The sequence below is a fragment of the Paenarthrobacter sp. 10N417 genome (assembly GCF_056394745.1).
This window is the reverse complement of the sequence record NZ_JBFTIL010000002.1, coordinates 57672-115342: the sequence shown is the minus strand read 5'-3', so window position 1 is coordinate 115342 and position 57671 is coordinate 57672. Positions and strand designations below refer to the sequence as shown.

The window sequence follows — 57671 nt, the reverse complement described above, 5'->3', positions numbered from 1 at the left end:
TAGAGAGGAGCGGGGGCCGGTTCGTCGGACCACATTGCCCGACATGCCACTGTCACTGGCCTTTGAAGAAGAATCCCATACCAACCCCAATATTGCTCTTCTGTTTTCGAGCCTAAAGGTAAGTATGCTTAGTGTCAACAATTTGAGGCGACTTTAGTAAGTATGCTTATAAATTGTGGTGCTAGCTTAAAGCAGAAACCCCCTCTCGCGAGGGGGTTTGCCGGGCATGAAGGTAGACCCGAAGTGGGTTCCAAGCCTCCAAGCAGCGGGAAATCAGGGAAGTTTCGGTTCAGGCACCTGGAAGACCCTAGGCATCGATCACCATATCGGTCCGCGCTGTGGAGCAGCAGGGCAGGAACTTGCCTGCATCGATTTCCCTAGCCCGGATCCCGCCCTGGTGGTTCATTTCCACTTCACCGGAAAGCTTGACGACCTTGCACGAGCCGCACATGCCTTCCTTGCAGTTCGCCCCGATCCTGACGCCCGCACGCTGGGCGGCCCCCAGGATGTGTTCGGTCGGGTCGATGCGCACATTGATTCCGGTGCGCATGAAGGACAGGGTGAGGCTTCCCGTTCCGACTGTGTCGAAGCTTGAAGCATCCGGGGACGCGGCCTGCGGCACCGCGTCCGAACCGCCGTCGAGCGCTTCCGCACTAGGTGCATCCGGATCGATGGTTTCCAGCGGCAGTCCCCCGGCCTGCAGGGTTCCCTCGGCGTCGTAGCCTGGCTCATAGAGCCCGAACGCCGTGGGCTGGCTTTCGTAGTAGTCCTCCGCGGAATCGGCGATTTCCTCCGCGATTTCCTCGGCAATGTCCGCCGCCAGCGCGAGTTCCGCCTGGTACTCAAGGATGGTCTGGCGGTCTCCCGAAAAGAATTCCATGTAGATGGAGGTGTCGTCGACGCCGACCTTCCCCAGGAGCTCCGTTGCGGTGTTCAGGTAACCCTCTGGACCGCAGGCATAGACTTGGCGGCCGTTGGCGTCGGGGGCCACTTCGTCCAACATGGCCGCCGTCAGCCTTCCGGTGAGCCCTTCCCACCCCTCCGGCTTGCTGCGGTCGCCAAGGGAGTAGAAGACCTTGACCCGCGAATCCACGGAGGCGATGTAGGCCAACTCCTTGTGGAACGCAAAGCCTCCAGCCTCCGCGCCGTGATAGAGCACGATGACGTCGGCGTGGCCGGGCAGGGAGTGGATGGTCCTCACCATGGACATGATGGGCGTGATCCCTGCGCCGGCAGCCAACAAGAGGTAGCGTGCCCGGCGGTCGGCATCGGGCAGGTGAAATGCCCCAACCGGGCCGAGCATGTCCAGGACGGTGCCGGCTTTGATGTTCTCGTGCACCCAAGGAGAGACAAGGCCCGTGGCGTCGCGTTTGACTGTGATGTTAAAGGTCCACGGCTGAGTTGGCGAACTGGACAGTGAGTAGCTCCGGTCCACCGGATCCTGGTCCTCGCCGTTCACGGGAAAGGCGATGTTCACGTACTGCCCCGCACGGAACGCCAGCGGCGCACCGTCGCTGCGGCGGAACACGAAGGTCATCATGCCGCCCACCTCGGGAACCACCTCGACACACTCGGCCATGAACTCCTGGGGATGCCAAGGGCCCAGTGCGCGGGCAGCGCTGGCGGGTCCCTCGGTGCTACCCATCACCCGGTTCCAAGGCATCTCAAGGCCGCGAATGCGCTGCGGTTCCTGGACTGCCGTCTCAGTGAGGAGTTCAATCATGCCAGGTGCTCCTGGACACGCTGCACGTACCAGTTAATGAATGCCTCCACCTGGTACTCACTCTTCATGTACGGGCCGGGCTCGTAGGCGGGGCTGCCGGCGCCCGTCTGGCACAGCTCCACGAACGCCTTGTCCTGCAGATTGGTCTGCTTCCAGGTGTAGGTGAGCTTCTCCAGGTCGTAATCGACACCTTCCACGGCGTCGTCGGCTACCAGCCACGTGGTGCGGACCAAGGACTGGTGCTCGTTGATGGGGAAGACCCCGAATGTGATGACGTGGTCGCTCTGGAAGTGGAACCAGCTGTTGGGCTGCAGGTGCATAGAGCAGCGGCCAAGCCGGAAGTCCGGCAAATCGCCGAGCAGCTTCTTGGAGAGCCTGTGCCCATCGGGCGAGAACGATTCGCCGTCGCCGTCCAACGATTCCCGTGAGATACGGATTCCAGCAATTCGGGTGTCGAGCTCTTCCACCACCTCGTAGGGAAGGCCATAGCGGCGGCAACGCTCCTCGAGCGATGCCTGTGCTTCCTTGTTGCGGTCCCAGACCTCTTCAAGGTGGGCCGGGATCAAGCCCTCCGTCAGGCCCCAGGTGGGGAAGAGGGAACAGGCGAGCTCCGGGTGGCCGTCGCAGTGGTAGCACTCACGGTTGTTTTCCATGACGAGTTTCCAGTTGCCCTCCTCGACGATGTTCTGCTGGTAGGCAACTTTCGTCTTGGACAGATCGTGAGGTGCGAGGTAAGGCTCGAAGATCTTGGAGGTCTCGTCAAAGTCGGTGGGCGGTTCGTCCGCAATGCAGACGAAGATCAGTCCGGCAACCACGCGGCTGTGGGCGCGCTTGAGGCCGAAGCACCCCTTGTCGAACTTCGTCTCCCCCGGCGCCGAGGCATGGATCAGGTTGCCCTCCGGGGAGTATGTCCAGGAGTGGTAGCCGCAGACCAGGTTGCCTGTTGATCCGGCGGGCTCAGTCAAGACGCGGGCGCCGCGGTGGCGGCAGACGTTGTGCAGTACGTTCACGCCGCCGTCGTCATTGCGCAGCACGATCAGGGAGTAGGGACCATAGTCGACGGTGACGTAGTCGCCCGGCTCCGGAAGTTCCGCGATGCTGGCGGCAAAGATCCAGTGCTGGCCAAAAATGGCTTCCATGTCGATCTTGAAGATCGTGGCATCGGTGTAGAAAGGCGCATCGAGGGAATACCCCTTGCGCCGGAACTCGAACAACTCGTTGATCTCTGCCAGCTGCTCTGCAGGCAAAGATGAAGCGAGTTTTCCGCGTGAATTGAGGGGCAAGACTGGAGCAGACATGTGTTTCCTCCCGGGAGGCCTGGGTTAGCGTGCGATTCATGGCGACCAAGGGTGCTTGGGTGCAACCGATGTTGTTTTCAAAATCCTTGTAGTCATGAGATTAGGGACCAATGAGCTGCAACAAAAGCGCAACATTTGGAAGATAACCATGCACAATAGGTGCATGATCGATGCGAGACTCATCACACTTCGAGTGTTTGCCCGCTGCGGCACCATTGGCGCCACCGCGGAACTCACAGGCTATTCTCCCTCCGCCGTCTCCGCGCAGTTGCGCGAGCTCCAGCGCGTGCTTGGAATGCAGCTGCTGACGAAGGACGGCCGGGGGGTGCGACTGACCGCCACTGGCCGCTTTCTCGTGGCGGGTTCGGACACCCTCATTGCCGACTGGGAGAGCCTGCGTGCAGCCGCCATGGAGGCTGGCGACCAGGTGCAGTCCCATTTTGGCCTCGGCGGATTCTCGACGGCGGCCGCCCAGTTGCTCGCGCCGCTCGCCGCGACTCTTCGCTCAACCCGTCCCCTGCTGGAAGTGCAGGTACTCGAGGCCAACCCAGCCCGCTGCTTCGACTTGTTGGTTGCCGAGCGAATCGACCTCGCGGTCATTGTTGCCATGCAGTCCGACACTTACGCTGAGGACGATCCCCGCTTCGAACAGACCGTCCTGCTCGATGACCCCCTGGACGTGATCATTCCCTCTGACCATCCGTTGGCATCGCGGGAAACAGTGACTCTCCAAGAGCTGGCCTCGGAACCCTGGATCACCGAGGCCGCCGGCTCCACGTACCATTCCCTCTTCACCGCGGCGTTCACTGCAGCCGGGGTAACACCACGAATTGCTCATGAGGCCGTTGAGTGGGAAACCCAAATCGCGTTCGTGGGCGCGGGGCTGGGCGTGGGCCTGCTGCCGCGACTGGCGCCGCTGCGTAGTGCAGAAAACGTAGTCCGCCTGCGTATCACCGGAAGGGGTAAGCCCTCGCGCCGCATTGTCGCCGCGGTGCGGCGCGGCAGCATCACATCGCCCCTGATCCAAGAGTCGCTTGGCATCCTGCAGCAAAGCGCCCATCGGATTCTCACTGCCCGTCCCGAAGACGATCTCTGAAGTCTTTGTCTGGTCGCCTCGCCTAACGTAGCAAGCGCGGAGTAACGCGCGTTATCGACTGAGTATGTGATTGAGGTTACCCGCGTTACTCAACGCGGTCAATCACCACGTTTGATTCAGAAAGCGCCACCTAAGAGGGCTAAAAGAAACCGTTGACTTGTCCGATGGACTTGCCATAGCTTCTGACACTGACAACGTTGTCTAAGTGGGGATAGGCACGCCGCGATGAAGGGCGACCGAAAAAAACAATGAGAAAACTCAAGATCAAAAGCATGCGGGTAGCAACGTCTGCGTTTACGTTGGCGGGACTGACGCTTACGGGCGTCATGGCTGGTGTGACACCAGCCTCCGCGGGACCAGAGTTGGGAAGTGAGCAATTTCGGCCTGCTTACCACTACACACCCGCGAAGAATTGGATGAACGATCCCAACGGGATGATTTTCCATAAAGGTGTCTACCACCTCTTCTACCAGCACAACCCCTCCGGCAACACGTGGGGAAACATGTCCTGGGGCCATGCGACGTCCAAGGACCTGGTTCACTGGCAGGAGCAGCCCCTCGCTCTCCCAACCGACGCACAGGAAGATGTATTCTCCGGCAGCATTGTGGTTGACAAGGACAACACAACCGGCTTCGGGACGAAGGAAAACCCCCCGCTGGTGGCCATCTACACCAGTGCCTACAAGGAGCCCTCCCCGCACCGGGGCCTGCAGGCCCAGTCCCTGGCGTACAGCCTGGATGACGGCCAGACCTGGACCAAATATTCAGGAAATCCTGTGCTGAACCGCAATTCAGCCAACTTCCGGGACCCAAAGGTCTTCTGGTACGACAACCCGTCCGGCGGCGGATATTGGGTCATGACCGCAGTCGAATCACAGGATCACAAGGTCCTCCTGTACAAATCCGGCAATCTCAAGGACTGGACTGCCCTCAGCGAATTCGGACCCGCCAACGCCAGCGGCGGCCAGTGGGAATGCCCTGATATGTTCCCGCTCGCGGTGGATGGGGATACGAACAACATCAAGTGGGTCATGGTCGTCAACATCAACCCCGGCGGTGTCGCCGGAGGCTCCGCTGGACAGTACTTCGTGGGCAACTTCGACGGCACCACATTCACCTCCGAAACCACGAAACCAGCCACAGCGGCACCGGCCGGCACTATCCTGGCCGGCTTCAACGATGGCACCTACAGCGGCTGGACCGTCAACAACGAACCCGGCAACTGGAAGAACGGCCCTTTCGGCGACGCTCCCGCCGCCGGTTCCCTGCCCGGTCAAAATCCGGTGACCCAATTTGGCGGCACAGGACTGATCAACTCATTCAACGACGGCGACTGGCCGCTGGGTTCCATGCAGTCACCAACCTTTACCGTGACCGACGACTACCTGAATTTCCTCATAGGCGGCGGCAAGCACCCTCGCGTCTCCGACAAGCTGGACAACACCCCGCCCCCAGGAGAACTCAAGTTTGACGGCTTCGAGGTACCAGATGGCACAACGCTGGCCGATGCCGGCTGGACCGGCACAGGAGACCTGACCCCCAACTTCCAGCCGGCCACCAGCGGTGGGGACTTTTACCTTGGCGCCAAACGAATCAACACGTTCGAAACCGGCACCGTACCCGGTGACGACCGTCAGGGTACCCTGACATCCCCTGAGTTCCCCATCACGAAGAACTTCATGAGCATGCTCGTTGGGGGCGGCCACCGCTCGGCGGACTCAGGTCAGACCCTGGCCGTCCAGCTGCTCATCAACGGCAATGTCGTCCGCTCCCTGGCGGGCGATAACGCCGGACTGCTGAACTGGAAAGGCTGGGATGTTTCGGAATTCGTGGGCCAGAATGCACAGCTGCGGGTGGTTGACCAAGCTACCGGCGGGTGGGGTCACCTGACCCTTGACCACGTCATGCTCACCGACACCCCCGCCGTCCCCAGGTCCGATGAAGAAACGGTGAACTTGGTAGTCAACGGACAGGTGGTTCGTACGGCCACAGGCAACGACAGTGAAACCCTGGATTGGGCCTCATGGAATGTCAAGGAATTCGTTGGGCAGCAGGCACAAATCAAGGTTGTCGATAACAACAGGTTCGGCTGGGGGCACATACTCGCGGACGAGTTCACCGCAAGCTCCACAGCAGCGACGTCCCGTCTGGAGTCCTATGACTGGCTGGACTACGGACGCGACTACTACGCGGCCGTCTCCTTCGCGAACATGCCCGACAACAAGCGGGTCATGGTGGGCTGGATGAATAACTGGGACTATGCCAACGACATCCCTACCAACCCGTGGCGCAGCGCCATGTCACTGCCCCGCGATGTGCAGCTGACCCAGACACCTGACGGACTACGCCTTACCCAGAGCGCCGTCAAGCAAGTGGACGATCTCGCGCAAAAGCCCAGCTACGCCGATAAGAAGGGCGGCGCCGTCGCGGCCGGAACAACGTCGCTGCCGGCGTCGACTTCGGGCCAGGTCCAGCGTGTGGACATCACCTTCGCCCCCGGCACCGCGAAGAAGTCCGGCATCACGGTACTGGGCGACGGCAGCTCCTCCACCATCATCGGCTACGACGCCACGACCGGAAAGATCTTCGTTGACCGAACAAAGTCCGGAAACATCGCTTTCCACACTGCATTCTCTTCCGTGGATGACGCCCCTGTCGCCCTGGACAATAAGGGCAATGTCACCCTGCGGATCTACGTGGACCGCTCATCAGTAGAGGTGTTCACCGGTAACGGCCTGCAGACCATCACCGACCAAGTGTTCCCGAACGCCGGAGCCGACAAGATGGCACTCTTCGCAGAAGGCGGCACCGCGCAGCTGAAGTCGCTGACCGTGACGCCAATGGAACAGTCGATGTTCCTTTCCGGAAAGAAGTAACACCCGTGGGTCCCCTGGCTGCCAACAGTGCAGTCCGGGGACCCACTACGTCATTGCCCGTAATACGACGCAGTGGTACCGTCACAAAACGGCTTCCCTCAAGGTGACCATTCCCTTGGCCAAGCACCCAATCCCCCAATCATTTGGACCCCGCAGGCGTCGCTCATGATGGCTGGACGTTCGGATTGAACCTTCGTCGCTGGCAGCTTCAGCTCAAACAGACTCACCCTCTCGCCCGCACTGGGCACGCCACGGTCTTCTGAGGGCCAAGCTCATGGAAGCTGTTAGCCATCGTTTTTATTTATTTCCAAACCTTGACAGGTTGAGTGAGATACATCACTGTTGCGTATTACGGGTGATGTTGATGCATACACAACCAGCCAGATACAGATTCAAGCCCGTTCGCAGCGAAGAAGACTTACAGCGCCCTGGCGACATCGCGCAAGGATTGCCCGCGGGCGTCTGGAGCATGACGTAGAGAGCGCTGCCTCCACCGACGTAACCCCCAGCCTTCCCCAAGCCGAGTGGGTGACTTCGGCGAAAGAACAAGCACCAAAACGTCCACTCGAAGCCCGGCCATTGGTTCGAGCCGCCATAAGCAGGAGTACAGCAATGAACAGCCCCGACATCTCAGTACGGAACCTCTGGAAGGTTTTTGGCGCCGCTGGCGAAAAGGTCCCTGGCGATCCTGAGCTTTCGTCCCTTAGCTCCGCTGAACTGTTGGCAGCCTCGGGCTGCGTGGCGGCCGTCCGAAACCTGAGTTTCGACGTCGCAAAGGGTGAGGTCTTTGTAGTCATGGGTCTTTCGGGATCCGGCAAATCAACCCTTATCCGCTGCCTCACACGGCTCATCGAACCCACGTCAGGGCAGGTAATGGTGGACGGCAAGGATGTCCTGCAGGCAGGCGTCGGGGAGCTGCGGGAACTGCGCCGGCGCAAAATGTCCATGGTGTTCCAGCACTTCGGACTCCTGCCCCACCGGACGGTTTTGGACAACGTCTCCTACGGGCTGCAGATCCGTGGGGCGGCCAAGAACGAGCGCTACGGCCGGGCTCGGGAAATCATTGAACTGGTTGGACTGAAGGGGTACGAACAGCACTATCCGGACCAACTGTCCGGCGGGATGCAGCAGCGCGTTGGCCTCGGCAGGGCGTTGGCTGGCGATCCAGACACTATCCTTTTCGACGAGCCCTTCTCGGCACTGGATCCCCTCATCAGGCGTGACATGCAGGCCGAGGTCATCCGGCTCCACAAGGAAATGGGTAAGACCATGGTCTTTGTCACCCATGACCTTTCCGAGGCACTCAAGCTCGGTGACCGCATCCTGATCATGCGCAATGGCGAGATGGTCCAGTGCGGCACCGGGGATGAGTTAGTGGGATCCCCTGCAGATAAGTACATTCAGGATTTTGTGTCCGAAGTTCCCCGCGCGGACGTTCTGACCTTGAAGTGGATCATCCGTCCCGTGACGGATGGAACGCCCATGGATGCTCCGGTCCTCAGTTCCGGGATGATTATCCGGGACGCCATAACGGCGGTGATGCATTCCTCCTGCCCCGTCCTCGTGGAGGATGAAGCAGGCAGGATCATCGGGCAGATCGACCGTGACAGCATCCTCTCTGTGCTGCAGCCAGCGGAAGCAGCGGCCTGATGACTACGCTTGTCCGGGACCAGGAAAAGGTCCAGCCAACATCGACCCCTGTCAGGGAACCGCGCCGCCGTCCCAGCCGCCGCACCGTTCTGCTGGTGGGCGCGGGCGTCGTCTGGATCCTGGGGTTCCTGATCCTGCACGGGACGTCGACTCTGACTTTGCCTGCCTCCGAGCTGACTGATCTGCATCGTTCGCTGAACCAGTTCAACGCCTGGGTCGCTGCCAACCGCGCGGACAACCCGATCTTCCTGTATGTCTTCACGCCCCTGCGGGCAGTGGTGGACAACGTCGCCAACCTCTTCATCACGCTCTTTGCCGCAAGTTCCACCGGTCTGCGACTGCCAGAAATTGGCTGGTTTGGAACCGTAGGACTGCTTGGCTGGATTGCATTCGCAGTCGGGAACGCCCGCGTGGCCCTCCTGACGGTAGTCGTCTTTACCTTCTTCGGCTTCCAAGGTCTGTTCGTCGAGGCCACTTACACGTTCGCCCTGGTCCTCACCGCGGTGCTGCTGACACTACTGGTCGGAATCCCGCTCGGTATCCTCGCCGGCGTCTCCACGCGCGTCGCCACAGTGATCACGCCGGTACTGGACTTCATGCAGACTTTGCCCACGTTCGTTTACCTGGCACCCTTGGCGCTCATCTTCCTCATTGGCCCGGCCTCGGCCGTCATTGCTACCGTCATCTACGCCGCGCCTCCGGTCATCCGCCTTACGGCCCACGGCATCCGGAGCATCCCGGAGAACACCCGGGAGGCATCGGACTCGCTGGGTACAACAGGCCTCCAGCGGCTGCTCACCCTGCAGCTTCCCATGGCCCGGCGGACGGTTGTCATGGGAATCAACCAAAGCACCATGGCTGCTCTATCCATGGTTACTATTGCGGCACTTATTGCCGCTCCAGGGCTTGGCCAGGTTGTTGTCCGCGCGTTGCAATCGCTCGACGTCGGCACTGCAGTAAATGCCGGCCTCTCTATCGTGCTGCTAGCGATCGTGCTGGACCGGGTGACCACTGCGGCCAGCCGCCGTGCGGAACCCGGCGCTGCCCGGAACGGACGAATCTCCCGCAGGAATCGATACATACTCTTGGGCGTCACGCTGGGCCTGGCCTTGGTCATGGTCCAGTTGTCCAGAAGCTCATTGTGGGCCGCGGCTTTCCCCAAAGACTTCAACATCGGCCCGGCGATCGTTCAGGCCGTAAGCTCGGCAAGCCAGTGGATGCAGAACAACCTGTCCCTGTTCACGGTGTCCCTGCGGGAATCCATCACCACTGGAATCCTTAACCCGTTCCAGTCCCTGCTCACGGACACGCCCTTCTACATCCTCGTGGGCGTCATTGCCCTGGCGGCATACGCATTGGGCGGCTGGAAGCTCGCCGCCGTGACCACCGCCTGCCTTGGTGTCATCATCTACCTCGGCCTATGGAGCGATTCCATGGTCACCCTCGCAGGAACGCTGGTGGCCACCGTGCTGGTCATGGTCCTTGGTGTGGTCTTCGGAGTCGCCATGGGCCGTTCGCAAAGGGTGGACCAAGTCCTCCGGCCAATACTCGACGCCGGCCAGACGATGCCCGCGTTCGTCTACCTTGTTCCTTTCCTGGGACTATTCGGCGCTACCCGTTTCACGGCGATCATCGCAGGCATCATCTATGCAGCTCCTGTCGCCATCAAAATCACCGCCGACGGCATCGCAGCGATCTCCCCCACCGTCCTTGAAGCTGCCATTTCCAGCGGATCAACGCCATGGCAGGTCATTACCAAGGTCCAGTTGCCGATGGCAAGGAAATCCCTGGCACTCGCCGCCAACCAAGGGCTGATCTACGTCCTTGCCATGGTGGTCGTGGGTGCCTTGGTCGGTGCAGGCGGACTCGGGTACGACGTCGTCGCCGGCTTTGTCCAAAGTTCGCTGTTCGGCAAGGGCCTGGCCGCTGGCCTTGCCATCGTGTTCCTCGGCATCCTGCTCGACAGGATGACCCAGGCTGCAGCGGCAGCCCCGATACGGAAAATTGCCTCGGCCAAGACCCCCTCAACCTAGTCGCTCAAACCAACAATCCAGCCCGCCATACTCCCACCCCCAACAAGGAGACCCAACAAATGAAAAAAGTCCCACCGCTGTTGAAACGAACTATCCCGCTGATGGCAGGAGTCGCCGCGGCCGCTTTGCTGCTGACAGGCTGTGGGGGTGCTTCCGTGAACCAGGTGGCCGCCGCCCCCGCAAGTGGCGGGGATGCACCCTGCGGCGCTGTTAGTGTCGCGATGAACGCCTGGGTAGGCTATACGGCCAATGCTGCCGTCTACAGCTACGTGGCGAAAAACCAGCTTGGTTGCACTGTGGTCCAGAAGGACCTGAACGAACAGATTTCCTGGCAGGGTTTCGCCTCCGGTGAGGTGGACGTGATCATGGAAAACTGGGGCCATGCTGACCTCACCAAGCAGTACATTACGGATCAGAAGGTGGCTGTAGACGCCGGTGCCACCGGCAATGAAGGCCACATCGGCTGGTACGTACCACCATGGATGGCAGAGAAGTACCCGGACATCACGGACGGGAAGAACCTGAACAAGTACGCCTCGATGTTCACTACTTCCGAGTCCGGCGGAAAGGGCCAGGTCCTGGACGGCGACCCCGCTTTCGTCACGAACGACGAAGCCTTGGTGAAGAATCTAAACTTGGATTACAAGGTGGTGTTCTCTGGATCAGAGGCTGCCCTGATTCAGTCGTTCCGGACGGCGGAGCAAAACAAGACGCCGTTGCTGGGCTACTTCTATGAGCCACAGTGGTTCCTGTCCCAGGTTCCACTTAAGAAGGTCGCCCTGCCGGCCTGGACCGAGGGCTGCGATACCGACGCGGAAAAGGTCGCCTGCGATTACCCGACCTATACCCTCAACAAGGTCATTTCCAAGAAGTTCGCGGACAGCGGCTCACCGGCAGCCAAGCTGGCCAAGGGCTTCAAATGGACCAACGAAGACCAGAACTCAGTAGCGACGGATATCCAGGGCGGCATGACGCCTGAAGCCGCAGCCAAAAAGTGGGTGGACGCGCACCAGCAAACGGTGACGTCCTGGCTTAGCTAAAAGGAACCGGACGACGGCGGCACTCGGGCGAGTGCCGCCGTCGCACTTTTCTTCGGTACAGGACGGGAACACTAAACGGCCGGAACCCGGCCATTGAACAGCACCGGCCCACAAGGCATTGTTGGAAGCGACAGCTCCGGAACCAACCACAGGAAGATGTGACGTCTGAGATGAATGATTCCCCAACGCTGGACGACGAAACCTCTGAAGGTCATGACTCGTCGCTGTCCTTTAACGAGTGCTGGAATTTGCTGGCTGCGGCGACCATAGGCCGCCTTGGTCTGGTGGTGGATGACCACCCCGAAATCTTCCCGGTGAATTACGTTCTCTTTGATCGTCACATCGTTTTCCGCAGCAGCCCCGGACGGAAACTGTGGGGAGCAATGGCGTCCCGGCCCGGGGTTTTGGAAATCGATGGGTACGACGCCGCGACAACGGAAGCCTGGAGTGTCGTCGCCCGCGGTGAAACAATTCTCATGACAGATCCCGACGAGACAGCGAAGGTCGATGCGCTGGGACTTGAACCATGGCAACCTGGCCCCAAGGATAACTACATCCGACTGGTACCCCGCGCCCTGACAGGCCGGCGGTTCAAGGTCAACGCACCCGACGTGTGGCAAACCAAAACAAATGATGCCCGACGTGCCTCGTTCGAATAGATCCTCAGTGGACAGGCCTTCTCAGGCCGGCGAAGGGGTTCCTGATCATTGATCGGACCGTCGTCCTGGAGGTGCGCCGGCTTGCTCCGCGGCGCGGGCGGCCATCGCCCGGGCGACATGACTGCGCGCGTGCTCGACGGCCGGGGCCAGGTCCTCGAACAGGTGTTTGTGGTGGCGTAGGGATTCCAGGACGCCCACCCGCGTGACCAAGGCAAGGTGCCGGGCCTGGATTCCCTTGATCAACACTGTGATTCCGCGCCGTTCCAGTGCATTGACGATGTCGGTGATGACCCTCGCCCCAGTAGCATCCAGGACTTGGAGTTGGGACATGCGGATAATGACTGCGTCAACGTTGCGGATAGCACTGACGCGTTCCAGAACACGCTCGGCGGCGCCGAAGAACAACGCCCCATCCAGTCGAAACACGGCAATGTGTTCATCCCCGTCTTGGACAGGACCGGGAATTTCCTCACGGTGCACCCCGCTGGACTTGACCATCGTGCGCAGGGCAAAGAAGGACGCGACGGCGATGCCGATGGCCACGGCCTGAATCAGGTCAAAGGACACGGTGATCACGGCAGTGACAAAGAACACGACAGCATCTGCCCGCGTGGACCCGATCACACTGCGCAGGGTGGCCACGGAAACCATGCGGGTGGCGGTGATCATCAGGACACCGGCCAAAGCAGCGAGCGGAATCCGCGAGACTGGACCCGTAGCAAGGTAGACAACGGCCAGCAGGACTACGGCGTGGATGACGGCGGACAGTCTGGTCCGGCCGCCAGAGCGGATGTTCACTGCTGTGCGGGCGATGGCACCGGTGGCAGGCATACCGCCGAAAAACCCGGAGCAGATAGAGGCCAGGCCTTGGCCCAGGAGTTCGCGGTCTGCATCATAGGGACCGGTGTCAGAGATCGAGGCGGCGACCCGTGCAGAAAGCAGTGACTCGATCGCAGCCAGCGCTGCGATCATTGCGGCCGGGGCTGCCAGCGCTGCCACAGTGCCCCAGTCAAGGGTGGGGGCGACTGGGGACGGCAGCGCGCCAGGAAGTGCGCCGATCCTCGCCACCGGAAGGTCCAGAACCTCGGCGGCGACGCTGGCGATAACGATTGCCAGGAGCGAACCAGGGATCTGCGGATGGATCCGCGGTGCGGCGACCATGATCACTGCTACCAGGACCACCAGAGCCACTGGAGCCCACAAGGCGGCCGCCGACGTCGTCGCCAGTCCCTGGACAGCCGAGACGGCCGCGTTGCTGCTTGACCCAGCGTGCACTCCGAACGCAGCAGGTACCTGCTGGAGGAAGATGATCAGCGCGATGCCCAGTGTGAATCCTTCGATCACCGGCCAGGGCAGCAAGGTCACGACGCGGCCGAGCTTAAGGACACCAGCGACGATGACCATTGCGCCGGCAAGGACCGACACAGCGGCCAACGCGCTGATACCGTGAGCTGCGATGACAGGGCCGAGGACTACAACCATGGCGCCGGTCGGGCCGGAAACCTGAATGTTGGACCCGCCAAAGACAGCCGCAACGATTCCGGCGATCACCGCGGTAATCAGTCCACTGGCCGCTCCGGCCCCGGAGCTGACTCCAAATGCCAGAGCCAAGGGCAGCGCAACGATTCCTACGGTAAGCCCCGCAACGAGATCCCCTTTCCACGACCGGGGAAGTTCCGCATAGTCCCGCAAGGACGGCAGCAGCGCCCGGGCCGCGCGAAGGGCGGTCATCGCGGGGCGCCGGAAGGGGCTGTCGCAGAAAGGTTCGCCGTTGAATGTTCAAGCTGTTCGCGGGTGGTGTCCAGCATGTCATGTAGCAGTTGCCGGGCCACTGCCAGCAGTTCTGCGACCTGCGGGTAGGCCAACGAATAGAACATTTGCAACGCCCGGCGTTCACCGGTGACAAGGTGGTAGCGGCGCAGCACGGACAGGTGTTGGGACAGGTGGGATGCTTCCAGACCAGTCGCGGCCAGCATGTCAGTCACCGATACCTCTGGAGCCGCGCTCAGCAGCTCCAAGACCCTGATCCTGACCGGATGCGCCAAGCCTTTGAAGAGGTTGGCCTTCACCTCATACAGAGGCGCCCGAAAATCGGAAAATTCATCCATGATTGCCTCTCGCCCCATGATGGGAGCCGCTTGATTGATGATTCCATCATTCAGTGTAACAGGGGTAAGCAAACTGCCTGCACGCCAGCCAAATCGCCCCTTGCACTCCCCATGCTTTGTGATACTTTTTAAGGGTAGTTCGTATCGAATATCGTACTCGCGTCTGCATTGATCTCCCCTGCTTCACCCGCTGACGCCATGCCTCATCCAAGGCACACTGCTAAACATTAACGCTGACCAAGCGGACACAGCTGAGGCTTACGCCAGCGCTGATCGTTCGAGTTCTCAAAGGAGAGACTCATGAAGCACGTTTATGAACCTAACGTCACGATGGCAATGCGGGACGGAGTCACACTGGCAGCTGACATTTGGCGCCCGCTCGAAGGAACCGCACCGACCCTTCTGGTACGAACTCCGTACAACAGGCAGACGCCGACGATGTACGGTGGACCAGGAACTCCACACCCCAGCCTGATCGGACTGGTGAACGCGGGGTACGCAGTCGTCCTTCAGGACGCGCGAGGCACCTTTGGCTCGGAAGGTGAGTTCGAGCCCAAGATCAACGAGATCGCTGATGGTCAGGACACGGCGGATTGGATCACCCGGCAGGCATGGTCAGACGGCACGATCGGCATGTATGGGGCTTCGTACATGGGGATGACCCAGTGGGCCCTGGCGATCAAGGAAACGCCGGGCCTGAAAGCCATTGCCCCCACCATGGCAGCGACCGACTGGTATTCCGAGCTTTGGTATTCAAAAGGTGGCGCACTGTCCTTGAGCCTTGACACCATGTGGAACGTCATGATGTACGCCAACGAAGAACAACGTGATCTGGCAAGCGGCAGGGCGAGCGACCCCGCCACACTGATACGGCTCGGCGGCTCATTCCTGAACGTCCTATCACTCAATGACGCCACGCCCGTCGCCGATTTGGCGGTGATCGGAAAGGGGCGCTGGTTCGACGATTGGCTGGCCCACCCCGACTTCGACGGCTACTGGGCCGCCCAAGACTGGTCCCCCTTGGTCAGCTCGGTGGAGGTTCCCGTCTTGGCCATCGGTGGCTGGTATGACCTCAAGATCAACGGGACGGTCTCAGACTTCATCAGGGTCCGCACACAGGGCGCATCGGAAACGGCCCGTGAGGACTCCCGTCTGATTATCGGCCCATGGGAACACGGGCCGCTCACCGGGCAGTATGCAGATCGGCACTTCGGGCCACTTGGCGTTGGAGACGCCACCGAGTCGCATATCGCCTTCTTCGACCAGGCACTTCGCGGCTTGACACCCGAATCCGCCGCCCCCAGGGTGCGGATCTTCGTCATGGGCATTGATCAATGGCGTGATGAGCAGGATTGGCCGCTCCCCGACACGTCTTACACGGATTACCACCTGCATAGTGGCGGGTCGGCCAACACCCGCCACGGCGATGGCACCCTCCAGTCCGCGGCATCCTCGATGGCGGGCCACGACGAATTCCAGTACGATCCACGTGATCCACTGCCCACCGCCGGTGGCGCCCTTCTTCCGAGCGTGCCGGGATTGGTGGGACCAGTTGACCAGAAGGTTGTGGATGGCCGATCCGACGTCCTTTGCTACACCGGACCCGTCCTCGAGGAGCCCATTGAAGTGACCGGGCACGTGGAGCTCAAGGTGTTCGTCTCTTCAAGCGCCGTGGACACGGATATCACCGCCAAACTCGTTGACGTCTTCCCCGACGGACGCGCAATCAACCTCTGCGACGGCATCCTGCGTCTGCGCTACCGGAACGACCTGTCGAACCCCGCGCCCCTGACCCCCGGTGAGGTGTACGAGGTGACCGTACCGATGGCGGTGACCTCCAACGTCTTCCTGCCCGGTCACCGCATCCGACTCGATATTTCCAGCAGCAACTTCCCCCGCTACGACCGGAATACGAACACCGGAGGCTTTATCGCCCGGGAGTCTTTGGATCAGGCGGTCGTAGCGACCAACCGGATCATGCACGGATCCGAACATCCCAGCCGACTCGTCTTGCCCGTCATCAACCGCTAGGAACCGCCCGAGCCCCGGCCGCCGTCGAACATTTAACGTTCGACGGCGGCCGGTTGACAGTTTGGGAGGGCACGGCGGCAAGCCGAGGCGCCAAGGAAGAACTGAGGTGTACGGGACATGATACGTTCGTACTCCCAAGTTCAGACAAGGAGGGCTCGTCACATGATGCCTCAAGGTGCCACTTCGGCAACGGGCCGCGCCCGTCGATCCCGCAAGAGCGACGACGGGTCCAGGAGCCAGGAATTACTGGTGGAGCTTGAGGCTCTCTTTTTGGCAGAGGGATTCAGCGGTTTGACGATCGAGGAGCTCTGCAGCCGGCTTCGATGCTCCAAAACTACGCTCTACTCAGTGGCCAGCAGCCGCGAGCAGATCATCCAAAAGGTTACAAGGCACTTTTTTGAAAGGTCTACCAAAGCCATAGAGGCTGGAATTACCGATATCGAGGATCCCGCAGACCGGATAATTCGCTATCTTGCGGGTGTCGGCTCCGCTATGAGTCGTAATTCGCGCGCCTTTTACCTCGACATGATTACTTACGAGCCAACCGCGGCGATCTATCGGTTGAATTCCCGTGCCGCTGCCCGAAAAGTTCAAGGCATGATCGAAGATGGTGTGGCCTCGGGAGCGTTCCGGGCCGCAGATGCAGCCTTGGCTGGTCAAGCCATTTCTTTGCTGATTGACGGTGTGCAGTCCGGCGAGCTCCTGGAGGCGACGGGACTGACTGCAGGTGAGGCGTTCACGGAAATCGGCGAGCTCGTCATCCACGGATTGACGGCTAAGCCCCAGTAATTATGCGGGGAAGGTGGGCGAGCACCTTCCCCGCATCGGGGTCTGTTCAGCGTATGGAGGACCCGATCGAGATGCCTCCGTCAACGTCGAGAACTACACCTGTGATGAATGCCGCTCCCTCGGAGCCCAGAAAGGCTGCTGCTTCCGCGATGTCCGAGGGGTCACCCGTGTGCATCATCGGGACCTTATTGATGAGGAGGTTCCGTGCTGCATCGTTCATTGATGCAAGCATGGGCGTCTCAATGAGCCCGGGAGCGATGGCGTTGGCAGTTATACCGTCACGTGCCCCTTCCAGGGCAAGCGTTCTCGTCAGCCCCACCACGCCAGCTTTGGCCGCTACATAGTTGGACTGTCCGAAGTTACCTCTCCAGGACATCGACGAAAACGAGATGATCCGGCCGTAGCGGCGTTTCCGCATCCCCGGGAATACGGCACGGGAGCAGTAGAAGGCACCTTTCAGACTGACGTCCACCACGGCGTCCCAGTCCGCGTCGCTGATTTTCTCGATGCGGTTGTCCCGGATGATCCCAGCGTTGTTCACCAGCACATCGACTGCTCCCTGGGTTTGTTCCACTTCCGAGATCCATCCATTCACCGTGGACGAGTCCGTCACGTCAACCACATTCTGGCTGACGGTGGCGTCGCCGTGGACCTGGATCTGGTTCATGGCTTCGCTGAGCAATACGTCGTTGACGTCGGCCAGCGCCAAGGAAGCACCCTCCGCTGCAAAGCGGCTGGCCATAGCCAATCCCAGGCCTTGGGCAGCCCCTGTTATCGCCACGGTCCTGCCTTTATATCGGTCGGTCACCGGGGTCTTGTGGGTTTTCAAGGCGTGTGTCTCCTACTTCTGGTTGAGCCTGCGTGCTGCCAGAAACTGGCGGAGCGCATCTGGAACATTGTTGTCACGCCAATTGGCCTGGAATGCTGCGAGTTCCAGATCAAGGGCGTCTGAATCGTCGAGTTCGACAATCGACGAAAGCAGGTTTTTGAAGTTCTGCTGCGCCGGCGAGTCCCTGGCGGCGAGCTGGGCGGCGACCTCGGCGGCCCTCGGGTGCAACTGCTGATATGGCACCACGTCATGCAGCCAGCCAGTTGGTCGCAATGCTTCCGCTGTCATGGGCTGACCGCTGAGGTGCATCCACCGTGCCGGGCTCTTTCCAACAGCGCGCTCCAGACGAACGCTGGACCCTGCCCCGGGCGTCAGCTTATTGTTCAGGTGCCCGTCGCCGACCAGTGTTCCTTCAGCAGCAATGACGACGTCGCAGGCTAAAGCGAGTTCAAGACCGCCGGCGATTGCGTGTCCGTGGAGAGCTGCAACCCAGGGCTTGGAGCTTCGCTCTATAGTCGTGACGACGTTCGAAAGACGTTCGAGGAATTCCACCACGCCGGCTTCGCTTTCGTCCTCAAGTGCAAGGAAATGCCGGAAATCCCCGCCAGCACTGAAACTTTTGCCTTTCCCGGCCAGCACGACGACAGCCGTCCCTGGATCATGGGCGATATCGTCGACTTGAGCGGCCAAGGCGTTCGCTAAGGCGCCATTGAGAGCGTTGCGCTGAGCTGGGCGGTTCAGGAAGAGCCACCGGACCGCTCCCCGTTGTTCGACTTGGAGATGCTGGGACGTCACAGCTGCCCTGCCTTCTCCACCTCGGAACGTCGCTGCTGCCTCAGGACATAGCGTTGGATTTTGCCGCTGGGTGTCTTCGGAAGCTCTTGGATGAAGTGGATGGATCGGGGGTATGCATGAGCGGCATAATGGCTTTTCACAAATCCTTGAAGATCCTGCCGAAGGGCGTCAGACGGCTCCCACCCATCACTGAGTACGACGTAGGCTTCCAGCACTTCTCCCCTATCCGCGTCGGGAGCGGCGATCGCAGCGCTTTCGGCGACGGCCGGGTGTTCGCTGAGAATCGATTCGATCTCAAACGGGCCGATCCGATAGCCGGCCATGATGATGACGTCGTCATCGCGGGATGCGAAATGGAAGGCTCCATCAGCGTCCCGATGGCCGAGGTCGCCCAAGAGATAGAAGCGCCCATCGCGGGTGAATCGCGATGCTGTCTGCGAGGGGTCCTGGTAGCTTCGGAATGTCATCGCTGGACTCTTCGCGACATCGATTGCCACCCGGCCCATCACGCCCGGCGCGAGTTCCATGGCCTCGTCTTCACCAAGCACCGTCGCCGCCCATCCGGGAAGCGGGTAGCCCATGGATCCCGGGACAACCTTGCGGGCGATCGCGGGGTGGTGGACGTTGCCGAAGACCATACCAACTTCTGTCTGGCCGAAGTGGTCGTGGACCTCCAGGCCCAACTGTTCCCCTGCCCATACGTTGACCTCCGGCGTGAGCGGTTCACCCGCACTTGACAGGCGCTTCAGACGGGTGCGCGATGGGAGGACCGGGAAATGAGTGCGTAGCGCCCGGTATACGGTGGGGGCCGCCGTCAGGTTTGTGACTCCCAGGTTCTCGATGATTTTCCATGCAGCAGTGGGCTCAAAGGCTCCGGCCTGCAGGATCGCCCCCGTCCCATTCGCGAGCGGGGCAACGATTCCGGCATATAGGCCGTAGGCCCATCCAGGGTCCGCTGCGCACCAATACACGTCGTCGCTGGCGACTCCGAGCCCGTATTTAAGGTAGCTGTGCCATCCTGCSGCCTGTCGCAGCGGGTGAATGACACCTTTGGGGGAACCCGTTGTACCGGATGTGAACATGTGGACGAGAGGGCCATCGGGACCCTGAACAAAAGTCTCCAAGTCTTTGGTGGAAGCGGTAGCCAGCAACGTTTGGTAGTCAACATCTTCGGGCTCGCCGGCTCCATCGACAACGACGACCTTGATGGGGCGCCTCGTGAGGTCCGGAAGCTTCCCGCGTTGGGCTGTGTCCGTAATAACCAGGCCTACCTGTGCCGTATGGATCCGAAATTCGACCGCTTTGCCTGCAAAGGCGGTAAACACCGGCACGTACACCGCGCCCAGTCGCCATACCGCAAGCATTGTGGTCACGAGTTCGGGGCCCTTGTGGAGAAGAGTGGCAACGCGGGTGCCAGGCTGCACTCCGAGGTCGCGAAAGCCGTTGGCAAGCCGGATCGATTCGTTGTGGAGTTCGCCGTAAGTGACCGCTTTTGCCGCTCCGTTGTCTTCGACTACCGTGTAGGCCGTTGACTCCGGATCATGGCGGTCGCAGAGAAGCCAGGCAGCACACGCACTTTCCTCCACATAGGGGCCGCTGATATCGGTGAAGAGGTCTACGTCCAATGTGATCACCCTTGATCTGTTGAGTACGTTTTTTGGTACGTTCGTATCGTAGATCGAATCATAATATTTGTCGAGTGCATGGACGGCCTGCACGTTCCTTGCCGCTGGGGTTCCCACGTTCAGGAGCACACGTTAAAAGCAAAGACCCTCTCGACGAGGGGGTCGGGCGCTCAGCGCAAGAATTTGATTCGGGTCTATACGGCGACTCGTTCCTAACCAGATGAAGAGGCCGCCCTGGCCTCCGCCGATGCCTCGAGTGTGTTGCTTTCGCCGTTGACCGAGGGCATGGCGACAACGGCGACCACAGTGAGTATGGCGCTGACCAGCACGGCGATGAATACAGCGGTAGATGCCGCCACGATTGTCTGGGGATCCGAATTTCCGCCGGGAACACGGGCGTATATCGCGTTAGCGACAGCCCCGAAAACGGCGACGCCGACAGAGCTGCCGATCGAACGTGCAAAAAGATTGGTACCGGTAACTACGCCTCGCTCATTCCATTCGACGCTGGTCTGTGCGGCAATGAGGCTCGGGGTCGCCACCAGCCCCAGGCCAAGCCCGACGACGAAGCAGCCCGCAGCCACCACAAAAATGTTGGGCGCAGGCGCAGTCAGAGCAAGAACAGCTGTACTCAAGACCGTGATCGTGACACCAATCAGGGCGGTCCTCCGGAACCCGATGCGGAGATAGAAACGGCCCGCCTGGGATGCACTGATCGGCCAACCGATGGTCAGGGCAGCCAAAGCGAGCCCCGCGATGATTGGGGAGGTCGAGGTGGCTCCTTGAAGGTACGTGGGAACGTAGGAGGTGAGGCCGAACATGACCGCACCGACGCCAAAAGAGGTCATCGCCGTCGTCGCCAGCAGCCGACGGGACACTACCCACGCAGGCAGTATCGGCTCCGTTGCCCTCCTTTCGGCGAGCACAAACGCAGCGAACAGGACAGAGCCGGCAGCAAATATCGCGATACTTATGGGAGAGTTCCAGGCCCATGACTGGCCACCGCCGAGTGCTCCAAGAATGAGCAGGCTGAGGGAAAGTGACAGCAGGCCCGCCCCCAGGAAGTCCACACGGTGCTTGGCCCGATCAATATTCTCGTGGAACGAGCGAATCAGCATCCAACCCGCCAAGAGGCAAAGCGGAATGTTCACGAAGAAGATCCCACGCCAGATGCCCAGCGACGCGAACACGCCTCCGGAGGTTGGGCCAACCACCGAGGAAAGGGCCCAAACACTGGCGAGGTAGCCCTGCACTTTAGACCGTTCAGCCACAGTGTAGATATCACCCACGATGGTCATGGACATCGGCAGCACTGCTCCGGCGCCAAGACCCTGGAGAACCCGGAATGCTATGAGGGCGGGCATGCTCCACGCTACTCCGCAGAGGATCGATCCGAGCAGGAAGAGTCCGATACCGCAAAGGATAATCGGCTTACGCCCAACCATGTCTGAGAGCTTCGCGTAGACCGGCACCGAGATAGCCTGCGCCAACAGGTAAGCGGAAAAGAGCCAAGGAAAAGACGTGAAGCCGCCGACGTCACCCACAATTGAAGGAACCGCCGTCGCAACAATCGTCGAATCAATCGCTACCAGACCCGTTGCGAGCATCAAGGCGATGAGGATAGGTCCTCGCCGAGACCGAAACCCGACGCCCTCAGAAGTCTCTGTCGTCATGCAAACTCATTTCCTCTATCTCCAGGCGCCGTTCGGGCCCGAAGAATTCTCCGAACGATGATGGCCGTGCGATAGTTGTTTTCGCTCAGATTCACGCTTGTTTAAGGCTAGTACCAGGCGCATCGCCAGGCCATAGCCATCCGCGTCAACAACCCTCGAATATGCGCCACCCAACTTCTGGTCCGAGCTCTGCCCTGTCCGCGGCAGCGTCCGGGTGGGCAGAGTCGGCGACAGTTGGCTGAGGGTCAGCGTGTGAGGTCTCGGCCCTTGGTTTCCGTCAGGAAGAACACACACACCGCTGTGATGACCCCGGCCACCACCAGATAGAGCGCGACGGACCAGGAAGCCAGCGTTGCTGCGTACAGGGCCGTTGCGATCAGTGGCGAGAACCCGCCGCCCAGGGTCTGTCCGAATTGGTAACCCATCGAAGCACCGCTGTACCTGAATTTGGTAGCGAAGAGCTCACTGATCAACGAGGCCAGCGGGCCGTAGATCATACCGGCCAAGACAGTGCCACCTGTCATTGCCACCGTGATCAATACAGGGTTCTTGGTGTCAACCAGGGCAAACATGGGAAATGCCCAGAGAGCGAAGGCAATCCCCCCGGCGAGTATGACGGGTCGACGACCCACCTTGTCGGAGATTGCTGAGCTGACCCAGTCGCTAAGGCCGTAGAAGACGAAAGCGATGGTCAGAGCGATAAGGCTTACGCCCGCATCAAGCTTGAGGCCGATGGTGATATAGCTGAGCAACCAGGTCACGAGGATGTATGCGAGCGTGCCGAATCCAAAACTGATCCCCGCTGCGAGGAGAAGCTCCTTGGGGTTGGACCTCATGACTTCCAGGATGGGTTTGCGGGTGGTCTTACCCTGCGCCTCTGCGGCTTTGAACACCGGGGTCTCTTTCAAGCGCAGCCGAATAATCAGGCCCGTCACCACGAGGATGATCGACAGCAGGAACGGGACCCGCCATCCCCACGCTTCGAAGGTCTCAGCAGGCATGAAACTCAAAGCGAAGAGCACGCCGGTGGACAGCAGTCCGCCGATCGCGGAGGATGCCGGAATTAACCCTGTATAAAAACCGCGCCTTTCCGGCGGCGCCGTCTCACTCACCATCAGAATGGCGCCACCGTACTCGCCTCCGAAGGAGAAGCCCTGCACAAATCGCAGCATCACGAGGAAAATGGACGCCCAAAAGCCGATTGCTGCGTAGGTCGGAAGTAGCCCGATGGCAGTGGTCGAAAGGCCTGCGATAAGCAGCATGGCCACCAAGACCCGTTTCCTGCCATGCAGGTCGCCAACATGTCCCGCTACCAAACTGCCAAGAGGCCGGGCAATGAAGCCGACGGCGTAGGTGGTAAACGATGCAAGTAGTGCTGCAGTCGGGTCGAAGCTCAGGAAGAACAGTTTTCCGAAGACCAGCGCGGCCACCGATCCGTACAGGACGAAATCATATTGCTCGATGATGTTGCCAACGACGCTACCGGCGACAGTACGGCGCAACAGCTTCTTCTCTTCTGGTCCGAACTTTCTGGTTTCTGCGGGTAGGACGATAGATGCGTCCTTCTCCCCGATCGATTGATTTGTCAGCAGGGCCTGGGACTTCGTCGTCCGCATAAGTTCTCCTGGGTGTTTTCGCCGGCGCAAAAGCGTAGCCGGGTTGCAAGTGGGTCCGGCCTGAAGATTCTCTTCATCGATCAGGTCGGTATGCCGACGCTACTTCGGCCCAACATGCGGCGTCAAGGAAAACTTTCGCGCTAAGTATCAAGCTCTCGTATTGCGATACTTCAGTTTTTGTCTTGGAGCAGTCTCGACCGCAGGGCAACCCTGGTCAAGGCATCCAAAGCCGCAGCCGGGTTTGCGATTCGTAGGCTTTTCCCTGCGGAAAGGACACGAGCTCGAATTGCATCCCCCACGGGGCCAGGAAGTAAACCCAACGCTGCCCCTTGCTCGCGCCGGAGCTCAGGGTCGGGTCCCCAAGCACCTGGATGCCGTGACCCTTGAGGTAGTCGACAGCTACATCGAGGTCCTCTACGTAGAAGGCGAGGTGATGACCTCCGATGTCGCTGTTGCGGGGCTGGTCCAAGCGTTGATCCGGCGAGGAATAGTTGAAGACTTCAAAATTGGATCCATTGAAGCAGCGGTAGAAGCGTATTTCCACCAGCGTTGCCTCCGGATGGACGTTGAGCTTGGTCCGCATCAACACGGGATCCTGCGGGTAGGGCCCCAAGGAGTAAACATGCTGACATCCAATGACTTTAACGAGGAATTCGTGTGCCTGTTCCATGTCGGGCACCGTGAATCCAACGTGGTCTGTCCCACGGATGCCCGGCAGCCCGCTTCGTTCGATGGGGGCGTTTTGCTGTTCGGCGTCCAGGTTCATCTACTTCTCCAGCCGCATGTCTCTAGCGATCAAATATCTCTGGGTGATCAAGCAGCGCAATGCGGGTTTTGCGGACGTGCATCGCCAGCAGTTCCTCTGCAGAGCGGATGTCACGCCGGCGGATTGCTGCCACGAGGAGCCGATGCTCCAAATTCGTGTCTCCGAGCCCCTCGGGACCGATCAGCTGTACGTACGCGCGCCGATAATGCTGGGTGGTATTCCAGAGTCTCTCGACCATCTCCAACAAGGTTGGCATGCCCGCATCCTGAAAACTCAACAGGTGGAACTCCCGGTCGAGTTCAACGAAGTCCTCCACCACGGTGCAATTTTCCATCTGCTCCGCCAGCTCGCTGAGCCGATCCATGGTTTCGGCACTGACGCTGTCAATGGCCTGCCCCAACGCAAGCGGCTCAATTCGTTCGCGAATCAGATACGTCTCCTGGCACTCAGCGAGGTTCATTGAGCTGACCCAGGCACCCGAGGAGGCGACCAGCGTGACGAGACCATGCGATTCAAGAATGCGCAACGCTTCCCGAATCGGCAGCCTGCTCACGCCAAACTCTTCCGCAATCTGCTCCTGGCGGATCCTCGTGCCAGGTGCGAGATCGCCGTCGAGAATCCTCTGACTCAATTCGTTTGCGATGCGCTGACTTGCAGCACCCGACTTCTTCAACAGAACAGCTTCGATGGCCATAGCTACAGCATACGGACTCAGCGGCAATGGATCCATTCGATGATGTTTGGCGTGAAAAACGTGGTCGTATGCATTGCATTGGATCCATTCGCCCCTCTATGGTTGTACGAACGCCTCAAAGCCATTTCACGTTCGCCACCTGGGAGCCATAGATGTCAACCACCACGCCTTTGACCTACTCGACAGAGTGCACAGAGCTGCGGACAACCCGTAAAGACTGGGATGAAGCAGCTCCGGAGCTGCTCGAATCCATGCTGGTGCAGATGCACACCATTCGAATTTTCGAGGAAATTGTCCTGCAGCTGGCAGGTGAGGGCCTCGTACACGGCCCCGCCCACTCCAGCATCGGTCAGGAGGGTGCCGCCGTGGGATCCATTCTGGCGCTGAGGGGCGCCGACGGCGTCAACGGCACGCACCGAGGCCATCACCAATTCCTGGCAAAGGGTCTTGCTTACCTGTCCCCGAACGGCATGTCGATCATCGACGGGATAAAGAACGACCAAGTCACGGAGTTCATCCGACGAACGATGTCCGAGATTTTGGGTCTCAAAGCCGGTTTCAGCGGTGGTCGGGGCGGCTCAATGCATCTGCAGTGGCTTGAGGCCGGAGCGCTGGGTACGAACGCGATCGTGGGTGGCGGAGTGCCGCTTGCCGCAGGCAACGCCTGGGCACAGCGCCATGATGCAGAAATCCACGACGGCGACGGGCCGGCAGGCGGCATGGGGGTCACCGTGACCTATTTCGGTGATGGCGCCTCAAACATAGGCTCGACTTTGGAGACGCTGAATCTTGCCGCTGCCTGGCGCCTGCCACTGTGCTTCTACATCGAGAACAACCTGTATGCCGTTTCGACCCATGTTGCCGACGTGACCGGTGAACCTCGGCTGGCGGCCCGTGGCCCTGGCTTCGGAATCAGATCCTGGCGCGTGGACGGGATGGATCCCCTCGCCGTCTACCTTGCCCAGAAGGCAGCCGTGGATCACATGCGCGCGGGCAAGGGAGCAACCCTCATCGAGGCGGAAACCTACCGCTATTTCCATCAGAACGGCCCGTTCCCCGGTAGCGCCTTCGGCTACCGGACGAAAGAGGAGGAGAAGCAGTGGCGTGATCGCGACCCGCTGGCCAAGCTGGCCGTCGAGATGACCCGGCGCGGACTCCTCACCGATGAACAACTGAGCGATCTCACCTCGCACATCACAGAGCACATCACCCGGATTGTGGACGGAATTACGGAGAAGGACCCGGAAAGCACCAAAGGCGCCCGCCGCATCCGCCCGACGCTTTGGCCCGATCCCACAGGGGTGGACACGGACATCAGGAGCGAACCTGCGCTGACAGGATCAACCTCCGGAGAAGGCACCGAAACCGGCACCGAGGAGCGCCGCTTCGTAGATGCAATTGCAGATGTACTGGGGCGCCGGATGGACGTTGACCCGGGTGTGTTGGTCCTGGGCGAGGACGTTCACCGGCTCAAGGGCGGCACCAACGGGGCAACCCGCGGGCTGAAGGACGCCTATCCCGACCGGGTCCTTGGGACGCCTATCAGTGAGAACGCCTTCGCAGGCCTGGCAGGCGGACTGTCCATGACAGGGCGCTACAAACCAGTTGTTGAGTTCATGTACTCGGACTTCCTGTGGGTCGCCGCTGACCAGATTTTTAACCAGATCGGCAAGGCACGGCACATGTTCGGCGGCCAGTCCGCGATGCCCGTGGTTCTGCGCTCCAAGGTTGCAATGGGAGCAGGTTATGGCTCCCAGCATTCCATGGACCCGGCAGGTATCTTCGCCAACAACCCGGGCTGGCGAATCGTAGCGCCGTCAACTCCGCACGACTACATCGGCCTGATGAATACTGCGCTGGAACTCCAGGACCCGGTGCTTGTGCTTGAGCACGTCGACCTCTACGGGACCAAGGGAGACATACCCGCTGGAAATCTCGACTACCAGTTGCCCGTTGGCAAGGCTGCCGTGCGTCGCGCAGGCGAAGGCGTCACCGTACTGAGCTACCTGAACATGGTGGACGTTTCCCTCCGGGCTGCCGGGCAGCGAATGGATCTCGATCCCGAAATCATTGATCTCCGGTGGCTTGACCGAGCCTCCCTGGACTGGGACACGATCGGCGCCTCAATCCAGAAAACCAACAACGTCCTGATCGTCGAGCAAGGCGCCCGGGGCACCTCATATGGCGGCTGGCTGTCCGACGAGATCCAACGCAGATTCTTCGACTACCTCGACCAGCCCGTTCAAAGAGTTACGGGCAGGGAAGCGGCGCCGAGCATATCGAAAGTCCTTGAGGCTGCCGCCAATGCCGATATCGACGACGTCCTTGCCGGCTTGGACGAAATAGCCCGCAACCTCGGCCGTTCCTGAACCGGCTCCCATCAAAGGATATTCACCATGGCAACCATCATCACCATGCCGGCCGTCGTCGCAGACGCCACCGAAGCAGCCCTCCAGGACTGGCTCGTGAAAATAGGCGACACGATCGCCGCCGGACAGCCCATCGCCGAAATTGAGACTGAAAAGGCCACTGTTGAGCTACAGGCTGAGTTTCCGGGCACCATAGGAAGGCTGTTAATACAGCCTGGAACTTCCGTAGGTGTCGGTGAGCCCATTGCCGTCCTCGTGGAAGCCGGGGAAGATGAGGCGGCCATCGACAAGCAGATCGCCTCCGCTGGCGGCGCCTCGCACAGCCTTTCAGAGCACCTTGTTCCGGCGGACACTGAAGCCCCAACAACCCGGGATCCGCGGCGTGGGGCTCCGGACTCCAGCCCTGAAGCGTCCAGCAAGAATCAAGGACCGGGCTCGCGCATCTTCGGGTCACCCCTGGCCCGAAAGCTCGCAAAAGAAATGGGGATAGACCTCTCAGCATTGGAGGGCTCCGGACCCAACGGCAGGATCCTGCGCGGGGACGTTGAAGCGGCCGGAAGGCATCAAGCAGTGAGCTCACAGCCCGTCCCCGAGGCGGAAGAACCCGCTCCCCCGATGGCTTCATCGCAGACGGGAGCGCAAAACTTCCAGGACGTACCACTCTCCGGCATGCGCAAGGCCATTGCCAGGCGGCTGACCGAGTCCAAGACCAGCGTTCCCCATTTCTATGTCTCCATTGACGTCGAAATGGACGCGCTCCTGGCCTTACGCAAACAGATCCATCAGGACATGCCCGCCCAGGGACAGAAAACGACCGTCAACGACCTCGTTCTGAAAGCCCTGGGAGGCGCCCTCGTGGACGTGCCCGCTGCAAATGCTTCCTGGCAAGGCGACGCCATCCGCCGCTATTCCACTGTCGATGTCTCCGTGGCCATCGCGACCACGGACGGCCTGCTGACACCGGTGGTCCGCGGCCTGGAAAACCTCTCCCTCAGCTCTGTGGGCAGGCTGATGGGTGACTACAAAGAACGTGCCGCCGCCGGCCGGATCCGGCAGCAAGAACTCGACGGTGGGTCCTTCAGCCTCACGAACCTGGGCATGTACGGAACACGGGAGTTCTCGGCCATCCTGAACCCGCCCCAGGCAGGGATCCTGGCCGTCGGTGCGGCGGAACAGCGCGCCGTGGTGCGCTCCGGCCAGTTGGCAGTTGCCACGGTCATGAGCTGCACCCTCTCCGCAGACCACCGTGTTATCGACGGCGCGGTGGCAGCCCAGTTGCTGGCAGCATTCAAGGCGCGCATAGAGAACCCCCTCAGCATTCTCCTGTAGTCCCATCCACCAACTGAACCGTGTTGCGCAAAGACGCGGCATCCAGCGAAAAGGTCCTATCCATGACTCAAGTAACAGCCGAGCACGACGAATTGCAAGAGGCCGTGCTGCAGCCATCCCTCAAATCCGCTGGCCATATCATCGTTGATACGCTGGCCGCCCATGGCATCAAGCGGGCGCATGTGGTGCCGGGCGAGAGCTTTCTTGACGTTCTTGACGGGCTCCACGGCTCCCCCATCGAAACCATCGTTTGCCGCCATGAGGGTGGTGCCACATACATGGCCGAGGCTGATGGGAAAATGAACCAGCTGCCGGGGATCGCGATGGTTACCCGTGGACCCGGCGCCGCCAATGCCCATGTTGGACTGCATACAGCATGGCAGGACTCAACGCCCATGGTTCTGTTCGTGGGGCTGATCCCCTTCGCCCATAGGGACCGCGAGGCCTTCCAGGAATTCGATATCAAAGCCTGGTTCGATACGGGCGCGAAGCGTGTGATGGTCTTGGACAACGCGGCACGCGCTTCCGAAATCGTTGCCGAAGCCTTGTTCGCGGCGATGAGCGGGCGCCCCGGTCCCGTCGTTGTTGGCCTGCCGGAAGACGTTATCCGCCAGCAGATCCCCGCGGAACTCCATCCAGCCATCCCTGTCGCCACCGGCGGAATGACCACTGTGGACGCCGCCGCGCTGGCCGATGCCTTGGCCGCATCCAGCAAGCCACTGTTTGTGACAGGTGGGAACGACTGGACCCAGGAAGGCGCGGACCAGCTCACGCGCTGGCTGGAAAAGCACCACATCCCGGCCGCAGCTGAATGGCGCACCGAAGGCACCATCCCCTTCGATTCGGCGTCCTACGTAGGCCCCATCGGCTACGGCCGGCCCCGACCCACCTATGATCTGCTGGAAGAAACCGACCTGCTGATCTTTGTGGGCACGGTTCCCGGGGATGTTATTACCAACGGATTCCTCTGCCGCCAGGACTGGGCAAAAAAGAACTTCCTTGTCACCATCGACCCCTCGCTCCGTGGCCGCTCGGGTCCGGTCTCCTACCAAATCCTGGCCAAACCGGACGTCTTTATCCGTGACCTGGCAAAGATAGATCTTCCCGTCAAGGATGAATGGGTGAACTGGATGTCGAAAATGCGCAGGGAGCAGGAAGCCTTCGCCAGCCTGCCCCCGGCGACGCCGTCGGCTGGCCCCGCACGGATGGACACCCTGATGGCCAACCTCGTCCCCACGCTGCCTGCTGACGCCATGGTGACCCTCGGTGCCGGGGAGCACACCAACTGGGCCCACCGCTACTTCCCCACCCAACGTTATGCCTCGATGATCAGTGCCCGGAACGGTTCCATGGGATACTCGGTCCCCTCCGCCATCGCCGCATCCCTGGAATACCCAGGCCGGCGTGTGGTGACCATTGCCGGTGACGGCGAATTCCTGATGAACGGCCAGGAACTCGCGACAGCCGCCCAATACGGCGCCACTCCCTTGGTCATCGTCATGGACAACCAGGAGTACGGCACCATCCGCACCCACCAGGAACGTCACTACCCGGAGCGGGTGTCAGGGACCCAGTTGAAGAACCCGGAATTCGCGCTCATGGCGCAGGCCTTCGGCGGCTTCGGGATCAAGGTGGAACTTGATGCTGACATTCCTGCAGCCATCAAGGCTGCTCTGAAAGCCATAGACGAGGACCGCGTGTTTGCGCTCATCCATCTGGTGGTTGAGCAGAGAGTCAAAGCCTACTAACCACCCATCCGCCATCGGCTCACTTGAGCCGCTCCAACCCTCAACTTTTAAGGACTTCCCTTCATGACAGTTTCTGCGCTTTCCCCTGCCGTTTCATCTGAACGCGAAGCCGCGCTCCTCGCGTCCGTGCCTACTGGCTTGTTGATCGGTGGGCAGTGGCGGGATGCGTCCGACGGCGGCACGTTCGAGGTGCACGATCCCGCCACCGGGGAGGTGCTCGCCACGCTCGCCTCGGCGACCAGCGAAGACGCGGTCGCAGCGTTGGATGCCGCCGACGTGGCCCAGGCCTCCTGGGCACGGACCGCGCCGCGGACCCGGGCCGAGATCCTGCGCCGGGCCTTTGACTTGGTGACTGAACGGGCTGAGGACTTCGCTTTGCTGATGACCTTGGAAATGGGCAAACCCCTGCCCGAAGCACGCGGCGAAGTGACGTACGGGGCTGAGTTCCTGCGTTGGTTCTCCGAAGAAACCGTCCGCGACTACGGCCGGTACCTCACCACCCCCGAGGGCAAGAACAAGATCCTGGTCCAGCACAAACCCGTCGGACCCTGCCTGCTGATCACCCCGTGGAACTTCCCGCTGGCGATGGCCACCCGCAAGGTCGCCCCCGCCGTCGCGGCCGGCTGCACCATGGTCCTCAAACCCGCCAAGCTCACACCGTTGACGGCCCAGTACTTCGCCAAGACCATGCTCGACGCCGGCCTGCCCGCCGGAGTCCTGAACGTCGTCGCCTCCTCCAGYGCGTCSGGCRTCTCCGGGCCGYTGYTGMAGGATTCACGGYTGCGGAAGRTCTCCTTCACCGGATCMACCCCYGTCGGGAAGCGGCTCATGGCCGACGCSGCACAGAACGTCCTSCGCACYTCCATGGAGCTCGGTGGGAACGCCCCGTTCATCGTGTTCGAAGACGCAGACCTCGATGCCGCCGTGGAAGGCGCGATGGCCGCGAAGATGCGGAACATGGGCGAAGCCTGCACCGCCGCCAACCGCTTCCTCGTCCATTCCTCGGTCGCTGCGGAGTTCACGGCCAAGTTCGCCGCCGCCATGGGCGCGCTGGTGACCGGCCGCGGAACGGAAACCACCACGCAGGTTGGTCCGCTGATCGACGCCGGGGCCCGGGAGGATGTGCACGCTCTGGTGAGTGCCGCCGTCGACGCCGGAGCTGTTGCAGTTACGGGCGGTGCGCCCGTGGACGGACCCGGGTACTTTTACCAGCCCACCGTCCTGGCGGATGTTCCGAACGACGCAGCGATCCTGGGCCAGGAGATCTTCGGACCCGTCGCCCCCGTCACCACCTTTACCAGCGAAGAGGACGCCATCCGCCTGGCCAACGCCTCCGAGTACGGGCTCGCGTCCTACCTCTACAGCAAGGATTTCAACCGCCTCCTACGGGTTGCGGAGCAGATCGAGTTCGGCATGGTCGGCTTCAACGCCGGCGTCATCTCCAACGCCGCAGCACCCTTTGGCGGGGTCAAACAATCCGGCCTCGGACGCGAAGGCGGCTCCGAAGGCATCAACGAATACACCACCACCCAATACATCGGCATCGCCGACCCCTACGCCCGCTGAACGCCGGAACACACAGAAGCGCTTGCCGGCCCCTGTAGAGGGAGCCGGCAGGCGCTTTAGTGTTGGGCCAGACAACGTTGGTCCAGGGAAGGCAGTCGCCGCAGATGCAGTGACTACCGCGAGAATTCTGTGGGCGGGCTGTCCACCCAGTCCAGGTAGATCGGGTCCTCCGGGTGCCAAGCTCCCCAGTGTGAGACACGAGGGACATTTACGACGTCCCAATCCGAGTTGATGGGCCGGACGTCGATCCAGTCCCAGACGCAGGTCCGATGAAGGATCTTCCACACGCCATCGCGCTTCTCGCACAGATCGCGGTAGCGGCCTGCCTGGAACATTGTTACTTCGGGCTCTTTGAAGGGGACAACGCAGATGAACATGCTTTCGCGCTTCGCCCGATTGCCGTCGATCTCGGACAAGACATTGGAGATATGGTGGCTGCAACTGTGGATCTTGTCGTGCCAGGTCATGGCTGCATCGGCCCACCCATGGCCGTTTCCGACGTAGCTGCCGTGATCATCGAATGAATCAGGCCAGTAGGTGGATTTCATCAGCTCGCGGTCGTGCCGGTCCGCGCCCCTCGCGTACAACATCAGATTGTCGTGGAGGGCTTGCTTGTCATACAACTCAGTTAGTTGAGCATCTGTGAGAGACATATATCCAGACTTTCTACTTCAAACGTCAGGCAGCTTCTTTGACTACCCTCGTTGGGGTTGTTAGAACGTGCGTGCGGCGACCCGCACTGGTTCGGCCCGCTTCAGGGCCTCGCCCAGACGCTCAGCTGACACAGGTGCCGCGGGAGCTTCGAGCATGCTTTCGTCCGGGGTTGCGGGGTCAGCCAGGTAAAGCCTGGTGTAGGCAGCGGCTTCCGGCTCGAAACGCCAGCTCTCAGCCAGCGCGCCAGCGTCCACCGCATCGAAACCCAGTTGCTCGATGACGCCCATTACCTTGGTTTTGGCAGAGATGTCATCGCCCGCCACCGGAAGGGCGGTGCGATCGGAGGCGCCGGCGGGGCGAACCAGCTGCGGAATGTGGTGCGCCAGGATGTTATTGAATGCCTTTGTCAGGCCGGCTCCTTGAAAGTGCCGCAGGACAAGCTCGCTCGTAGTGAGCCGTTCCTCGTCGAGCTCAGCCACCCTTCCATCCCGGAACGGGTAGTAGTTGGTGGTGTCCAGTACAGCTTTCCCTTCCAGAAGGGAGGCAGGAACGGCGGTGTGTGCCGTGAGCGGCACGGACAGCACCACAACGTCTCCGGCCGCTGCGGCCTGTTCGACGGTGCCGGCGGAAGCCAGGGGTCCCAGCTCTGACACGAAGCCGGCTAGGGTCTCCGTGCCGCGGGAGTTCGACAGCACTACACGGATCCCGGCATTTACGGCCAGACGCGCGATGGCAGCACCGATGTTTCCGGTGCCAATAATTCCAAGGGTGGTCATATCTATTCCTCTTTCGAGAGTGGTGGATTGGAGGTGGAGCATCCGGGGACCGGCCCGGATTCAGGGTCCGAAATGATGGCCGGGAGGTGACCGGTTGCATCGAGCACGATGTCGAGCCACGCAACCCGATTGGCGAACCGCTTGGCCTTGTGCGGAGCGGTCCACCGGTAGGCGTCGTTTTCCCAGTTGATCTTCAGCCGCCGGCGGGACGTCACAGCAGTGAAAGTGTGGATGAGCCACGGATTCCCCAAACCGTCGGCCACCACCACGTCCGGTCCCGGCAGGAGGGCCAGGAGATCTTTGTCTTGGAGGCCGGTTTCTTCAAATAACTCTTCAAGGGTCTGTTGTTCAGGCGTGGCACCTGCTTCCATAAAACCGGTGATGCAATGCCAAAGACCGCAGTCGTGACCAAGATTTCCGCTTCTTCTGAACAGGGCAATTTTGTCTCGCCACTGGACGACGGCCGCTATCACGGTACGGTCCGCAGGGATGTCATGCGCAGCGAGGGACGGAATCCCGACACTGGACACCGCATCAATGGCGCTCATATTTTCCTCCCAGCGCGTATCTACCTCCCACGTGCAGCAACCGGCTCAGGCCGCTACACGACGTCGATCGACCGGGAGTTAACAAGCTCGCGGAACTTTGCACCGTGCCAGATGAGCGGCTCGTTTTCCCCAACTCCGAGCTTCTTCACCTCAAGCAGCGCCATCCAGTGGTCGCCGGCTTCTGAAACCTCATGGATGGAGCACTCGAGCCACAATGCCGCGTCTTCTATGAACACGGCCCCGTCCTCACCGACGTCGATTGCCACCTGCTCAAACCGTGCAGCGCGGTCCCTGCCTGCGAGCTTGCGGGTCAGATGCCCTTGCCCCTTGCCAAAGATCGAAACCCCGAGCGAGGCAGCGTCCTTGATCTGTTCCCACGTCTCCGACGACTTCTGCACAGCTACCGCAACCAGGCACGGTTCCAGTGATACTCCAACCATGAACGATGACGCAACGAGTGCATGCTTCTCATCGCCGGCTTCAATCGCCAGCACTGCAACGCCGGAGGGAAACTGCGCGAACGTGCTTCGCACCAGCAAGGGGTCGTTGCCGAACGCGCTGACCTTCGGCCGGGTCATAAATTTTTGGCTCATGATTTCTTCCTCTCGGTGCCCGTGTCGAGTGGTCGCTCTCGAACCACTCCCGGACCGAATACGCCGGGACCCCTACGCAGCGGTCTGGCCGCCGTCAACCGGCAGTGCGATGCCGGTGATGTACGAAGACTGCTCACTGCCGAGGAACAAGACCGCATTAGCTACTTCTTCTGCGGTTCCGACCCGACGTGCCGGAACCATATTGATGAGGTAGTCGGCGGCGGCAGGGTTTTCCGCGAGGCCTTCTTCCATCATTGGCGTCCTAATGGGGCCTGGGCAGATGGAATTCGCGCGAATATTCTGTGCCGCGTATTCGAGTGCGATGGTGCGGGTCAACCCCAGGAGGCCGGTCTTGGAGGCGCTGTAGCTGCCATACAAGGGCGTCCCCATCAAGGCTGCGGCTGAAGCCACATTGACTATCGATCCCCCGCCGCGCTCCAACATTGCCGGAATGGCAAACTTCATCGTGAGGAAAGCACCCCGGAGATTCACGTTGATCATCTTGTCGAAGTCCGATTCCAGCGCCTCATGGTGCTGCACCATTGGGGCATTTGCACCTGCGATATTGCACAGGATGTCGAGTCCACCGAATTCGCTGACGGCCAAGCTGACCATGGCCTTGGCGTCTACCGAGTTTGAGATGTCAGCCTGGATCGGCACCGTGCGGTCTCCCAGCTCGACTGCCGTCTTCTCCTGGGCCCCGGAGAAGTCCGCCAGGACAATGTTTGCGCCATGCTGATGAAACAGGCGGGCGGTTGCCAAACCCATGCCTGAACCCGCACCGGTGATTATTGCTGTCTTGCCTTCAAGTATGTTGTCCATGGTTGTTCCTTCATGTCCTGGTAGTTGGCCCACCATCAACGCTATGAGCGGATGGGGCTGCAACGGCATGGCCATCGGCGCCAACAAGGAAGGAAACTGCGCCAAGATGTGTCCTCGGCGAACACTGCCCGCAGGAACAAAAAGGCTCCCCGGAAGCCTGAACTGGATGACCAGTCCGGCTTCCGGGGAGCCCGTTGGCTGTCTATCTACTTTGCTGAGAGAACCGCGTCGCGGCTCCGGCTTTCATTCCCGGTTTGTCCTGCACTACCAGGTGCGAAGGCCTTCGAAAACACGAAACCGCGGTAGTCATCGGAGACAACTTCCTGGACCTTTTTGACGTACTTGTCGAAGCCGCCGGCATACGGAATGAAATAGCGCGAGCCGTCGTATTTGTTGACGTGGACCATGTAGTTGTCCACGGCCCGGCGCAGGAGCGGCTCCGCGATCTCATTGCAGTGCTCGCCCCACTCCCGCTCTGCCTCAAGGCTGGCCTCAATGCGGACAGCGCCCTTCTTTTCGGCGTGAGCAATCATGTCCGCCACAAAATCAACGTGTTGGTTGTTCCCCACGAAGAAGTTTGCAAGCACACTGGGGCTCTGCGGGCCGGTAAGCATGAACAGGTTGGGGAATCCATGCGTCATGACCCCCAAATGGGTCTGCGGCTTATGGTTCCACCGGTCGCTGGGCTGTTGGCCGTGCTCATTGCGGACGTTGGCCTGGTCCAGGGCTCCCGTAAAGGCCTCGAAGCCGAGGGCAAAAACGATGAGATCAACCTCGTACTCATTGTTCCGGGTCTTGATCCCGGTCTTGGTGATGCGCTCCACCGGATCACTTCTCAAGTCAACCAGACTGACGTTGCTTTGATTGAAGATCGAGTAGTACCCGGTGTCGATGCAGAGGCGCCGTATGCCGATTGGGTAGGAGGTTGGCATCAGCTTCTTCGCGGTCTCCGGATCATGGATCATGTCGCGGATCTTGCCGCGGACGAATTCAGCTACAACGTTATTAACGTCGATGTTCGTCCCCTGGTCCGAGAAAGTTCCGAGCAAAGTCTGGCCCCCGAACGCCCATCTCGACTCGAGAATCTGCTGTTGCTGTTCCTCGGAAAAGTCGGAGGCCTTGCCCGCAAAGCCCTGCATGACGTACCCAACTGGAGAATTGTATGACTCATCACGCAGTTGCAGGACTTTCTTGTTGAGCCGGGCCTTCTTCCTCCTGTCCGCTGGGCCGTTGTGTGCAGGGATCGAGTAGTTCGGGGTCCTCTGCAGGACATAGAGTTGCCCGGCGGTCTTGGCGATCTCAGTCGCAGCCTGCACGCCTGAAGAGCCCGTTCCTATGACTGCCACGCGCTTGCCGGCAAACTCGACGGGGGTTTGTGGCCAGTGGCCGGTTTGATGCCATTCACCTTGGAAATCATCCAGGCCGGGGAAGTCCGGCTTGCGCGGCTTTGACAGCTGTCCGGTCGCCATGACCAGGTAGCGGGCCCAAACTGTCCGGCCCGTATTGGTCTTGATCAAGTATTTGTTCTCATGCGGCTGCCACTCAGCCGACGTCACCCAGGTGCTTAGCGAAAGGTTTCGGCGCACATCGAGGCGGTCCGCAACATAGTTCAGGTAGCGCAGGATTTCGGGTTGCGCTGCGTATCGTTCGCTCCAGTCCCATCCCGCGTAAAGTTCGGGATCAAACATGAAGGAGTAGCTGTGGCTCTCCAAGTCCACGCGGGCACCCGGGTAGGCATTGTGATACCAGACGCCCCCGACGCCGTCTGCTCCCTCAAAGCCGTGGACGTCATGTCCCAGATCTGCAAAACGGTGGAGGGCGTAGATGCCCCCCATGCCCGCGCCGATCACGACGACGGAATATTCCTCAGTCCCGTCTGCCTGATTTCGTACGTTTGAAAAGCCCACCGGATCTCCTTTGATGTCAGTGCGTCGGCTTCTTTGCCGATCCTCGTTCACAAATAACGGTTCACAAATAACGCTAAGAGCCGCTGGGGCAGGACCGGCATGGCAATGGACGCCAATATGGCGGGAAAATGCGTCAGCCAGTCATCCACCCGGTTAGCGTCAACTCATGCGGGTCTCGGCCAAGGCGACGATCGCTACGGCGCTCGTGGTCTCCACACCTAACTGGTTAATGGCCTTCAGTGTGAGTTCAGCGCATGCTCCATGGGTCTCATCGCGGAACACGCGCGTGACCTCGCCTCCGATCCACTGGGTATCACCGAAGACACCAGGCTGCTTAATGCGGACCGAAAGCGACACAAGATCCGCGTCGTCGCCCATCCAGTTGGTCACGCAGTGCGACATCCACGACACGCGCTGGTTGCCGTTGTCGTACGCTCCCGGCATACCGATCGCATGCGCCATTGCAGCGTCCTGGTGTCCCAAGCTCGGGAAGGGCTCGGAGAGGAAGTGCTCGGGACCGAGGTTCGTCGGCGCGCTTGGGTCGCCGTTCCTCACTCGCTCCTGCTGGCGCACTCGGGTCTCGACGCCGCGGTAGCCGGCGGTACCGATTGCGCCCGCGTAATACGCAGTCATGGTGATGAGGTCGAGCGGACCCTTGACCACCTGCGGCACGACATCGCCGACGGATACCGTCTCAGCAAAACGCGTGCGCTGACCGCGGATCTCCTCAGCAAGGATCGCGGCTCGGATCTGGTCCTTCTCCTCGTCCGTGTAGACATGCGGATCTCGCGGTTCGTGCATCCGCTGGGCCTCGGAACTTCGAGCCACGCAGACGATCGTGTTACGGACGATCCCGACCAGCTCTTCGCCGACGAAGTAATCGGTGCGCCCCACCTGCTCCACGAGGCGGCCCGACCGGCGGCCAACCCGTTCGCGTACGTCCTCGACGAAGGCGCGGGCCCGCACCCGCTCCCCCAGCCGGATCGGCCGGCGTAAGTCGAGGTCGGCACCAAGATGAATGGCCTGGAGGCCCTCTGACATGCCCATTGCGACTTCGGCGTCACACACGGAGTAGAGGAAGGTGGGGGGTGCAATCCGGGTACCGTACCGCGTTGTCTGCGCGTACGAATCGGATAGCCACAGCGGGTTCTCGTCGCCGATCCCCCATGCGTAGTGGCGGATCGAGTCGGTGCTGGCCTCCTCGTTCCATTGCACGATAACGGCTGACTCGCCGACAAAGCTCTTCATGTAAGCGACGTCTTCATCGGTGATCTGCTTTGCCGGTACGGCAGTAGCTACGCTGGTCATGTTGTTGGTCCTAACGAGGTGGTGTGGACTGAGACGACAGCATCGACGACCGTGACGGTTGCTGTCGTCGGGTCCGCAAGGATGGGATTGAATTCGAACTCGTGGATGTTCCCGTGCCGTTCGGCCCAGGCAACTATGTCGATCACAGTGCTCGTAAGGGCCTCGAGGGTCTTCCCGCCAGCCTCACCGCGAAGGCTGGTGGCCACAACGCGCGCGTCAGAGATGGCTTGCCGGACCTCCGACCGGGACACAGGGAGCGGAAGGATACGTATATCGTCGATTGCCTCAGTCATCCCGCCGCCGGCACCGATGACGAGGACCGGACCAAACTCTGGATCACGTCGAAGCCCCAGGAGGACCTCAGTCTTCCCGGGTGCCATCGATTGGACGGAGATCGTCGCGGCCTCCCCCTGGATGGACGCGAGCTGGGTAGCTGCCGCACGCGCGCTGTCGGCGTCGTTGACGCCGATGAAGACGCCGCCGGCGTCCGCCTTGTGCAGGATCTCGGCGTCGTCAATTTTGATCGCGACCGGGAAGCCAATCTCCTCGGCAGCCCGGACAACGCCGTCGACATCACGGACGGCGCGGCTGGCGGGCACAGGGACACCGGATTCCGCCAAGGATTCAGCCACCTCACGCCACGTCAGGTTGGACGTCCCGTCAGTCGTCGTCGTCTTGAGGGCCCTCCCCACGAGATCTCCGCGGTTGGCACGGGTTCTTTGGACCTGGGCCCATGAAGATGCGGCCGCGATTGCATCCAGCGCACGCCCCGCTGTAGGCAGGGAAAGCACTCCTGCTTCGCGCAGGATCCCGGCCTGGGCGGCCGTGACCCGGTCGTCCTCGGACAACGGGACCACCATGACGCGTACTCCCGCCGGGATGCTCATCCCGGCGATACCGGCCGCCAACTCATCGAAATCGTGCGCGAGCCGGGTCGCCGTCACGATAACCCAACCGTCCGACGTCATGGCGAAGACCCGTTCAAGGATGCGCAGGTAGTCGGCAGTGGATGACTGGACTCCGACGTCGATAGGGTTGCCCAGATGATTGCTGCCAACCGCATCGCCGATTGATTGGAGCGCATCTGGTTCAAGATCCCGGAAAATCAGGCCGCGGTCATCGGCCAGGTCGTTCCAGAGCCCCACCTGGGCGCCGGAAGTCGTGACGACCGTCAGTTCCTGGTCACCGCCGGAGAGCCGTCCATGGAAGACGTCGAACGTCTCGGTCAAATCAAGGAGTTGCTCAGGCGAGGTACACACCATTCCGAAACGGTGGCACAGGACGCTCAGAGCGACACGGCCGCTGCCCGCCAGCTTCCCGGTATGCGACTGGGCGCTCATCGCGCCGCGGGTGGACCGTCCCAGTTTCAGGACGATGACCGGGATTCCGCGGTCCCCCGCAGCGGTTGCAGCGGCTTCGAGGTCGTCGTTTGCGCTGAAGCTCTCCACGATGCAGGTGAGGACATGCGTGTCCGGATCAGCGCCCAACCACTGCGCCCAGTCGGTAAAGCCCGTAGAAATCTCGTTCCCTGAGCTGGCCCATGCACTCAAGCCACTCGCGCCGCGTGCGGAAAGGGACTGCATGAGCGCGTTTCCCAGTCCACCGCTCTGGCTGAACATCGCCACGTGACCTGCCGGAATCGCACTACGCTGCAAGACCGAGGAGAACGTTGCGGTCAGTGACCGGCCCACGTGCATAAAGCCGATGCAGTTGGGCCCGATAAGTCGGGTGGTGCCCTTGGCCAATTCTGCACGGAGCAACTCGTCGCGGTCGTGCCTGCCGGTCTCACCGAAGCCGGCAGCGAAGGCCACCGCGAAGGGGACGCCGAGCGCCACGCACTCGCGAAGATCCTCGATGACCCTGTCGGCCGGTCCCACGAGGACGGCAACGTCGGGCACCTCGGGGAGGTCGGAGAGGCTCTGCACGGTGGGTACACCGAGCACTTCCTTGTGCACGCTGCTGACTGCGTAGTACCGCCCCTCGAAGCCGAGCCGGGCGAGGTAATCCAAGGTCCGTCCCGAGGTCTTCCATGCGTCCCGGGAGGGGCCAACCACCGCCACGCTCTCTGCCTTCAGAGGGTTATCGATGCGCACCGGGCTCAAAACGGCCTTGCTATCCAACATTTACATTCCTCCAGTACGTCGGATGGTCCCCGGCCTGCGGCGGGCGGGGACTTCTATTGCCTCGACCACGACGCCGAGATCACGTTCGGTATCGAAGTAGGCAAATCCGCCGTCGCCGCCCTGGCCATAGCCACGCGCGGTTTGCGTAACCCGATATCCGGACCCTTCCATCAGCGTGATCGCGTCATCCAAGCTGTCCACGAAGACGCCCAAGTGGTGCAGGCCGGTGCGCCCCTGTTCGGTGAACTCGTGATAAATACTTGGACCGGCCAATGGCTGGATGAGCTCGATCTGGGGATTGGACCCGCCCATGGCGAGCTTCATGGCAAAAGCGCCTTCCTCGGCGCCAAAGCGTGACCAGGGCATGAACTCCTGGTCATAGCTGTAACAAGTCCACTCGTCGATGCCGAAGGCGCGTCCGTACAAGTCGATAGCCTCGTCTAGGTCCGGCACGAGGATCCCTACCTGTGCCACTTTTCCTATCGGAACAGAAGCTGCGACCTGAGCCTTCGGCAGCAGATCTCCAGATTCCGTTCCTGCAGCGGGCCTGGCAGCGTCGCCATTCCGCTCAAACTCTCTTGATGTGATAGTTGCATTCATAATGTAATAACTACGCTAGCTTTCTGCTTGCTGTCAACGGATGAAATGCTGTCCCGGGTACCGACTCTTTCTCACGGCGCTGTAGCTCTCCTTTCGCCATGTGCGTATGATTTCCGCATGGCAAGTACAACTAAGGCAGTCGACAAACCGTCCCCCGACAGCGAAGCTCCGAAGGACCTGGTGCAGTCGGTTGCCCGGGCCCTGAACATCGTTGATGTCGTTGCGGCGTCGAAGGAGCCCATGCGGGCCCAGTCCATCGCGAGCGCAGTAAACCTGCACATTGCGACGACCTCCCATTTACTGGCGACGCTTGTACATGCCGGTTATCTGGAACGTAACGAGCGCACCTACAAACTCGCCGCCGGGAAAATCCTGGATCTCAGTTCGCGCGTGGAAGACGACTGGCGTCCGTCGCCCCTGGCGCTGCGTCTCTTGAAGATGGTGGTTGATGCTACCGGCGAAAGCGCCTACCTTTCCGCGTGGCAAGGCGGCACTGTCACTGTGGTCGCCGTTGAGGAGGGCAGCCACGCGGTTCGGGTAGCGGATCTTAGGGTTGGCGTTTCCGGCGACATTCATGCTCGCGCCTCAGGCAAGGCCCTCCTCGCCTTCGGTCCCGAATCACAACTGGAACGGATCCGGTCCGTAGACGGTGAACTCACGCGGCGAACCGAGCATACGATCACTACCCTTCCTGAATTCTTGGCCGATCTTGAGGTGACCAGATCGCGTGGTTACGCACTGGACCACCAGGAATACGTCCTGGGCGTCTGCGGCATGGCAGTTCCTCTCTTCGAAGGCTCGCAACGCCCCCGCACTGCTCTGACGATTACGGTCCCGCTTCATCGATTTACCAACGAGGAGCACTTCCAGGTGTGCCTCGATGCTCTGATGGAAGCCCGTCGCCTCGACGAAGAAGAAGGAGACTCAACCCAGCCGTAGTACGTCAAGTTCCAGTACCGGCCCCCCTTCCCCGTGAAAAACTTCCAGAGATGTCCGGGGGCCGTCCTCCAACCGTGGAAAATCTGAGCTGGCAAGGTAAGCGCACAAGCGGGTTCCCTTCGAAAGCCGGATCGCGGTGGATCCAAGATCCACGGTGATTGGCTTCCCGCTTCCACCGTCCCCACTGCTGTATGAGGACCCCTCGCAGAGCAGCTCCGAGGAGCCGTTGTCATCAAGTGTCGCCAGCTTGATGACCACAGGCGTGGGACCCGTGGCCGCCACCTTGAGGCTGCACGTGACCGACCCGAGGATCTCGACGTCTTCGAAGAGTGGTTCCGAAACGAACGACTGCACGTCATGGCGCGCGCTCAACGCGTCCACCATTCGCGGACCTGAATTCGCGCCCACCTTGTAGCCTGGAAAGAATGTTCGCCCGCCGATTGTCGGTACAGGCGGCTCCAGTGACAGCCCGGCGTAGGTATCCGTACTCGTTACAGCACCGTCCGGCCTGCTGGAGCGTAACTGAAGCTGCATTCTCTGTGTGTCATCCGGCGGCCAGCTTGAGAAGCATCGCCATTCATCAGCTCCCATGGAGAAAACACTCACAGGGTGGTCAGCGTGGTTGCGGCCGTCGCGTATTTCCTCCAACCAACCGAGCTGGAGGGAGGTCGGGTCCAGGCTGTCAAACGATGATGCAGGACCAAAGAAGCGCGCCGGGAACCATCCGCCCATGAGACCGTGCGCCCAGGGCCCTATCAAGAGGCGATCATGGAGACTCCGCGCACCCATGGCCTCTCGTCGGACAAAACTGGCAACTGTTCCTGGAAGGAAAATGTCGAACCAGCCTCCGATGACAAACGCCGGCACCTCAACGTGCCCAGCCAGCTCCGGATCCACCAGCGAACGGCTACGATCCCGCCAGTCGCGCAGGTACGGCGCGAATTCCCCCGCCTCCTCGATGAGTTGGTGAAAAGTACGGATTTTCCCCTCTGCGACGTTCCGCTCCAGGCCTGCGATCCGCGGACGGCTATTTTCATCCATACCGGCGCTTGCGAGGAGAATCGACACCCAGTGTGCAAGGAATCCCAACACGACGTTGTCGTCCTCATAAAGCCAACCGGAATGGACGTCGTCGGCGGTCACAGCGGGAACAATGCCAATGAGGCCTTCAGGATTCTTCGCCGCCGCCAACCACTGGCTGATACCTACGTATGACCCGCCCACCATGCCCACTTTGCCGTCGGACCACGGTTGCCCGCGCACCCACTGGATAGTGTCCACGCCATCATCGGCTTCATTCACAAAAGGAACGAAGTCGCCCTCGCTTCGAAACCGGCCCCGTACGTCCTGAACCACCACCGCCCAGCCGCTTTCCACGGCACGCAGGACGTTAATCCACGTGTTGGCGTGCGCGGGGTCATCCTTGGAGTAGGGCGTTCGTATCAGAACTGTGGACCGCGGTTCCCCATCACTTGGCCGGTACACATCTCCAGAGAGGGTAACGCCGTCGCGCATTGCGACAGGGACGTGCTTTTCAACTATCAGGGTCATGTCAGCCTTCGGTGTTTCGCAATCGCAGTCGGTCTGGCCTGGGATGGTCACCCAGCTGTTTGGACCATGTCCAGGCGCGGGTAGTGGTCAAGAAGTTCCGCGCCATTTGCCGTGACGACAACGAGGTTCTCAAGACGTACGCCTCCGACACGGTGCTGCCCTTCGATACCTTCGATGGCAATGACCATGCCTTCCTGGATCTCCTCAGGATGGTCAAGCGACCACGAGCGCGTAATGGTGGGCGGGTTGTAGTGGATTGCCCGGGACCCTGCGTTGACCAGGCCGATCCCGTGCCCCAGTTCGATGCTGAAACACTCTGCCTCGGACGGAAAGCCAAGATCTTCCGCGGGGGCAAGTACGGAGGCCACGTCAGCTGTGCTTGCGCCGGGTTTCATGAGCGACATCGCCAGATCCAAACGGTCCGTCAGCTTTGCGTAGGACGAGCGCTCGGCTGACGTCGGGGCGCGGCCCACGACGTATTGGCGGTAGAGACACGCGGTGTACCCCATGTAGGAAGTTCCGCAGGTGAGGAGGTAGGCGAGATCGCCATGCTCAACGATGCGGTCTCCACCGCTGATCCCACGGGGGAATGACAGTGGTCCGGAGAGCAGACGGGCGGCTCCCACTTCCGCACCGGCATCTTCAATGGCGCGACGGGCCATCAACGCGATCTGGGCCTGCTTGGTTCCGGGCCGCAATGCGGCCCGGGTCGCCTCAAACCCTGCGGTGCTCAAGCTCGCCGCCATCGAGATGCAGGAGATTTCATCAGCGGTCTTGATCGTTGAGCATTCGAGCAAGAGAGGGAGCCCGGGAATTGTTTGGATGCCTGCATCGGCCAGGGCATTCATACCGGGCTCATCAATCTCGCTGACGGCCAACTGCTCGCCCTCGAGAGATCGTGATGCAAGTTCGTCGCGGATCTGGGCTGCGAAAACGGCCGACAGTTCGGCAATTGCAGAAGTGGGCGCCACACCGCCGAGCCAAGAGATGGCTGGGCGCCACTGTGTGATCCATGGAGCCTGGTCGGGCATTTGCTGGAGGGATCCCGCTGGCGCGAACACGATTGGTTCCTCATCTGCGAAGAACAATGCATAGCCCACTTGGAGCGAGAATTCTCCCCACCAAAAACCTGTCAGATAACGCACGTTGTCCGCGCCCGTGAGCAGGAGCGCAGGTATGCCCTTGGAGCGCATCAGGGCCCGCATACGGTCAGCGCGTTCTCGACGCATCCGCTCGAGATCAACGCCTACGTGCAGTTCTGTACGTGCCGGTCCGAAGTGCAATTTCTGGTGATTTTCGGGCATCGTTGCCTTGGCCTTTCGTGTTTATGGATGTTAGTGCTGCGGCATTTCAACCGATCTTTGCTCTGAAACAACGCTAAGAGGGGGCGGACCCTGAGCGACACGGCATAGGACGCCAATGACGTAGGAAGCCACGCCAGACTTCCAGTTTGTTAACTCAGCGGCTATCGCTGCCCTGCGCAGTGACTGCCCACGCGGGGTCGCGCCGTTCCACAAAGGCCAGGGCACCCTCACGCGCTTCCGGTCCGCTTCGCAACGGAGCAACGATTTCTTCCTGGGCAGCGAAGCGCGCCTCCGCTGCGGCATACCGCGACTCCGAGATGATGCGTTTGGCAGTCTTCATTGCAACGGGTCCGTTGAGCTGGATTTTCCCGGCGAGTTCCAGTGCTGTGTCGAGTGCTTTGCCCGGCTCCGTCAGCCTGTTGATGAGGCCGAGCTCGGCGAGGCGGGCCGCAGTGATCGGCTCTCCCAGCAGCGCCAGCTCCATCGCGATGTGATACGGCATACGGTCCGGTAGGCGGAGTAGCCCGCCGCCTGCGGCGATCAGTCCCCGCTTTACCTCAGGAAGGGCAAACGAGGCCGTTGAGCTGGCCACGATCAAATCGCATGCGAGCGCAAGCTCAAATCCCCCTGCGTAGGCGTAGCCTTCGACGGCGGCAATGACGGGTTTCACGGGCGGCCGACGGGTGATGCCGGCGAAACCACGTCCTTCAAGGACCGGAACGTCTCCCGCTGCAACCGATACGAGGTCAGCGCCTGCCGAGAAGTATCCGCCAGCGCCGGTGAGGATGGCGACGCTTGCAGAATCATCGGCGTCGAACGCATCGAACGCAGCTGCAAGCGCCAGTGCTGTGGGGCGGTCAATGGCATTTCGCTTGTGCGGACGGGTGATCGTCATGATGCGAACTCCCCCGGAGTTGCTGACGTGAACGCTTGGCTCACTCTGTTTGTTGCTTGCTCCCGCTTGAGGCTGGGTTTGTTGCATCGTTCATCCTTTGGGTCGTCATGATGGGAAGAGAGCTGCGGATTGCTGATCTAGATATTTTCAAATGGTGAATGTTACTAGCGTGATACGATAGTAACATTGCTACTTTCCACGAGGATTTCTTCTTTCTCGTGCTAGCCACAATTTCGGATGGAATGAAGGGAAATAACCATGAAACCCGCGCAAAGACTCCGGGAACTGCTCGCGGATTCCAAAATGATCATCGCGCCGGGAGCCTACGATGCACTCTCAGCGAAGTTGATTGAGCAAGCCGGCTTCGACGTCGTGCTTATCGCCGGGGGCACTTACTCCAACTTCCACTACGGGGTGCCGGATAACGGTTTTATCTCCCAGGGAGAACTCATCGAGGCCGGCAGGCGCATCACCGCAGTCACAGACCTGCCACTCATTCTCGACTTTGATGATGCAGGAGGATCACCCCTTCAAGCGTTCCGTGGCGTCCGACTTGCCGAGCAAGCCGGCGTCGCAGCCCTGCTGGTCGAAGACATGGTGCCTGCAACGAAGCACTTTTGGACACCCAGAGATGGCGGTGAGCGCTGGAAGCCGCAACTCAAACTTCGAACCGTCGAGGAGATGAGTGACATCATCCGTGCCTGCGTGGAAGCCCGGACGTCCCCGGATATGGTGATCGTGGCCCGATCGGACGCCAGCCGCTTTGGCTTCGACAACCTCGCCGAACGCATGGCTGCCTATTCTGCTGCCGGCGCTGACATGCTCTATCCGTGCGGCTACCCCCTCCTCGACCTGCCCAAGCTCTCAGAAGTCGTTCCTGGCAAGTACGTCATGGTGACCGTAAAGAATCCCACCCTGGAAGAGCGCCAGGAACTCGAAGACGCGGGTGTAAAGATGCTGCTGGTCATCAACACCGTGAACGGTGCCGTGGCGGGCTTTCGCGAGAATCTGTCCCTCCTCGCGCGTGGTGAGTTGCTCGAGGGCGAAGCAGAAGGCGGCGCCTACATTCCCATCATGGAAGCAATCGATGCGGCAGACTGGGCCCGCAAGGCCCGCCACTTCGGTTATTCCTGACAGTTTGTTGCAACTGATTCGCGAGCAGAAAGCGCCGACGACATCTCGAGTCGTCGGCGCTTCCGTTTGCATCAGGCCGGAGTTTTCACGCCCGCGGCCAGCTCCGGTCCGGTGAGCGGAGTCGGATTCCAGCCTTCGCCCATGGCAACAAGACCTTCAGTCATCATTCCGTGGCTGACCGCGTCATTCATGGTCTTTTTGAGCTCGTTCACCATCAGCATCCGCGTGGAACGCAGCGTCAGCGTAGGCTTCGCGGCAAGCATTCGGGCAAGTTCATATGCCCTGGTGACTACCTGATCCTTGGGCACGACTTCGTTTACGGCGCCCCATTCGTATGCCTGCTGCGCAGTGATCTCCTGGCCGGTGAGGTGGAAGTACCGGCCCCGGTTCAGGCCGATGACCAGCGGCCAGATGATCTGCATGCCGTCGCCGGGAATGTTTCCCTGGGAGAAATGTGCATGATCGGCGAACACGGCATCCTCGGAAGCGATGACGATGTCGCACAACAGCGCCTGCTCATTGTGATACCTCGCCGGACCGTTTACTGCGGCAATCATGGGAACCTCGATGTCGAGGTGGCCGAGCACAAGGCGCTTGGCGTCGTGATGAAGGCCTAGCCAGATCTCAGGGGTTACCCAGTTCTTGTTATCAATCGGGGCTTCCTTGTCGATGAAGGTGTCGCCCGCTCCGGTGATGATGACAACGCGGTTCCCCCGGTCCCTGCTGATGTCATCCCAGAGCGATGAAACATTGTCATGGACTCCCACACCCCAGACGACGTCGCTTCCATCCGTATGGAACGTGACCAGCAGAATGCCATCCTCGTCACGTTCCAATTTGATGTGCTCGTACTTGTCCTTGTAGTCATCAAACGTTATCCACGCCATCGTGAATCTCCTTATTTCTGTGATTGAGCCATGAGTCGCGCTCCATAAGGCCGTCCGGCCGGCGCGTCTAAACTCTCGTAATATGAACTATATATACAAATAGCGCGAGTTCTCCATAGTCGTTGGCAAAAATCCGCGCGAGGAATAGCGTTTCGTGCTGCCTTGGACCTGCTGGCGGCGGCAGGTCCAACTCTGCCGGAATCATGGAGCAGTCCTCCGGCCGGTGTAAGCGAGCAGGGCGCCGTCCAGTGTTGCCGGATCCGTGCTGTCCAAACGCGCCAGGACGTGACCATCGGGCCGTACAAGGATGGCCTCGTCCCCGTTTACACGGTAGGCGGCCGCCCACTCGGCCTCGGCAGCGACGAAGTCCCCTGAGGGCCCGAACGTCACCAAGCGGTATGGAATGCCATGAATGTCTGCGCGCCGCGCTGCCTCCCTTGCTGGCTCCGAACCGGAGCGCGCGAGGATGGTCAGTTCGCGTCCGAACAAATCAAGCGTTGAGGCAGTTTCCTCGGCGTTGAGCCACACGTGCGGGGCGCGTTCACCCACGGCAGCAGTTGGCGTGAAGGTTCCCACCGGCCAGCCGGCATCCGGCGAGGTGGGTCCCGCTACCGCTCCACGGTTATAGCGGAATCCGATGTCCAGGCCAGGGTGTACAAAGTTTTCCGGCCGGAAGGAGCGGGGGCCTTCATCGGCGTTACCCACAATAGATCGGAAGTTGCGGACGGATTCGGCCATATTAAACACTGCAACGGGCCGCCGCTCCACTTCGTAGGTGGCCAGGAGGGCAGGATCAGCCCAGCCCTTGAGAACAGCTGCCAGCTTCCATGCGATGTTGTGGACGTCCTGAATGCCGGTGTTTTGGTTGAAGCCGCCGTATGGAGGCATGACGTGCACGGCGTCTCCGGCGAGCAGGATCCGGCCGGACTGGTAGCTGTCTGCCACCCAGGCGCCCACAGTCCAGGTCCGGGCGTCCATTAACTCCACCGACTCGTGAGGATCGCCGATCGCGTCCCGTATTTGCGTCGTCCAGTCAATGTCCTCGAAGGGCACCCTGTCCATGACCAGTGGGCGGCCCAGCATCGCTACCCGATCGGTCGCGTCAACGGGAGCGATCACGACAGCGCCGATGGTCTCTGGATTATCGAGATAGATAAAGCTGGACGGATCGCCCGTGCGCCGCTGGATAACAGGCGAACGGAACAGCACGCTCACCGCAGTCTGCAGGTCCTGATCGCCCGTCGTCCCGATCCCCAGGGCAGTGCGCACCTGGCTGGCGGCGCCGTCGGCCGCGATGACATATTTTGCGGCAACGTCCACAGAGCCATCATCATCGGCTATGGACACGAGGACTTCTGTCCCTGTGTCCTTAACCGTCGACACCGTCCTTCCGAACTCGATCGTGACCGTGTCCTCTGCCTGGGCCGCGTCAACGAGGATGGGCTCAAGGGCGTCCTGTGAGCACAGCACCACATCCAGGGTCTCCGGACCGAGGCTGGTGTCGGCGGGGCCGTCAGCACCGCTGCTGGTGACTACAGAACGCCACGGTGATACGGCATCGCTTCCCAGCAGGCGCCGTGGTCCGCCAGGAAGTGCCGCAGCCCGTACTTCTTCCGCGAGACCGAGTTCGCGAAAAACCTCCATGGTGCGGCAACTGACCGCACGGGACCTGGGGTGGCGCGACCGCTCGGTTCGTCGCTCGACAACGAGGGTGTCGACGCCGAACCGCCCCAGGAGGATCGCCGCCGAAAGTCCCACCGGACCAGCTCCGATAATCAGGACGTCGACGCTGCGCTTCGCGGGTTCATTCCGCTCGTTCACTGGCTGACTCCTGCAAACTCCGTCAGTTCTGGCTCCGTGATGCGGGAATCCATGTACGTCAGTTGGCCGCACGGCTGCATCCTGGCGCGCAGGACGTCATCGAACGCAGCGCTGACATCAAGGGGCGTCCATGACTCGCGGGTGAGGGCGGAGTCGACGACGGCCGGGTGCGAAAGCAGCATGAGGTCATGCCCGTTCGCAAAACGGACCACTTGGCCGTTTACTCCCTTGCTGAGGTCGGACAGGAGATAAAGCACCACTGGAGCGTTTGTGGACGGCGGCGGTGCGATGGGGTTTCCGCCGAAGAACTTCGTGTACGCCTCGGTGCCGGCCGTCATCATCGGTGTGTCGGCATGGGGTGCCATGGCGTTTACCCGGATATCTCCGCCTTCGGCGCCGAACTCGGTTGCCCAGGCGAAAGTCAACGAGGCGATCGCCGCCTTGGCTGCGGCATAAGCACTCATCATCCGGAGACCTACAACCGCGCCCGAGGTCACGTTGACGATCGATCCGCGTCCCTCCATGGCGGCAAGGCCATGGACTGACATGAAGTAGGTACCACAGACGTTGATGTCCACATGGCGGCGGATGTGCTCCTGGGTCTCCTCCCCGGCCGTCACCGTCTCCAAGTAACCGGCGTTGTTTACCAGGCCGTCAAGTTTCCCGAAGCGTTCTACCGCCGCCGAGACAAGCCGCTGGCAACTGTCCCAATCGGTGACGTCGGCCGCGACGGCTAATGCTTCGCCGCCCTCCCGATTGATCGCCTCCGCCACAGCCTCGGCACTTTCGGCATTAATGTCCGAGACGACGACGCGGGCACCTTCCGCTGCGGCCGCGTGTGCATAAGCCTCGCCGAGGCCGCGACCGGCGCCGGTAATGAGGATGTGCTTTCCAGCGAGGATTTGGTCGCTAGTCATTGAAATGCTCCTTTGCATTCGTGGTCTGGACAGGGGATGCTTTTCCCCAATCCGTGGCATAGATCGGGTCGTGCGGATAGCGATCGCCGAAGTTCGACGTGGGTGGGATGCCAAACAGCTCGGCTACGTCCGCTTCCGGACCGAGCCGTTGCGCCCCGTCCCAGACGCAAGTCCTCGCGAGCACCTTCCACTCCCCTTGGCGCCGCTCACAGAGATCCCGGTAACGGCCAAAAAGCAGGTCCGTAGGGCCGCCGTCGGCTGGAACCGTACGGTAGATGAACGCTGTTTCACGCTTGGCTTCGTTGCCGTTGAGGTCGATGAGTATGTTGGTCACGTAGTGGCTGGCCTTGTGGGAGGACTCCCGCCGCAAGGAATAGGCCCAGTCGCAGAAGTCATGGGACAGGCCCATATACATGCCATGATCCTCAGTCGCCTCAGGCCAGTAGGTGGACTTCATCAGGTCCAGTTCCTTCCGGTCCATGCCCCGGCAATAGCGGATCATGTTCTCGTTCAGCTCCTGCTTGGCGACCAGGACACGCAGTTGGTCCAGCTCGGCAGCCCAGTCCACCGTTTTGCCGGTGTTCGGCGTAGCCTCCTTCATGGGCTCAATTACTCCAGTCATCTAACGGGTCCGGGACAGGAGCAGCGCCTCGCCCTGGCCGCCTCCACCACACAGTGCCACAGCAACTTTGCCCCTTTCGCGGCGCTGCAGCTCGTAGACAGCGGAGACAACCACGCGCGCCCCGGAGGCGCCAATGGGGTGTCCGAGAGCGATGGCGCCGCCGTTCACGTTGACCTTGTCCATCGCAATTCCGAGCTGCGCAGCTGAGTGGAGGGCTACGGACGCGAACGCTTCGTTGATCTCCACGAAATCCAACTCTTCTACGGTCCAGCCCGCGGCTCCGAGCGCTTTCGCAATGGCTTGCGCTGGTTTGTCCGGCAGGGATGTGTCGGGGCCGGCAATCTGTCCATGAGCTGCGAGCACAGCCCAGATCTCCAGGCGATGGGTCTCTGCGTATCCGCGCGTGGTAAGGACGACGGCGGCAGCACCATCAGTGAGCGGCGATGCGTTGCCTGCCGTTACGGTACCGCCAGGGGAAAAAGCTGGCCGGAGTTTGCTGAGGGACTCCGCATTGCTGTCCGGACGGACACCCTCGTCCATGCCTGCCAATTCAGCCGTTCCCCGCCGACGCGGCACTTTGACCGGAACAATTTCCGCATCAAAGTACCCTGCGCTCTGGGCCGCTGCTGCCCGTCGATGGGAGTCTGCAGCGGCCTTGTCCTGCTCGGCACGAGCGATGCCGTGTACGTCATTGGCGCGGTCAGTATTAAGGCCCATGGACTCGTGGTCGAAGGCATCGGTTAGCCCGTCATGGGCAACAGAGTCCGACAGCACGGCATCTCCGTACATCTGCCCGGCGCGCGAGCCGGGCAGCAGATGCGGGGCATTGCTCATTGATTCCTGTCCGCCTGCGATGACTACTTCCGCTTCGCCAAGCTGGAGTAGCCGACTGGCTTCGATGATCGCGCTCAGTCCGGACAGGCATACCTTGTTAACGGTGACAGCGTGGGCATTGAGCGGTATGCCGCCCGCTACAGCTGCTTGCCGTGCAGGGTTCTGGCCAGCGCCCGCCTGGATTACCTGTCCCATGAGAACAGCGTCAACAGCATCCGCACTGATGCCTGCCCTGCCCAGGGCGGCAGCGATCGCAGCGCCGCCGAGCTCGACGGCGGACAACGCGGCGAGCTGACCCATCAACCGGCCCTGGGGAGTCCGGGCAGCCCCAACGATGACGATATCTTCCTTACGGTTCATTGATGCTCCTTGGCCCTGGGGCTGCTGGCGAATAGTCACGGGTTTAGCTGTAGAGGGCCCGGTGAAGTCGAACAAGGTAATCGGTGGTGACATCCGAATAGTTCGGGAAGCGTTCTGTAATGGCAGCAAGAGCGATGTCGCGTCGGTGTGGGCTCCGCGCCTTATCGGCTGAAGCAAGGGCGTGGGGTATCTTCTGGCGGGTGAGATCGGTGCAGTAGCTGGGGGATCCGGGCTGCTGGCGCCAAGACTCCGCCAGGGATCCGGCGTCGACCGCGTCAAAGCCGGTTTCCTCGACGAGGGCCATCGCCACCGCTTTGTCGTGGTCGCGATCCGCGGCCACAGGGATCGCGATCCGATCGGGATCGCCGTCTTCACGTCCATAGGCCTCGAAAGACCCAGCCGTAATGGCGTTCCAGGCCTTGGCAACGGGACGCCCGAGCTGCTGGGTGATCCAGACGCTTTCGACCATCCCGTTTTCCAGGGCATCCACCCGTCCATCACGTAGTGGGTAGTAGTTGGACGTATCGACGATGACCGCGTGGGCCGGGAGGTCCTCGATAAGGGTTTTGACCTCCGGCATCCGGCTGAGCGGTATGGACGTGATGAGGACATCGACGTCGGTGGCGACGCTGCTTGCCTCTACTGGCTTGGCTCCCGCCGCCACAATGTCCGAACTGATGGTTTCAGGGCCGCGGGAATTAGCAACCTTCACATCATGGCCAGCTCCGCTGAGTTTGCGGGCGAGTGTCGCTCCGATTGATCCTGCTCCTACAATGCCGATCTTCATGAGAATCCTTGTCTTGTTTGTGAGCCGGTTCCGGCCTTGAACTTGCCCCTACGTGGTAATTGATGCCGCGAGCATCACCGCGAAACGTCCGCTGCGTCGACTGGGAGCACCGTGTCCAATTCGGGCGCCAAGTACACCATCTGGTCGCGGAACGACTCGCTCGCATTGCGGAATGCCCGCAGCTCGCCGTCCTTCATGAGCGCCTCCCCGCTGTCGGACCAACTCTCGGGCGTAGGTGATTCGACCTTCATTCGCGGCATGCCGGCAATGGCCACGCGACCGGCAGCCACTCCGGCGATCTCGAACGTTTCGCCGAAGACTGTCGTGTCCTGGTGCGCCAGCCACGTCACGAACGCAGACACAGAGCTCGCCGGAACATTGGTGCGCATGGCGTCCTTGACGACGGGATTGGGAAAGGCGTCCTCCGTCATCGGTGTCAAGGCAACCGGCATCAGGGTGGTGACTTGAACTCCCACCTCACGGGCCTCGGCCGCGAGGGTAATACCCAGACCCCAGATCGCGGCCTTGGCAGCGTTGTAGGCCGAGTCGGTCGGAACACCCATGACCCCGTTCGACGAGATGTTGATAAGCCGGCCACTGCCCGAGGCAATGAGGTGCGGCATGGCAGCACGCGAGACTCCAACCACGCCCTTGACGGCCACATCGAAGATGCGCCACCACGTCTCGGGCTCCATCTCCCAGAAACGGCCGAAAGCGTTGATCCCGGCGTTGTTCACGACGATGTCGAGCTGCCCAAAGGAGTCCAGTGCGGTCTGGACTATGTCAGCCGCGTTCGTGACAACGTTATTGCTGTCAACCACTGCCGTGCCGCCGGCGTCGGTAATTTCTGCCACGGCCTCGGAGGCGTTCGCCACGTTGACGTCGTTGACGACGACGCGCGCCCCGCGGGAGGCGAGCATCTTTGCGTGCTCACGGCCCATTCCCTGTCCGGCACCCGTGACAATTGCCACCCGGCCCTTGAAATCAAGATTGTTCATTTTTCAGTTACTCCATTTCTTGTGGAAGCCGGCAGGCGTTGCCATTACTTTCCAGCCAGCCAGCCGCCGTCGACCGCCAGGGAAATTCCGGTAACCATGCGGGCTTGTTCCGAGCAGAGCCACACAACCGCATCTGCCTGGTCCTCGGGTTCAGCCAGCCCGCGCATCGGAATCGCCGACAGGATCCTTTCCCGGAATTCGGGCGGGTTCTGCTCGAAGGCGTTCTTCATCATGGGACTCGTCGTCGACCCCGGCGTGAGAGCGTTGATACGGATGCCCAAGGGCCCATAATCAATGGCCGCGTTCCTTGTCATCCCGACGACGCCGAACTTCGAGGCAGTGTAAGGCGCGTTGTTTGCGATACCGATCAAGCCCGCAGCAGAAGCTGTGTTCACGATCGCGCCGCCTCCAGTCTTCACCATCGCGTTGACTTCGTGCTTGAGGCAGTAGAAGGTGCTGTAGAGATTCACCTTCATGACTCGATCCCAGGTCTCGCTGTCAGTCTCCCCAATAGGTGCGAAGACACCGTTCATCCCTGCATTGTTGAAAGCGAAATCCAGCTGCCCGAAGTTCGACACGGTCGCGTCGACGAGGCCTTTGACCTGCTCCTCATCGCTGACATCGCACTGGAAGAAGACAGCCTTTCCACCGGATTCCGTGATGAGATCCACCGTTTCGCGCCCGGAGGCCTCATCAATATCGGACACCACTACGCGCGCGCCATTCTTCGCGAACGCCAGGGCACCTGCCCGGCCAATGCCCGAGCCCGCACCGGTGACGAGACCGGCTTTGTCTTTCATCATCAGTTTTTCCTCATTCATCAGTAGTTCTCTCCAACATGGACGTTGTTGTCATAATTGCGGCGCGATTCCTGTGGGAGGAACCTGTCCTCGGTTTCACGCACGTAGTCGGTCAGGGGCCGGCCGAACATTGCGCCCCAGCCGATGCTGTCCGGGCCATCGTTCAAGTGGTCGATGTACTCGCCGATGGGTGTGGCCTCGCCGGATTCCTTGACCTCCATGAGCAGGCGCCATACCTCTTTGACGCCCGGGAGCACGAAAGCCACAGGCTGGATCGCCTGGCCGAGCGCTGTCATCTCGGCGACGGTCTTACGGCCGATCAACGGAACTCCGACGGCGTAGGCGGGCCCGGGTGTCTCCTTCAGCGCGAGTTCGGCCTGCTCCCAGGTATGGAATCCCTCGTAGAAGATGACGTCCGCACCGGTCTCGGCCTTGTAGAGTTGCGCGCGGCGGATCGCCTCGTCCACGCCACCGCCGGCGGCACCATAGCCGTCGGTGCGGGCAACGATAACGAAATCGCTGTCCAATTTGTCGCGGGCATCGACGGCGGCATTCAGTCTTCCAATAGCCTCGGCATCCGAAACCAATTCGATCCCGGCTACGCCGCCTGATTTCTTGGGCTCCCGCTGATCCTCAATGTGGATTCCGGCGACGCCGGCATCAATGAACTCTGACACTGTGCGTTGCACGTTGATCGGTGCACCGAAGCCAGTATCGGCGTCGCAATAGATCGGAATGTCAGCGGCGCGGGCGGTACGTTTTGCATGCTCAACCACTTCGGTCAGGGTGAGCCATCCAGTGTCGGAGACGCCCTGCCACCAGGCAGACATGCCGCCGGAGAGCTGGAACGCGTCGAAACCTGCGTGCTGCGCCATCTGTGCGTGGAGTGGCAAGGCACCGAACGGCACCAGGGCCGTCTGGGGACTGTCGAAGACGGCACGCAGCGCCTTGCCCGGTGAGGTCAGACTCATGATGCCACCTCAGGGGTGTTGAAACCGACAGTCACCACGACGTAGACGCAGTCTTCGTCGTACGGGTTCTTCCAGGCATGGGGCACCCCGGCCATGACGAGCAGGTCTCCCGGAACGAGCGTCCGCTTCTTCCCACCCGGGAGAACGAGGTCAACTTTGCCCGAGATGACCACTTCGTAGTCGATGGTGTCGCTCGCGTGCATCCCGGCGTCGCCGTCGTCGTCGGTGGCGTTCATGCTTTCGTCCAGCGTCTCTGCGTCCACCTCCCCGGAAGAGTGCGCAGGGAAGCTGCTGATACCGAAGGTGGATCCGTTGGGTCCAGCCAAGGCGACCTTGCTTGGCGGGGCGCCGAAGTTCGTCTTACTGTGGCCCCCGTCAACAGCCCAGTAAAAGGCACCCGCTGCCACGCCGGGGAAGTCGAACTCTGCGGCCGGGCCGACTTCGAGGAAGTCGGCCTCGCCGGCCTCGTTCGGTCCCGCGACGACGAGTTGGAATTTTTTTGGATCAGGAAAAGTCATCTGTGTTCACTCCTTCGTGGATGGACGCTTCGCGGTTGGGCGCTTAGTGGTCAGGCGCGCAGCGGTCAGGCGCGCAGGCCCGCCTCCCGCATCAGCGGGAAGACCTGCTCGTTCAGCCGGTCAAGGCCCTCGTCATAGTCGACGAGGCCGGTGCAGATGCCCGTGATGCCCGAGGCCTGCAACTTCTGCAGCTCCTCGACGACCATCTCGGGAGTACCAGTGATGGGCATAAGCGCCGCGCGGCCAAAGGCCCTCACGGATTCGTCACGCTTGTAGTCCTCGGACTGCTTGTACTCATCCCAGTTGAAGCTCTGCGTGCCGCTGCGAATGATCTCGCGATAGCGAAGCGCGCTCTCCCAGTCAGTGTTTTCCGTGACGTAGTCCGCGTAGGCGCGTGCTTCCTTCTCGGTGTCCTTGACGATGATGTGCGCGCCAGCCCACAGGCCGAGATCCTCGCGTCCAGCGGCGTCGGCTTTCTGCCGCAGTTTCGGTGTCAGCTCGCCACTGTGTTCGACGCTGGCAACCGACGCGAACAGGACGTTTGCGTGCTTGAAGGCGAACTCCTGCCCTGCTGGGCTCGAACCGGCGCTCATCACCATCGGGCGCGGGGACTGCACGGGCTTCGGGTGCGCCTGCGCGCCCTTCAGATTGAAGAACTTGCCGTCGAAGTCGAACTCCTGCTCCTCGTT

At 61.0% G+C, this 57671-nt stretch carries 48 protein-coding genes (1 of these 48 only partly in view); 14 read left to right on the top strand and 34 right to left on the bottom strand.

Going from position 1 to position 57671, the window contains the following annotated elements:
• Window positions 1–307: 307 nt before the first annotated feature.
• Entirely contained in the window at window positions 308–1723 is a 1416-nt protein-coding gene (locus AC1DCM_RS02980; RefSeq protein WP_477517219.1) for a ferredoxin reductase, read from the bottom strand.
• On the bottom strand, window positions 1720–3021 hold the full coding sequence (locus tag AC1DCM_RS02975) for an aromatic ring-hydroxylating oxygenase subunit alpha (protein ID WP_477517218.1): 1302 nt from the start codon (window positions 3019–3021) through the stop codon (window positions 1720–1722). Before AC1DCM_RS02975 ends, AC1DCM_RS02980 begins: the two co-directional genes overlap by 4 nt.
• A 163-nt stretch (window positions 3022–3184) precedes the next feature.
• Here AC1DCM_RS02975 and AC1DCM_RS02970 point away from each other — a divergent pair, with 163 nt between their 5' ends.
• The 6 genes from AC1DCM_RS02970 (at window position 3185) to AC1DCM_RS02945 (ending at window position 12375) form a co-directional block, all read left to right on the top strand.
• On the top strand, window positions 3185–4117 hold the full coding sequence (locus AC1DCM_RS02970; RefSeq protein WP_477517410.1) for a LysR family transcriptional regulator: 933 nt from the start codon (window positions 3185–3187) through the stop codon (window positions 4115–4117).
• Window positions 4118–4389: 272 nt separating this feature from the next.
• On the top strand, window positions 4390–6993 hold the full coding sequence (locus AC1DCM_RS02965; protein ID WP_477517217.1) for a GH32 C-terminal domain-containing protein: 2604 nt from the start codon (window positions 4390–4392) through the stop codon (window positions 6991–6993).
• A 612-nt stretch (window positions 6994–7605) separates the two neighbouring features.
• Window positions 7606–8643: a quaternary amine ABC transporter ATP-binding protein gene (locus tag AC1DCM_RS02960; protein ID WP_477517216.1), complete on the top strand. Its 1038-nt coding sequence runs from the start codon at window positions 7606–7608 to the stop codon at window positions 8641–8643.
• Window positions 8643–10676, top strand: coding sequence for an ABC transporter permease (locus AC1DCM_RS02955; protein ID WP_477517215.1), 2034 nt, complete (start codon window positions 8643–8645; stop codon window positions 10674–10676). Before AC1DCM_RS02960 ends, AC1DCM_RS02955 begins: the two co-directional genes overlap by 1 nt.
• A gap of 59 nt (window positions 10677–10735) precedes the next feature.
• A complete protein-coding gene (locus AC1DCM_RS02950) occupies window positions 10736–11716 on the top strand; it encodes an ABC transporter substrate-binding protein (protein WP_477517214.1) in 981 nt (326 codons plus the stop codon).
• Between the two features lie 170 nt (window positions 11717–11886).
• Complete coding sequence (locus AC1DCM_RS02945) at window positions 11887–12375, top strand: pyridoxamine 5'-phosphate oxidase family protein (protein WP_477517213.1); 489 nt, start codon at window positions 11887–11889, stop codon at window positions 12373–12375.
• A 45-nt stretch (window positions 12376–12420) separates the two neighbouring features.
• Here AC1DCM_RS02945 and AC1DCM_RS02940 read toward each other — a convergent pair whose 3' ends face one another.
• Both AC1DCM_RS02940 and AC1DCM_RS02935 read right to left on the bottom strand, forming a co-directional pair.
• Window positions 12421–14106, bottom strand: a complete 1686-nt coding sequence (locus AC1DCM_RS02940) for a SulP family inorganic anion transporter (RefSeq protein ID WP_477517212.1) — start codon at window positions 14104–14106, stop codon at window positions 12421–12423.
• Window positions 14103–14483 carry an ArsR/SmtB family transcription factor gene (locus AC1DCM_RS02935; RefSeq protein ID WP_431115076.1) on the bottom strand — a complete coding sequence of 127 codons (381 nt, stop codon included), beginning with the start codon at window positions 14481–14483 and terminating at the stop codon, window positions 14103–14105. The genes AC1DCM_RS02940 and AC1DCM_RS02935 overlap by 4 nt, the downstream gene beginning before the upstream one ends.
• Before the next feature lie 300 nt (window positions 14484–14783).
• On the opposite strand from AC1DCM_RS02935, the gene AC1DCM_RS02930 reads away from it, so the two are divergent.
• Complete coding sequence (locus AC1DCM_RS02930) at window positions 14784–16514, top strand: CocE/NonD family hydrolase (RefSeq protein ID WP_477517211.1); 1731 nt, start codon at window positions 14784–14786, stop codon at window positions 16512–16514.
• Window positions 16515–16676: 162 nt separating this feature from the next.
• A complete protein-coding gene (locus AC1DCM_RS02925) occupies window positions 16677–17303 on the top strand; it encodes a TetR/AcrR family transcriptional regulator (RefSeq protein WP_477517210.1) in 627 nt (208 codons plus the stop codon).
• Window positions 17304–17349: 46 nt separating this feature from the next.
• Here the strand turns inward: AC1DCM_RS02925 and AC1DCM_RS02920 are convergent, their stop codons facing one another.
• The 7 genes from AC1DCM_RS02920 to AC1DCM_RS02890 form a co-directional block, all read right to left on the bottom strand.
• A complete protein-coding gene (locus AC1DCM_RS02920; protein WP_477517209.1) occupies window positions 17350–18132 on the bottom strand; it encodes an SDR family oxidoreductase in 783 nt (260 codons plus the stop codon).
• A gap of 12 nt (window positions 18133–18144) precedes the next feature.
• Window positions 18145–18927 (bottom strand): enoyl-CoA hydratase/isomerase family protein, encoded by a 783-nt coding sequence (locus AC1DCM_RS02915; protein WP_442015609.1) that lies wholly within the window; start codon window positions 18925–18927, stop codon window positions 18145–18147.
• Window positions 18924–20552, bottom strand: coding sequence for an AMP-binding protein (locus AC1DCM_RS02910; protein WP_477517208.1), 1629 nt, complete (start codon window positions 20550–20552; stop codon window positions 18924–18926). The genes AC1DCM_RS02915 and AC1DCM_RS02910 overlap by 4 nt, the downstream gene beginning before the upstream one ends.
• A 212-nt stretch (window positions 20553–20764) precedes the next feature.
• Entirely contained in the window at window positions 20765–22225 is a 1461-nt protein-coding gene (locus AC1DCM_RS02905; RefSeq protein WP_477517207.1) for an MFS transporter, read from the bottom strand.
• Between the two features lie 245 nt (window positions 22226–22470).
• Entirely contained in the window at window positions 22471–23841 is a 1371-nt protein-coding gene (locus AC1DCM_RS02900; protein WP_477517206.1) for an MFS transporter, read from the bottom strand.
• 214 nt (window positions 23842–24055) lie between these two features.
• On the bottom strand, window positions 24056–24607 hold the full coding sequence (locus AC1DCM_RS02895; RefSeq protein WP_477517205.1) for a VOC family protein: 552 nt from the start codon (window positions 24605–24607) through the stop codon (window positions 24056–24058).
• Window positions 24608–24629: 22 nt separating this feature from the next.
• The gene (locus tag AC1DCM_RS02890) at window positions 24630–25301 is read right to left on the bottom strand and encodes a GntR family transcriptional regulator (RefSeq protein WP_431115068.1); all 672 of its coding nucleotides are present in this window, start codon (window positions 25299–25301) and stop codon (window positions 24630–24632) included.
• Between the two features lie 152 nt (window positions 25302–25453).
• Between AC1DCM_RS02890 and AC1DCM_RS02885 the strand changes: the two genes are divergently transcribed.
• The 4 genes from AC1DCM_RS02885 to AC1DCM_RS02870 all read left to right on the top strand — a co-directional run bounded on the left by AC1DCM_RS02885 (window position 25454) and on the right by AC1DCM_RS02870 (window position 32313).
• Window positions 25454–27670 carry an alpha-ketoacid dehydrogenase subunit alpha/beta gene (locus AC1DCM_RS02885; RefSeq protein WP_477517204.1) on the top strand — a complete coding sequence of 739 codons (2217 nt, stop codon included), beginning with the start codon at window positions 25454–25456 and terminating at the stop codon, window positions 27668–27670.
• A 27-nt stretch (window positions 27671–27697) separates the two neighbouring features.
• Complete coding sequence (locus tag AC1DCM_RS02880) at window positions 27698–28999, top strand: dihydrolipoamide acetyltransferase family protein (RefSeq protein ID WP_477517203.1); 1302 nt, start codon at window positions 27698–27700, stop codon at window positions 28997–28999.
• A gap of 62 nt (window positions 29000–29061) precedes the next feature.
• Window positions 29062–30747: a thiamine pyrophosphate-dependent enzyme gene (locus tag AC1DCM_RS02875; RefSeq protein ID WP_477517202.1), complete on the top strand. Its 1686-nt coding sequence runs from the start codon at window positions 29062–29064 to the stop codon at window positions 30745–30747.
• A 63-nt stretch (window positions 30748–30810) separates the two neighbouring features.
• Window positions 30811–32313, top strand: coding sequence for an NAD-dependent succinate-semialdehyde dehydrogenase (locus AC1DCM_RS02870; RefSeq protein WP_477517201.1), 1503 nt, complete (start codon window positions 30811–30813; stop codon window positions 32311–32313).
• Window positions 32314–32426: 113 nt separating this feature from the next.
• Here the strand turns inward: AC1DCM_RS02870 and AC1DCM_RS02865 are convergent, their stop codons facing one another.
• From AC1DCM_RS02865 to AC1DCM_RS02825, 9 genes are all read right to left on the bottom strand, one after another.
• Complete coding sequence (locus AC1DCM_RS02865; RefSeq protein ID WP_442015619.1) at window positions 32427–32966, bottom strand: nuclear transport factor 2 family protein; 540 nt, start codon at window positions 32964–32966, stop codon at window positions 32427–32429.
• Between the two features lie 60 nt (window positions 32967–33026).
• On the bottom strand, window positions 33027–33743 hold the full coding sequence (locus AC1DCM_RS02860; protein WP_477517200.1) for an NADPH-dependent F420 reductase: 717 nt from the start codon (window positions 33741–33743) through the stop codon (window positions 33027–33029).
• A gap of 2 nt (window positions 33744–33745) precedes the next feature.
• Complete coding sequence (locus tag AC1DCM_RS02855) at window positions 33746–34291, bottom strand: NUDIX domain-containing protein (RefSeq protein WP_477517199.1); 546 nt, start codon at window positions 34289–34291, stop codon at window positions 33746–33748.
• Window positions 34292–34344: 53 nt separating this feature from the next.
• A complete protein-coding gene (locus AC1DCM_RS02850) occupies window positions 34345–34884 on the bottom strand; it encodes a flavin reductase family protein (protein WP_477517198.1) in 540 nt (179 codons plus the stop codon).
• 72 nt (window positions 34885–34956) lie between these two features.
• Complete coding sequence (locus tag AC1DCM_RS02845; RefSeq protein ID WP_477517197.1) at window positions 34957–35706, bottom strand: SDR family NAD(P)-dependent oxidoreductase; 750 nt, start codon at window positions 35704–35706, stop codon at window positions 34957–34959.
• A gap of 206 nt (window positions 35707–35912) precedes the next feature.
• Window positions 35913–37613: a flavin-containing monooxygenase gene (locus AC1DCM_RS02840; RefSeq protein WP_477517196.1), complete on the bottom strand. Its 1701-nt coding sequence runs from the start codon at window positions 37611–37613 to the stop codon at window positions 35913–35915.
• Window positions 37614–37772: 159 nt separating this feature from the next.
• Window positions 37773–38921, bottom strand: a complete 1149-nt coding sequence (locus tag AC1DCM_RS02835; protein ID WP_477517195.1) for an FAS1-like dehydratase domain-containing protein — start codon at window positions 38919–38921, stop codon at window positions 37773–37775.
• Complete coding sequence (locus tag AC1DCM_RS02830; RefSeq protein WP_477517194.1) at window positions 38918–41044, bottom strand: acetate--CoA ligase family protein; 2127 nt, start codon at window positions 41042–41044, stop codon at window positions 38918–38920. Before AC1DCM_RS02830 ends, AC1DCM_RS02835 begins: the two co-directional genes overlap by 4 nt.
• Entirely contained in the window at window positions 41045–41644 is a 600-nt protein-coding gene (locus AC1DCM_RS02825; RefSeq protein ID WP_477517193.1) for a VOC family protein, read from the bottom strand.
• 117 nt (window positions 41645–41761) lie between these two features.
• Between AC1DCM_RS02825 and AC1DCM_RS02820 the strand changes: the two genes are divergently transcribed.
• Complete coding sequence (locus tag AC1DCM_RS02820; protein ID WP_477517192.1) at window positions 41762–42583, top strand: IclR family transcriptional regulator; 822 nt, start codon at window positions 41762–41764, stop codon at window positions 42581–42583.
• Here the strand turns inward: AC1DCM_RS02820 and AC1DCM_RS02815 are convergent.
• From AC1DCM_RS02815 to AC1DCM_RS02805, 3 genes are all read right to left on the bottom strand, one after another.
• Window positions 42569–44134 carry a CocE/NonD family hydrolase gene (locus AC1DCM_RS02815; RefSeq protein WP_477517191.1) on the bottom strand — a complete coding sequence of 522 codons (1566 nt, stop codon included), beginning with the start codon at window positions 44132–44134 and terminating at the stop codon, window positions 42569–42571. The two genes, AC1DCM_RS02820 and AC1DCM_RS02815, sit on opposite strands and share 15 nt — an antisense overlap.
• A gap of 47 nt (window positions 44135–44181) precedes the next feature.
• Window positions 44182–45438 carry a M24 family metallopeptidase gene (locus AC1DCM_RS02810; RefSeq protein ID WP_477517190.1) on the bottom strand — a complete coding sequence of 419 codons (1257 nt, stop codon included), beginning with the start codon at window positions 45436–45438 and terminating at the stop codon, window positions 44182–44184.
• Between the two features lie 154 nt (window positions 45439–45592).
• Window positions 45593–46420 (bottom strand): crotonase/enoyl-CoA hydratase family protein, encoded by an 828-nt coding sequence (locus AC1DCM_RS02805; RefSeq protein WP_442015627.1) that lies wholly within the window; start codon window positions 46418–46420, stop codon window positions 45593–45595.
• 171 nt (window positions 46421–46591) lie between these two features.
• On the opposite strand from AC1DCM_RS02805, the gene AC1DCM_RS02800 reads away from it, so the two are divergent.
• Entirely contained in the window at window positions 46592–47467 is an 876-nt protein-coding gene (locus tag AC1DCM_RS02800) for an isocitrate lyase/PEP mutase family protein (RefSeq protein WP_431115050.1), read from the top strand.
• 71 nt (window positions 47468–47538) lie between these two features.
• Here the strand turns inward: AC1DCM_RS02800 and AC1DCM_RS02795 are convergent, their stop codons facing one another.
• From AC1DCM_RS02795 to AC1DCM_RS02745, 11 genes are all read right to left on the bottom strand, one after another.
• Entirely contained in the window at window positions 47539–48354 is an 816-nt protein-coding gene (locus tag AC1DCM_RS02795) for an enoyl-CoA hydratase/isomerase family protein (protein WP_431115049.1), read from the bottom strand.
• Between the two features lie 201 nt (window positions 48355–48555).
• Entirely contained in the window at window positions 48556–50175 is a 1620-nt protein-coding gene (locus tag AC1DCM_RS02790) for an FAD-dependent monooxygenase (RefSeq protein WP_431115048.1), read from the bottom strand.
• Window positions 50172–51092, bottom strand: a complete 921-nt coding sequence (locus tag AC1DCM_RS02785; protein ID WP_431115047.1) for an SDR family NAD(P)-dependent oxidoreductase — start codon at window positions 51090–51092, stop codon at window positions 50172–50174. Before AC1DCM_RS02785 ends, AC1DCM_RS02790 begins: the two co-directional genes overlap by 4 nt.
• Window positions 51085–51714 (bottom strand): nuclear transport factor 2 family protein, encoded by a 630-nt coding sequence (locus AC1DCM_RS02780; RefSeq protein WP_442015629.1) that lies wholly within the window; start codon window positions 51712–51714, stop codon window positions 51085–51087. The genes AC1DCM_RS02785 and AC1DCM_RS02780 overlap by 8 nt, the downstream gene beginning before the upstream one ends.
• Window positions 51715–52908 (bottom strand): acetyl-CoA C-acyltransferase, encoded by a 1194-nt coding sequence (locus AC1DCM_RS02775; protein ID WP_442015630.1) that lies wholly within the window; start codon window positions 52906–52908, stop codon window positions 51715–51717.
• 43 nt (window positions 52909–52951) lie between these two features.
• Window positions 52952–53695 (bottom strand): NADPH-dependent F420 reductase, encoded by a 744-nt coding sequence (locus tag AC1DCM_RS02770; RefSeq protein WP_477517189.1) that lies wholly within the window; start codon window positions 53693–53695, stop codon window positions 52952–52954.
• A gap of 74 nt (window positions 53696–53769) precedes the next feature.
• Complete coding sequence (locus AC1DCM_RS02765) at window positions 53770–54693, bottom strand: SDR family NAD(P)-dependent oxidoreductase (RefSeq protein WP_431115044.1); 924 nt, start codon at window positions 54691–54693, stop codon at window positions 53770–53772.
• Between the two features lie 44 nt (window positions 54694–54737).
• Window positions 54738–55496 (bottom strand): SDR family NAD(P)-dependent oxidoreductase, encoded by a 759-nt coding sequence (locus AC1DCM_RS02760; protein WP_431115043.1) that lies wholly within the window; start codon window positions 55494–55496, stop codon window positions 54738–54740.
• 17 nt (window positions 55497–55513) lie between these two features.
• Complete coding sequence (locus tag AC1DCM_RS02755) at window positions 55514–56464, bottom strand: isocitrate lyase/PEP mutase family protein (protein WP_477513343.1); 951 nt, start codon at window positions 56462–56464, stop codon at window positions 55514–55516.
• Complete coding sequence (locus AC1DCM_RS02750) at window positions 56461–56982, bottom strand: cupin domain-containing protein (RefSeq protein WP_477517188.1); 522 nt, start codon at window positions 56980–56982, stop codon at window positions 56461–56463. Before AC1DCM_RS02750 ends, AC1DCM_RS02755 begins: the two co-directional genes overlap by 4 nt.
• A gap of 65 nt (window positions 56983–57047) precedes the next feature.
• Window positions 57048–57671, bottom strand: partial view of an LLM class flavin-dependent oxidoreductase gene (locus AC1DCM_RS02745; RefSeq protein WP_431115040.1) — the 3' portion only. It continues 579 nt past the right edge of the window; 624 of the gene's 1203 nt are visible here — the last part of the coding sequence; its start codon lies off the right edge, out of view; it ends in the stop codon at window positions 57048–57050.

What these genes read in the sequence shown, in the direction of transcription:
- AC1DCM_RS02980 (WP_477517219.1), bottom strand. Translation starts at nt 1,723, where the DNA reads ATGATTGAACTCCTCACTGAGACGGCAGTCCAGGAACCGCAGCGCATT.
- AC1DCM_RS02975 (WP_477517218.1), bottom strand. Translation starts at nt 3,021, where the DNA reads ATGTCTGCTCCAGTCTTGCCCCTCAATTCACGCGGAAAACTCGCTTCA.
- AC1DCM_RS02970 (WP_477517410.1), top strand. Translation starts at nt 3,185, where the DNA reads ATGATCGATGCGAGACTCATCACACTTCGAGTGTTTGCCCGCTGCGGC.
- AC1DCM_RS02965 (WP_477517217.1), top strand. Translation starts at nt 4,390, where the DNA reads ATGCGGGTAGCAACGTCTGCGTTTACGTTGGCGGGACTGACGCTTACG.
- AC1DCM_RS02960 (WP_477517216.1), top strand. Translation starts at nt 7,606, where the DNA reads ATGAACAGCCCCGACATCTCAGTACGGAACCTCTGGAAGGTTTTTGGC.
- AC1DCM_RS02955 (WP_477517215.1), top strand. Translation starts at nt 8,643, where the DNA reads ATGACTACGCTTGTCCGGGACCAGGAAAAGGTCCAGCCAACATCGACC.
- AC1DCM_RS02950 (WP_477517214.1), top strand. Translation starts at nt 10,736, where the DNA reads ATGAAAAAAGTCCCACCGCTGTTGAAACGAACTATCCCGCTGATGGCA.
- AC1DCM_RS02945 (WP_477517213.1), top strand. Translation starts at nt 11,887, where the DNA reads ATGAATGATTCCCCAACGCTGGACGACGAAACCTCTGAAGGTCATGAC.
- AC1DCM_RS02940 (WP_477517212.1), bottom strand. Translation starts at nt 14,106, where the DNA reads ATGACCGCCCTTCGCGCGGCCCGGGCGCTGCTGCCGTCCTTGCGGGAC.
- AC1DCM_RS02935 (WP_431115076.1), bottom strand. Translation starts at nt 14,483, where the DNA reads ATGGATGAATTTTCCGATTTTCGGGCGCCTCTGTATGAGGTGAAGGCC.
- AC1DCM_RS02930 (WP_477517211.1), top strand. Translation starts at nt 14,784, where the DNA reads ATGAAGCACGTTTATGAACCTAACGTCACGATGGCAATGCGGGACGGA.
- AC1DCM_RS02925 (WP_477517210.1), top strand. Translation starts at nt 16,677, where the DNA reads ATGATGCCTCAAGGTGCCACTTCGGCAACGGGCCGCGCCCGTCGATCC.
- AC1DCM_RS02905 (WP_477517207.1), bottom strand. Translation starts at nt 22,225, where the DNA reads ATGACGACAGAGACTTCTGAGGGCGTCGGGTTTCGGTCTCGGCGAGGA.
- AC1DCM_RS02900 (WP_477517206.1), bottom strand. Translation starts at nt 23,841, where the DNA reads ATGCGGACGACGAAGTCCCAGGCCCTGCTGACAAATCAATCGATCGGG.
- AC1DCM_RS02895 (WP_477517205.1), bottom strand. Translation starts at nt 24,607, where the DNA reads ATGAACCTGGACGCCGAACAGCAAAACGCCCCCATCGAACGAAGCGGG.
- AC1DCM_RS02890 (WP_431115068.1), bottom strand. Translation starts at nt 25,301, where the DNA reads ATGGCCATCGAAGCTGTTCTGTTGAAGAAGTCGGGTGCTGCAAGTCAG.
- AC1DCM_RS02885 (WP_477517204.1), top strand. Translation starts at nt 25,454, where the DNA reads ATGTCAACCACCACGCCTTTGACCTACTCGACAGAGTGCACAGAGCTG.
- AC1DCM_RS02880 (WP_477517203.1), top strand. Translation starts at nt 27,698, where the DNA reads ATGGCAACCATCATCACCATGCCGGCCGTCGTCGCAGACGCCACCGAA.
- AC1DCM_RS02875 (WP_477517202.1), top strand. Translation starts at nt 29,062, where the DNA reads ATGACTCAAGTAACAGCCGAGCACGACGAATTGCAAGAGGCCGTGCTG.
- AC1DCM_RS02865 (WP_442015619.1), bottom strand. Translation starts at nt 32,966, where the DNA reads ATGTCTCTCACAGATGCTCAACTAACTGAGTTGTATGACAAGCAAGCC.
- AC1DCM_RS02860 (WP_477517200.1), bottom strand. Translation starts at nt 33,743, where the DNA reads ATGACCACCCTTGGAATTATTGGCACCGGAAACATCGGTGCTGCCATC.
- AC1DCM_RS02855 (WP_477517199.1), bottom strand. Translation starts at nt 34,291, where the DNA reads ATGAGCGCCATTGATGCGGTGTCCAGTGTCGGGATTCCGTCCCTCGCT.
- AC1DCM_RS02850 (WP_477517198.1), bottom strand. Translation starts at nt 34,884, where the DNA reads ATGAGCCAAAAATTTATGACCCGGCCGAAGGTCAGCGCGTTCGGCAAC.
- AC1DCM_RS02845 (WP_477517197.1), bottom strand. Translation starts at nt 35,706, where the DNA reads ATGGACAACATACTTGAAGGCAAGACAGCAATAATCACCGGTGCGGGT.
- AC1DCM_RS02835 (WP_477517195.1), bottom strand. Translation starts at nt 38,921, where the DNA reads ATGACCAGCGTAGCTACTGCCGTACCGGCAAAGCAGATCACCGATGAA.
- AC1DCM_RS02830 (WP_477517194.1), bottom strand. Translation starts at nt 41,044, where the DNA reads ATGTTGGATAGCAAGGCCGTTTTGAGCCCGGTGCGCATCGATAACCCT.
- AC1DCM_RS02825 (WP_477517193.1), bottom strand. Translation starts at nt 41,644, where the DNA reads ATGAATGCAACTATCACATCAAGAGAGTTTGAGCGGAATGGCGACGCT.
- AC1DCM_RS02820 (WP_477517192.1), top strand. Translation starts at nt 41,762, where the DNA reads ATGGCAAGTACAACTAAGGCAGTCGACAAACCGTCCCCCGACAGCGAA.
- AC1DCM_RS02815 (WP_477517191.1), bottom strand. Translation starts at nt 44,134, where the DNA reads ATGACCCTGATAGTTGAAAAGCACGTCCCTGTCGCAATGCGCGACGGC.
- AC1DCM_RS02810 (WP_477517190.1), bottom strand. Translation starts at nt 45,438, where the DNA reads ATGCCCGAAAATCACCAGAAATTGCACTTCGGACCGGCACGTACAGAA.
- AC1DCM_RS02805 (WP_442015627.1), bottom strand. Translation starts at nt 46,420, where the DNA reads ATGCAACAAACCCAGCCTCAAGCGGGAGCAAGCAACAAACAGAGTGAG.
- AC1DCM_RS02800 (WP_431115050.1), top strand. Translation starts at nt 46,592, where the DNA reads ATGAAACCCGCGCAAAGACTCCGGGAACTGCTCGCGGATTCCAAAATG.
- AC1DCM_RS02795 (WP_431115049.1), bottom strand. Translation starts at nt 48,354, where the DNA reads ATGGCGTGGATAACGTTTGATGACTACAAGGACAAGTACGAGCACATC.
- AC1DCM_RS02785 (WP_431115047.1), bottom strand. Translation starts at nt 51,092, where the DNA reads ATGACTAGCGACCAAATCCTCGCTGGAAAGCACATCCTCATTACCGGC.
- AC1DCM_RS02780 (WP_442015629.1), bottom strand. Translation starts at nt 51,714, where the DNA reads ATGACTGGAGTAATTGAGCCCATGAAGGAGGCTACGCCGAACACCGGC.
- AC1DCM_RS02775 (WP_442015630.1), bottom strand. Translation starts at nt 52,908, where the DNA reads ATGAACCGTAAGGAAGATATCGTCATCGTTGGGGCTGCCCGGACTCCC.
- AC1DCM_RS02770 (WP_477517189.1), bottom strand. Translation starts at nt 53,695, where the DNA reads ATGAAGATCGGCATTGTAGGAGCAGGATCAATCGGAGCGACACTCGCC.
- AC1DCM_RS02765 (WP_431115044.1), bottom strand. Translation starts at nt 54,693, where the DNA reads ATGAACAATCTTGATTTCAAGGGCCGGGTGGCAATTGTCACGGGTGCC.
- AC1DCM_RS02760 (WP_431115043.1), bottom strand. Translation starts at nt 55,496, where the DNA reads ATGATGAAAGACAAAGCCGGTCTCGTCACCGGTGCGGGCTCGGGCATT.
- AC1DCM_RS02755 (WP_477513343.1), bottom strand. Translation starts at nt 56,464, where the DNA reads ATGAGTCTGACCTCACCGGGCAAGGCGCTGCGTGCCGTCTTCGACAGT.
- AC1DCM_RS02750 (WP_477517188.1), bottom strand. Translation starts at nt 56,982, where the DNA reads ATGACTTTTCCTGATCCAAAAAAATTCCAACTCGTCGTCGCGGGACCG.